Consider the following 57,671-nt stretch of genomic DNA (forward strand, 5'->3'; position numbering starts at 1 on the left):
TAGAATCACACAAACATCTCGAAACTGAGTCTTCAAGAATAGGGAGCGTTTGTGGAAGAAAAAGGAGCACTGATGTAGTGCTCCTTTCCGCGGTTATTTTCTTAAGGCTTGGAGAAAATCTTCTTTAAGGTCTTCGATATCTTCAAGTCCAATGGATACGCGGACGAGTCCATCTGTAATACCCAGTTCTGCTCGTCGCTCTTTAGGAATAGAAGCGTGAGTCATCATTGCAGGGACTGAAATCAGACTTTCTACAGCTCCAAGACTTTCTGCCAACGTGAAATATTTTACGTTCCGGAGAACCTGGTCCGCTTTCTCTCCACTGCCGACATCAAAGCTGATCATCCCCCCATTACCACGCGCTTGTTTTTGATGTATATCGCTTCCTTTATGCTGGTCGAGGCCGGGGTAATAAATATCTGTCACTTCCGTGAGATCTTGCAGAAACTCTACGAACTGACGAGTGTTCTCCTCTATTTCTTCCATGCGGATCCCAAGTGTTTTAATTCCTCTCATAAGGAGCCACGAATCCTGAGGTCCTAAAACTCCACCGGTAGAATTCAATACAAAGTGGACATCTTCCGCCAACTGCTCATTATTTACAACGACGAGACCAGCTACGACATCGCTATGTCCCCCTAAATATTTGGTGGCACTATGCAAGACGATATCCGCACCTAGTTCAATCGGATTCTGCCAATATGGCGTGCTAAAGGTATTATCAACGATAAACGTCAAGTCTTTTTCCTTAGCCAGATCAGACACTTTTTCTAAGTCTGTCACTTTAAGCAGCGGATTGGTTGGTGTTTCCACATAGATTGCTTTTGTACGATCGGTGATGGCTGATTTAATATTTTCCACGTCGCTGGTATCAATAAAGCTTGCTTCTAGTCCAAAACGGTTGATGATTTTAGATACAAGACGATACGTTCCACCATACACATCATCGGTGAAAATCACATGATCTCCATGATTGAAAGTCATGAGTACAGCTGTTATGGCGGCCATACCTGACCCAAAAGCGAAACCTTTGTGTCCGCCTTCTAAATCCTTAATTAGTTCTTCCAGTGCAAAACGCGTCGGATTTCCTGTTCGAGAGTATTCATACCCTCGGTGCTGACCGACCCCGTCTTGTTTGTAAGTACTTACCTGATAAATAGGGACGCTTACAGCTCCTGTCTTTTCATCCCCTGTGATCCCCCCGTGGATCAGCTGTGTTTTTTTCCTCATGTCCTCACTCCTCATATATACCTTGACTTAAATAACGTTCGCTGCTGTCTGGAAAAATGGTTACGATTCTTGCTCCCGGCTTCGCCTGTTCCGCTTCTCTCAAAGCAGCTTCAAAGGCTGACCCAGATGAACTTGCTACGAGCAAACCTTCATTTAAAGCAAGCTCCTTCACACGGCGGAAAGCCAACTCATCAGAAATGGTATGAACCGAATCAAAATAATCAGCGTCCATATAGAAAGGAAGAAACTCCATCCCTATGCCTTCTGTACGATGTGGTCCAGGTTCTCCTCCGTTTATAATAGAGCCTTCCGGTTCAACGATTACGGTTTTGACATTCTCCATTTGCTCTTTTAAATACCGGGAAGTCCCCATAAATGTCCCACCTGTACCAGCACCAGCGACGAAAATATCAAATTCCCCATCCATATCCTTATATATTTCCGGCCCGAGGGTTTCATAATAAGCTTCTGGATTCGCTTGATTATGAAACTGCTGAGGGCTGAAAGAATGAGGGATCTCTTTACACAGTTGTTCTGCCTTCTCTATGGCACCCTTCATTCCTTTTTCAGTAGGAGTATTTACGACTCTTGCCCCTAGTGCTCTCATCAGGGTCTGTTTTTCCTGACTGAATTTTTCCGGTGTAACAAAAATGACGGTGATTCTTCTTCCAATCGCAGCCAGCGCAAGGCCAATTCCTGTATTACCCGCCGTGGGTTCAATAATTGTCCCCCCAGGCTTTAATAATCCACGTTCTTCCGCATCCTCAATCAGTTTTAAACCCAGGCGGTCTTTGATACTACCGCCTGGGTTCATGAATTCAAGCTTGGCAAAAATTCTAGCTTGATTCGGGATTTCGGAATGAGTGAGTTCAATCATCGGTGTCTGACCAATTAGTGATTGTATATTCTTCACGTAACCCATCGCATTCTCAACTCCCGTTAGTTATTGAAAAACTTCCGTCCATTCTTCACGTTTTTCAAGTAATTCCTTCGCCAGTTTCTGTGCGCCTTCCAGGCTGTGACTTGCAGCAAATCCACACTGGACCTCGTTGCATGCAGGAACTTCGTCCGCTTCCAACACATCTTGAAGAGTCTTCTCGATGACATTCAGCACGTTATCATAGCTATCGTCATTAAGAATAGCAATATAAAAACCTGTCTGGCAGCCCATCGGCCCAATATCCACAATTCGGTCATGGTGATTCCGGCTGTTTTCTGCCATCAAATGCTCCAGGGAATGAAGGGCCGGCATATCCATATGTTCCTGGTTCGGCTGTTTGATACGAAGATCGTATTTATAAATTTTGTCTCCCTTTTCTCCTTCGGTCACTCCTACTAAACGTACGTAAGGGGCACTGACTTTCGTGTGGTCAAGGTTAAAGCTTTCAACGTTCATTTTTGGCATAAGTTCATTCTCCTTTTTTTGCCTGAATGAGCCAGGCGTATTTGTTTAGTTGTTCAAAAGTTACCTCAAATCCGTTGAGGACAAACATCTCTCTTAGTTCTTCTAGAAATGGGTAGTATTCTTCCTGCAAATCCTGTGCTAAATTTAAAAACCCTTGTTTTTCGGCAGCTTTGATTAGCTGTTGTTTATGTTCCTCGTCTTTAAAGATGGTATCTATAAAAACTACTTCCCCCTCATCTTCAAGACGATCTCGAAAGCTCTGGATAGCTTCAACTTTCTCACTAGTCGTCAAATGATGAAAAGCGAATGAACTGATAATGGACCGGATAGGCGTTAAGAGTTCCGGATACTCCAGAAAGTTTCCATCATAGATAGCAGCTTCCGGGCATTTGACTTTAGCGATTCTCCGCATTTCAGAAGATGGCTCAATCCCAAGTACGACCTTGTTTTGATCGATCACCTTCCTCGTCAAATTTGCTGTACCCACTCCGAATTCCATGACAGGGGATACGGAAAGCTCGGCTAAACGCTCCAACATTCCATCGTACCCTTCAAACACTTCACGATATTCCGGATCTTTACCAGCTACTGTATCGTCATATGAACTTGCCCATTGGTTGAACAGGTCGACGAATTCCATCCCCATAAATTTCATCTCTCCTCATTATTTATAATTCCAATGCGTTAACTCGGAATTATGTTTATAATGTATCATATTTCAAAACTACCCTCAATGTTATTCTTTTTTAAACAGTAATTTTTTTCTGATAAAAGACCAGCAAAAAACCAGAGTCTAGAAGCGACTCTGGTTTCGTTTATCTTCTTCGTTTTTTAGGGCGTGGCGCTTTTTCTTCCTCTTTATCTCTTTTTCCTGGAGAAAGATTCTCCATAGTCCTTCTTTCTAACTTTTGTTTGATGTGCTGTTCAATTTGTTTAAGCGCTGGCTTATCTTTAGGCGCGGCAAAAGTAATCGCCAATCCCTTGCCTCCAGCTCTCCCAGTCCTGCCGATCCGGTGGATATAACTTTCAGGATCCTGGGGAATGTCATAGTTGAAAACGTGAGTGATGCCCTCTACGTCGAGACCCCTGGCTGCTACGTCTGTAGCGACAAGGTATTGAATTTTAGCATCGCGGAATCGCTGCATCACTTTCTCCCTTTTGGCTTGAGAAAGATCTCCATGCAGCTCATCTGATTCATACCCTTTGGCAGTCAAAGCATCATTCAGCTTTTTCGCTCTGCGCTTAGTTCTACAGAAAATGACCGCAAGAAATGGTCTGTGTTCACTCATAATTTGGATAAGAGAATCTTGTTTCGCTCGATCGGTCGTTTCATATAACAGTTGCTTAATATTGGAGACCGTCACTTTTTCCTCTTTTACTTCAATCCGTTCTGGGTTATGTGTGATTTTCTTTGCTAATGAATGGACTTGTGATGTGATTGTCGCTGAAAATAACATCGTTTGCCTTTCTGACCCACACTGCCTAATAATATCCTGCACATCTGGGAGAAATCCTGCTTCCAGCATTTGATCGGCTTCATCGATGACCAACTGATGGATATGAGTCAGTTCTACAGTTTCCCGTCTTAAATGATCCAATAAACGACCTGGAGTTGCGATGACTACATGGGCTTTGCCATTCAATTTATTCGCTTGTTTTGCTACATCCTGACCACCATACACCGCCAGCACATGAGTTTCCTCATTTTTAAGCTTGTTCACTTCATGAGTAATCTGCAACGCAAGCTCTCTCGTAGGAGTGATGATGACTGCTTGAACAGCCTCAGAAGATGGATCAATTTTTTCTAAGATCGGCAATACGAAGGCGAAAGTTTTCCCCGTTCCTGTCTGAGCTTGAGCAATAATATCTTTTCCATCCATTAAAGGCGGAATCGCACGTTCCTGAACAGGAGTCGGCGAGGCAATCCCCTGCCGCTTCAGTTTTTCAGTTAACTCTTTCGATATTCCTAATTTTTCAAATGGTTTCATCTATTTTTCACTACTTTCAATAAAATTAAATCCGATATTTATTCCGCATAAGCTTGTGGAAGACTCGGTTTCGAGAATTCAGTTGAGCGGAGAGACTGTGCTTCCCCGCCACCCCTGAAGCTCTCCAAAGGCAACGAACCCCGGCAACATCTCGAAACTGAGTCCAAGAATCCTGCTAGTTCGTCGAATATGACCATTCCTTTATTGTACCTGAAAAAGGATCGTTATGTTAGGATTCGTGAAAATTGATCGAGAGATGTTTGTTCATCAATTCAGCCATTTTCCATATAGTTATAAAAAGGACTGTTAAAAAGGGGGGGCTCCTATGGACGTTAAAGTAAGAAGTGGCGACACCCTGTGGTACTACTCAAACCTTTTCAATGTACCGTTGGATTTAATCATAGATTCGAATCCACAAACGGGACCATCTTCGCTTCAGATTGGACAAACCATTCGCATCCCTGGTTATGAAACGAGCCAGTACCGGGTTCAAGCCGGCGATACCTTTTGGAAAATTGCCAGTGAGCGTCGAATCTCTTTGGACGCCATCGCATTGTTAAATCCTTCTGTCAATCCTAGAATGCTGCAAATCGGGGGGATTTTATCCCTACCCGTTCAAATATCCTATCGTGTCGTCGATGGAAACCGCCCTTATGACTTTAATGTATTAACTAATGATTTAAATGAACTTTACGAATTATACCCATTCATTAGGAGACAGACGATTGGAAATAGTGTGATGGGGAAAAATCTCGTAGAACTTCAAATCGGCCGTGGTCCGAAAGTAGTTCATTGGAATGGTTCATTCCATGCGAATGAATGGATTACCACTGCCGTCATCATGCAGTTTTTAAATGACTACTTGCTTGCTTTAACTAATAAAGAGACCATTCGAGGGTTAGAAATCGATCCTTTTTACGATGAAGTGACACTTTCCATTGTTCCTATGGTTGATCCTGATGGGGTTGATCTCGTTCTGAACGGACCACCCGATGGGGAATTTGGAGAGTTGGCATTAAGTATCAATGATGGGAATACTGATTTCTCTGGATGGAAAGCAAATATACGAGGAGTGGATTTAAATAATCAATATCCAGCTAAATGGGAAGTGGACGCTGCAAGGAAACCGACTTCCCCTGCACCAAGAGACTTCCCTGGTTACCAACCCTTAACGGAACCTGAGACGGTTGCAATGGCTGAGCTTGCGGGTGCACGTAACTTTGAAAAAATGTTGGCTTTCCACACACAAGGAGAAGTGATTTATTGGGGATACGAAGGACTTGAACCACCTCGTGCCCTGACGATTGTCAATGAGTTTGAAAGAGTAAGCGGGTACAAACCCATCCGTTATGTAGATAGCTTTTCAGGCTATAAGGATTGGTTTATTCAGGATTTTCGACAACCGGGATTCACTGTAGAATTAGGGATGGGGGTAAACCCTCTCCCCCTCGAACAGTTTGATGAAATCTACCAGGAAACGATAGGGATCTTTCTGGCAAGTTTATATATGTAGACGTACTCAGCGTTCAACGCTTGACCGCTTTGTCACTTTCTACTGCAAACCCCCTGCGTAATGTCTTCGCAGGGGGTAACTGTTTTTAAAAGTCTTTTTTGTCCATATGACCATTGTGCTCCTTGATGACCTCAACAGCTCGATCGTACTCTTCTTCTTTAATAGAAAAATGAAGCACGTGAGTTAAATGCTTTTTATCAGAAAGTGCACTATCCTTGTCATGTTTAGGTGAGACAACCTCTGTAAAGTTGAATGTTCCTCCCCCGGAATTCGTTGAGCCTGCGACAGGAACAATCGGAGTCATATCTGTATCCTCAGGGATTGCTTCTACTGTATCCTGATCGACCGATAAAGATTGTAACGATGATTTTGCACTTTCTGCATCATTTTCAGTTGAAAAATAAGCTTGAATGGTTTTTGCCATACGATCATCCCTTTCTATATACGGTGGTATGGTTATATTATCCTTCCCTTCTGCTTTTCAAACCTTTGGCTCCTCCTTGAGGCGGACATACAAAAAACACCTCTATTAAGAGAGGTGTTCTTTTGCGAGTTGAATTTGTTTTTGCACTTGATCGAACCCTGTTCCACCCTCACTGTTCCGTGCAGCTACGACTTGATTCGGGTTCAGTTTTTCAAAAATATCCGCTTCAAAGAGCGATGAAAAATCCTGGTATTCCTCCAGGGTTAAATCCAACAAGTATTTCTTTTGTTGAATTGAATACAAAACAATTTTCCCGATCACTTCATGCGCTTCTCTGAACGGCATTCCTTTGACGGCCAAATAATCAGCGATATCTGTGGCATTCGAATAATCTTCATTGACAGCATTCTTCATTTGATCCCCTTTGACCTGCATTGATGCAAGCATCGGGGCCAGCAGCGATAATGCTCCTTCAAGAGTTTCAACCGTATCAAACATCCCCTCTTTATCTTCCTGCATATCTTTGTTGTAAGCGAGAGGCAGTCCTTTAAGCAATGTAAGCAACCCCATCAAATGGCCATAGATCCTACCTGTTTTTCCACGGAGAAGTTCAGGTACATCAGGGTTTTTCTTCTGAGGCATGATGCTCGACCCCGTACAAAAGGCATCATCCAATTCAACAAACTGAAACTCCTGGCTCCCCCACAAAATCAGCTCTTCAGACAACCGTGAGATGTGTGTAATCATAATAGAAGAAACAGATAAAAACTCAAGAATAAAATCACGGTCACTGACGGCATCCAATGAATTCGGATAAGGCTGATCGAACCCTAAAGCATCCGATGTCATTTGTCTATCAATTGGATAAGGTGTGCCTGCAAGAGCCGCAGCTCCAAGCGGAGACCAGTTGACCCGCTTCAAACTATCCTGCAAACGCTCCTTATCTCTTTCAAACATCCAAAAATAAGCCATTAAATGGTGACCAAACGAGACGGGCTGAGCACGCTGCAGGTGGGTGTACCCTGGTAGAATCGTCTCTACATGATTTTCCGCCTGTTCCACCAGAGAAGATTGAACGGCTTCTACAAGCTCCATCAATCCTTTTGTTTTTTCACGTAAATAAAGGTGCATATCTGTGGCCACTTGATCATTCCGACTTCTGCCGGTATGCAACTTTCCACCAACAGGTCCAATCTCATCAATGAGCAATTTTTCTATATTCATATGAATATCTTCATGCTCAACAGAAAAGATGACGTCCCCATTCTTCACTTTCTCTTGAATCGTAAGTAGCCCTTCCTTGATTTGCATCACTTCGTTCATTTGAATAATGTCGCAGGCACCAAGCATTTCCACATGAGCCATACTACCCTCGATATCCTGAAGCGCAAGTTTTTGATCAAAGTTGATGGAAGAGGTGTACTCTTCCACCAACTTATTTGTAGGCTTTGTAAACCGACCGCCCCACAATTTAGTCATGCTGGCTCACCACCGCTTGATCCAGTAACTTCTCTCCTTTATGAACGTCCGCATGGACTTTCGTCGGCAATCCCCACAACTTAATGAACCCGACAGCGGCATTGTGATCAAACGCATCTTCTTTTGAATAGGTGGATAGCTCTTCATTATACAGACTTACCGGTGATTTCTTTCCAATCACGGTATGGTGGCCCTTGAACAACTTCACTTTTACCGTACCGGTGACGACCTGCTGCGTAGAGTCAATGAATGCAGATAGAGCCGGTTGTAGTGGTGAATACCATAAACCATCGTATATGATTTTGGAAAGCTGCTGATCAACACTGGCTTTATATTGGGAAACTTCTCTTGTTTGTGTCAAAAATTCCAGCTCTTTATGAGCATTGATTAAAATCATTGCTGCAGGGTTTTCATAAACTTCTCTTGATTTAATTCCTACAAGACGATTTTCTGTATGATCAATTCTGCCAACCCCATGCTTGCCACCAAGTTCGTTCAAGTACTCAATTAAAGGCACAAGATCCATTTTTTCACCGTTTAATGAGACAGGCTTTCCTTCAATGAAATCAATCTCAATGGTCTCCGGCTGATCAGGAGTCTTTTCAATCGGATTAGTCCAGGCATACGCTGCTTCAGGAGCTTCCTTCCAAGGATCCTCAAGAACTCCAGCCTCACAAGCACGACCCCAGATGTTTGCATCAATAGAGAATGGATTTTCAAGATTGACAGGAACCGGTATCCCTTTTTCTTCTGCGTAAATGATTTGTTCATCACGTGTCATTCCCCATTCACGAACAGGGGCGATAACTTCAAGATCAGGATTCAACGCTTGGATAGAAACTTCAAAACGGACCTGATCGTTCCCCTTTCCTGTACAACCATGAGCTACAGCAACCGCTCCTTCCTGCTCTGCCACTTCAACCAGCAGTTTAGAGATGAGCGGACGAGATAGAGCAGAAGATAATGGATATTTCCCTTCATACAGCGCATTCGCTTTTAGAGCCGGCATCAAGTATTCCTCAGCCAATATCTCTTTGGCATCTACCATAATTGCTTTGATCGCTCCTACATCCAAAGCCTTTTTACGAATCGTTTCCAAGTCTTTCCCTTCACCAACATCCAACCCTAAAGCAATGACATCATACCCATACTTTTCTTGGATCCACTTAACAGAAATCGATGTGTCCAATCCACCGGAATAAGCTAATACTACTTTTGGTTTTGTCATATAAATAACCTCCTCAATTATTGTCCATAAAAAAATCCGTCTCCTACCTGGGGTAAGAGACGGATTTTGAATCATCCGCGGTGCCACTCTCATTGTCTGTATATCAGACCAACTCGAAGCTGATAACGGGGGCTCCCGGTTCTGGCTACTCTTTTCACCGAACATCTCAGAAGTGCGTTTCCGTATCAATCCGTCACCAGGCTTCCACCGCCCCCGGCTCGCTGTCGATCAGATTCATACGTACTTTCTTCGTCCATGAATGTATTTTTATAACTAATTGTTTATAATTATACAAAATCATATGCAGAAGTCAACACATAAAATACATTCAAATAAAAAGTTTTTCAGATTCCCATTTTCATAACCCCTTCATCCACAAACGCTCCCTATTCTTGAAGACTCAGTTTCGAGATGTTTGTGCAGTGGTTGGGGCTACGGGGGATGACTCGCTTTCCGCGGGAGCGCGGTGAGCCTCCTCGGACTGCGTCCTGTGGGGTCTCACCAAGCACTTTTTTCCCGCAGGAGTCTCGCCATCCCCCTCCTCCCCTTTGCTATATCAGTGTCTCGAAACCATTTCCCGATCAGCTATTCAGTGTGATGGGAGTATGAGGATAATACTCTCAACCCAAGGTGTTTACACTCTGAAAGCTTGATACAGAGCGTTTTATGCCTACAGCAATCTTGATAGCGGAGACCTTGCTTGGTATTGGTGTTCGGTATCTCCTACATCGTATGGGGTGGTTGGGAAGCTGCAAGACTCCCGTGGGAGAAGGAGTTAGGTGAGATCCCGCAGGACGCAGTCCGAGGAAGCTCGCCACTCCCCAACAGGAAAGTGTTCAAATGCGGAATCGCCCTGATAGACACGACTGGCATAAGCAGCCCAGCAATGGAATCTGCCCTTTCATTTCATTGCTGGGCTGCTTATGACGCGAGTGTCTGGGCGATGGAGCTAGACGAGTAGCTTCCCAGCCACCCCTGAGCTCAATCCTGGCAACGAACCCCGGAAAACATCTCGAAACTGAGTCTTCCACAATCCTGCCATATTGTTTAATAAAGCTGATGCACGTAAATTGAATAGGCCAGGGTTTCCAGGGGCATATTCTCGTGTTAAGATGAGTAGGGTAAATTAAATAAAGTCTGCTTCAGGGCAGGAGAGGTTCTAGCGACACCCTCTATAAAAAACTAAGGATGGAACTGTACCTTGCCTTAGGTGCGGTTTTTTTAATGGTTTTGGGTGTGTAGAATTCTCTTTTTCGATGATGAAAGGAGAATTTTTTTATGGAAAAAAATAATAAAGCGGTGGTTGTATTCAGCGGTGGACAGGATAGTACGACTTGCTTGTTCTGGGCATTGAAGAAATTCGAATCCGTGGAAGTCGTTACGTTCGATTACAATCAACGTCATAAAGAAGAGATTGAAGTGGCGAAAGAAATTGCTTCTGATCAGCAGGTGCGTCACCATATCCTTGATATGTCTTTGCTTAACCAACTCGCTCCTAATGCGTTAACCAGGGATGATATTGAAGTGAGAGATGGCGAAGATGGGGAACTTCCTTCTACCTTTGTTCCGGGTAGGAATCTATTATTCTTGTCTTTTGCTACCATTCTTGCGCGTCAAATCGGAGCGAAACATATTGTTACAGGTGTCTGTGAGACTGACTTCAGTGGTTATCCAGACTGTCGTGATGTTTTTGTTAAATCCTTGAATGTAACACTGAATTTGTCAATGGATGATGAATTCGTCATTCACACTCCTCTCATGTGGCTCGACAAAGCGGAAACATGGGAAATGGCTGACGATTTGGGTGCTTTCGAGTACGTCCATGAGAAAACGTTGACTTGTTACAATGGTATTCGCGGTGATGGATGCGGCGAATGCCCGGCTTGTGAACTTCGAAGAAACGGCCTCCATACTTATGTTGCAAAAAAAGAGGTGGCTGAATAATGTACGGATTTACTATTGTAGAAAACTTGCAGAAAATAGATCAAGACATTAAACGTCACGAGTTAAAGTACCATCAAAAACGTGTACTCGTCAGTAAAGAATTCACCTTTGATGCTGCTCACCACTTGCACTGTTATGAAGGGAAGTGTAAAAACCTTCATGGGCATACGTATAAAGTGATTTTTGGTGTCAGCGGCTTAGTCGATGATATTGGGCTTGTCATTGATTTCGGTGATATCAAGAAAATCTGGAAGGAGCAGATCGAGGTCCACCTCGATCACAGGTATTTGAACGATACACTGCCAAACATGAATACGACAGCCGAAAATATGGTCGTTTGGATTTATGAGAAAATGGAAGACGCTTTGAAAGACGATCCGAATCAGTGTCGTGTTGAGTTTGTAAAACTTTATGAAACACCGACGAGTTTCGCGGAAGCAAGACGGGAGTGGATGAGAGATGAATAAATTCCCGGTTCTCGAAATTTTTGGTCCTACCATCCAAGGTGAAGGAATGGTGGTGGGTAGAAAAACGATGTTTGTGCGTACGGCAGGGTGTGATTACAGTTGTGCGTGGTGCGATTCTGCCTTTACATGGGACGGAAGCGCCAAGCATGACATCGAACGGTTAACTTCAGAAGAAATTGTGACTCGACTGATCGAAACGGGTGGAGATCAGTTCGATCATGTTACGATATCCGGTGGTAACCCTGCCCTTTTAAAAAATCTCCATGAGCTTATCGTTCCTCTCCATGAAAGAGGAATCGAGGTAGCTCTTGAAACACAGGGCAGCCGTTGGCAGGAATGGTTCCCTCAAATTGATGACCTGACCATTTCTCCTAAACCACCCAGCTCTAAAATGAAGACGAATTGGAACGTTCTGGATGATATCTTGTATCGTTTGGAAACCGCCGGACGCCTTCAGAACACGAGTTTAAAAGTGGTGATTTTTAATAAAGATGACTTGACCTATGCCGAAGAAGTCCATGAAAGATATCCTAATGTCCCCTTCTTTTTACAAGTCGGAAATGATGATCTGGAAGAAAACGAAGCAGGAACATTAGCCAGTCACCTCCTTGACCAATATGAATGGCTCATCGACCAGGTTGTCGCCTCATCCAAGCTGAATAAAGTACGCGTTCTCCCTCAAGTACATGCTCTTGTCTGGGGGAATAAACGAGGAGTTTAAAAGAAAAAGCCTGACAACATTTCCTATGTTGTCAGGCTTTTTTCATCCTCGTTTCTTGCTGTCATAATGCCCTTTCACCACTACGGCAGCATGTACCGCTCCTGGGACATAAAAAATCAAAGTTAAGATTAAATTCAATAGCGCCTTTAACGGTTTCCCTGTAAACAAGACAGCTAATGGTGGTAAGAATATGACTAATATATATAACATGATTGAATCACCCTTTCTCCTGCTTCCTTTCAGTTTTCCCTTTTACGAGGTTTTGAACACTCCCGGATTGTCTTCTTCTTTGATTCCATATTGTGATTTCCAGTGCCGCTATACAAACGAGCAGCCATGCAAGACCGAATAGCATGCCTCCAAAGACATCTGTGAAAAAGTGTACGCCGAGATAAATCCGAGAGAGACCGACAAGTGCAATTAATATCCCCAGCGCTACATTTATGGTCCATTTCACCTGTTTCTTCAATGGACTGATTACAATTAAGTAAATGAGAAACCCGTAAAAAACTACAGAACCAGTTGTATGTCCACTCGGAAAGCTGAAACCAGTTCCATCATACTCCGCCAACACTTCTGGACGTTGGCGCTCAAAAGTTACTTTCAGCAATTTAGTCAATGCACTAATGCCGAGCATTACGATGGCAAAATAAACACCTACCCAACGGCTGAAGGGAGAAAAGAACAGAAGAAAGATGAGCAGTGCTACAGATGCTATGGTTATAAATAAAACAGACCCCATTTCCGTGATCCATCCCCAAAACGCATCCATCCACGGAGTAGTGATGGACCTCACTACGTCTGTAGCTGCTTGATCTACAATGAATTTCTCCTGTTCAAGAACTTCTGCCGCAAGTTCAGTGAAAAAATAAACGGCTCCGCCTACCAGGGCGAAGCCCGTCAAAATAATGATAATAGAGGCTTTCGAAAGGTCTGAAAGCTTCGTTCCTGAAAACAACATCACGATTCCTCCTGACTGACATGAACTCTTAATTCCACCTTTCCCCTAATCCCTAGGGGTTAACCTCGAATTACAAGCCTCGATACTCTTTAATATGAAGGATATTGTTTGAATAACAGAGCTCTCTCCCTCTGTTCTTATGATTAACTGCCGCCAATTTCACAACCCTAACAAATGTTACACAAAAAAAGAAACTCAAGGACTATTCCTAGCCTCCGAGTTTCTTTTTATTTATGCTGTTTTTTCTTTGTTCATTAACGCTTTTCGCTTTTTCCGTTCATCGATCTTGGTCAGAATGGAAACCACCAGGGCCACGACGAATAAACCAGAGAAGAAAATGAGGCTGTTTTCATAGCTTCCAGTCGTATCTTTCATCCAAGCTGCAAAGATGGGCCCGGCAAGTCCGGCGGCCGCCCATGCTGTCAAAATATAACCATGAATGGCGCCAAGTTCTTTTGTTCCAAACAAGTCCCCGATGAACGCGGGAATGGTAGCAAATCCGCCTCCATAACAAGTATAAATAATAGAAAATGCAATGACAAAAATCCACGTGGCGGTTGTCCAAGGCAGAACAAGGAATAAACCGATCTGCAGAACAAAGAAGGTGATATACGTATTTGCACGACCTATATAATCGGAAGCACTTGCCCAACCGATTCTTCCAAGCCCATTAAAAATGCCCATTACACCAACGAGAGTGGCTGCTGTGGCTGTCGTTACCCCGACGCTTTCCTCCAACAATGGTTTAGCGGCAGAAATAACAGCAATTCCACACGTGACATTAATGAACAACATCGTCCAAAGGTAATAAAAACGCTTTGTCTTCAATGCTTCTTTTGCACGCAAGTTTGCCAAATCTTGATTTTTCGTATCCGTTTCCTTGTCTGGATCATATCCCTCTGGTGTCCAACCTTCAGGAGGGCGGGACATGTAAAGGGAAGAACCAATCATAACGACAAAATAACTGATTCCTAGAATATAAAAGGTGGCTGCGATTCCAACTGAATTAATAAGAAAGTCCATCAACGGGCTGGCAATAGCTGCTGCAAAACCAAAACCCATAATCGCCATCCCCGTTGCAAGACCTCTACGGTCAGGGAACCATTTTACTAATGTAGAAACCGGTGCGATATAACCAACACCTAAACCTATACCGCCAAGAACCCCGTAAAATATGTACAGCATCCATAATGAACCTGCGTTAACGGCGATTCCTGACCCAGCCACACCAATCCCGAAAAAGATAGCAGCTGTAATCCCGGCGACCCTCGGTCCATATTTTTCAACGAACCATCCTAAAAAGGCTGCAGATAATCCTAAGAATAAAATGGCAATACTAAAAGTCAATTGTACTTGACTTGCTGACCAGCCAAATTCTTCGCTCAATGGACCTGTAAAGTTACTCCAGGCATAAACAGATCCGATAGAAATATGAATCCCCACCGCTCCTAAGGCGATCAACCATCTGTTTTTCACTTTTCTTTCTGACATTTTTTCACCTCTTTTTCATTAATTACCTGTCTTTTTCCTATAATCTCAATTCCTAAACAATTTTCCATTTATTATGACACATTCTGACTACCCTGGAATATTTCCTGGACAATAAAAGACACCTCCTACCCTGGAAGTGTCCATATCTTATGATTTTTCTATTCTTTAGACCAGCCCTTGAGGTAAGGCGGTGCTTTTCTTAATACCTCACCCTATTAAATCCACCGTTGTTTCTTACGATAGGATTTTACGTCTCTGTAATTTTTACGTCCTTCTTCATTTATTCCTAAATAGTGTTCCTTGACTTCCTGGTTCGAAAGCAACTCTGATACAGGAGCTTCCAAAACAGAGCGTCCGTCCTCAATGATATATCCATAATCCGCGATGGAGAGCGCTACATTGGCATTTTGCTCAACGACAAGAATGGACATCCCTTCCTCTTCATTGATCTGTTTAATGTTTTGAAAGATTTCTTGGACGAGAAGCGGTGCAATTCCAAGGGATGGCTCGTCCAACAACAATAACTTTGGTTTCGCCATAATTCCTCTGCCGATAGCGAGCATTTGTTGTTCGCCTCCTGAAAGCAACCCAGCATGACGGGAACGTAACGTTTTTAACTTTGGAAAATAATGATAGACACGTTCCATGTCTTTCTTTAGATTCTTTCGATCTTTCCTCGTGTGAGCGCCTGCTGTTAAGTTTTCTTCGACTGTGAGGTGTGTGAAAACTCTCCGTCCCTCCATACTTTGGAAGATGCCTTTTTGAACAATTTTATCAGGACTCATTGAAGTGATGTCTTGCTCTTGATAAGTAATTTTCCCTTTCGTCACTTGACCGTTATCTCCCCCAAGCAAGCCCGAGATTGCTTTCAGTGTCGTAGATTTTCCTGCCCCATTACTTCCTAACAGAGCAACAATGTCTCCATCTGGAACCTCGATCGACATCCCTTTTAAGACTAGAATCATCTTCGAATACACGACTTCGATATTATCAACTCTCAGCATGCTGAATCACCTTCCTTTTGAAAAAGGGGCCTCTTTACGAGACCCCACACTCATTTAATCTTCATAACTGAAATAATCCGTGGTGACCTCAAATTTCCCATCCTTAACCTCTGCTAGACGAACTTGATTCGTTCCCGCATGGTTGTCTTCTGAAAAAGTGACAGGAGCGGCCAGACCACCGAGATCCATGTCCTTAATTTGTTCGAGCCCTTTCCGGATTCCTTCTCCATTCAACTCTTCGGCATTCCCTATACCCTCAGCCATAATTTTAGCGGTTACCCAACCTTGAACGAATTTTTGACTGACATCTTCCAGACTTTCCCCTTTGGAATCCAAGTACTCTTCCATTTCAGACAGCCCTTCCAAGTCTTCATATGGAAAAGCGTGGGTAACAACGCCTAACATTCCTTCTGCCGCGTCCCCAGCAATTTCTACCACTCCTTCACCCGTCGCCCAGTTCAGTCCGATAAATTGGGTATCAATGCCAAGCGTCTGAGCTTCACGTAAAATTGTGGCTGTCGCTCCCCACGTTTGTTGAATGATGGCATAGTCCGGAGCAGCTTCCTGCATATTTAGCATTTGGGATTGTGCTTCTGTCGCCGTTACAGGAATGACCTGTTCATCCACTACTTCGACACCAACTTCAGCCGCGTAGGCTTTAATATCTTCGACTGGAGAACGTCCGAACGCTGTATCGTTATATAGAAGTGCGAGTGTCGGATTGCCTCCTTCGTGATTCTCCTTGATCCATTTCACAACAGCTCGTCCCTGGTCAGAGTATGTAGCTGCTGTTAAAAAGTTGTATGGACTTTCCTCTAAATCTTTAAGGTTTTCTGAGTAGGAAGCAGAGAAATAAGGAAGTTGATCGTTGGCTACCTGCTGCCGGAGTGCTTCTGTATCCGCTGTGCCCCATCCAAGGATAGCCGATACTTTGTCTTTATCACGTAACTCTTGATACAATCGCTGACCTTTTGCCATATCGTAGGCGTAATCGTCACCAATCAGTTCAACTTGAACACCATCAATTCCACCCTGACTATTCAAGTATTCATAGTAAGCTTTTTCACCCTCAGAATATGGTGTCCCCACATCCCCCGTTCCACCTGTAATATCAAAAAGCGCTCCAATCTTTACCGTTTTACCATCAGAAGCTTCTGCATCTCCCCCAGCTGCTTCATCTCCATTACAAGCAGCCATCATCCCCACCAACAGCATGAATCCCAACCAAAGCATCAACGATTTTGCGTACGTTTTGATCAAATCCTCGACTCCCTTTCTATGTTTTATAGTTAGAGCAAAGAGTATAAAGCCCTTCCCTCCACTTACTAATAAGAAAATGGCCAAACTTTGAAATAATTTTTGATATTACTCCAAATATGCGCAAGTCCACCTGGTTCAAAGATGAGAAACAGGATGATCACTGCACCAAAGGCAAGTTCCTGGAAGGCTGCTAACGTGTTTTGCATATCCGGCATATAGACAGCAATATAATCCATGACAAAACCGAGTCCCACCGGCAAAAGCGTAATAAATATGGCTCCAAGAATGGACCCAAGAATACTCCCGAGACCCCCGACTAAAATCATGGCCAAGTATTGGATCGATACCGTTATGCTGTATAGTTCCGGACTTACAATCATCGTATAATGAGCAAGCAACGCACCCGCAATCCCGACAAAAAAGGAGCTGATTGCGAAGGAAAGCACCTTGTATGTGAATAAGTTGATGCCCATAATTTCTGCTGCTACGTCACGATCACGAACAGCTAAAAAGGCTCTCCCAGTACGACTGCGGAATAAATTCAAAGTATAAACGATCGTAAAAAGCAGAATGATGAGACACAAATAGTAGTAGCTGCTTGCAGACATAAAAGAAAACGTTCCGATAGATGGACGTTGAAGGACCATTCCAGAAGTTCCACCTGTCAATCCGGTCCAACGGCTAATGATAAATAAAATGATGAACTGTGCTGCTAATGTGGCAATGGCGAGATAAAGCCCTTTCAATCGTAAAGACGGAATCCCGAACAGTGCGCCGACAGAAGCTGTGATGAGGCCTGCCACAGGCAATGCCACCCAAAAACTTAATCCTAACGTACTTGTTAATATGGCAGATGTATATCCACCTACACCTAAGAAGGCACCTACGCCGATTGATATTTGGCCCGTGAATCCTGTCAAAATGTTCAGTCCAATAGCACCTATGGAGGCTATTGCACATAAAGTCGCTAAACCGATGACATAATTATCGGCGAGCAAAGGAAACAGGAAGGCTAGAATAGCCAGACCGAGGACCCTGATTTTCACCCGTTTGACTGAAAAAATAGCCATATCCTTTTCGTACTTGGTTTTGTAATTTCCACATTCCATAACAAATGGATTTTTCACATCCTCACACCCTTTCCATTCCACCTTTTCCAAAGAGGCCATAAGGCTTGATCATTAGTATTAAAATGACGACAATGAAGGGGAACACTTCTTTCAATCCCCCTCCAACAAGAGGATCAATATATCCACCTGCCATACTCTGCAATATCCCAATAATAAATCCACCAACAATGGCTCCAGGGATACTATCGAGTCCTCCGAGGATAACGACGGGTAAAACCGTAAGACCAATTACACTCATCGTCGCGTTCACGCCGTTAATGTTTCCAAGCAATACCCCACCAACAGCAGCGACGATACAAGCAATCGCCCACGTGATGGCGAATACCCGTTTTACATTAATCCCCATACTGGCTGCTGCTTGAAGGTCATCGGCAACCGCACGCATCGCCACCCCCATTTTTGAGAATTTAAAGAAAAAGGTAAAAGCAAGAAGCAGAGCCATAACAATAATGAATGACCATAAATAAACAGGTGTAATAAGAACTTCACCAAAAGTCACCGGAGTGTTCGGAAAGAGGTTTGGATACATGCGCGTCTGGTGTCCCCATACCATATGGACCAAACCTGCAAGCAAGTTACCAAGACCGATCGTTGCCATAATGACTGAAATGGTCGGCGCATTCAGTAACGGTCTTAGTACGACTCTCTCAACTAATAATCCAAGTACACCACACACGCCCAGGGTAACCGCCAGGGCCACTAGGAAAGGCAGTTTCAAGGCAGTGACAAGTGTTAAACAAATATAGGACCCGATAAGTACGAATTCTCCATTTGCCAGATTCAGAGCATCGCTAGCTTTATAGATTAGGACGAACCCTAATGCTACGAGCGCATAAATACTCCCTACTACTACTCCACTGACCAGCATTTGCATAAAGAAAGTCAACTCAAGCCACCCCCTGTGATCGATCTAATAAGATGATGGGTACGATTTCCCCTTCATATGTTTCTTCTGAATTCAGGTTTGAAAGGGTATCAAACTGTCCGGCGTCGTTGTATAACGCAGCCAAATATCGCTTGTAATTCTTTTCCACAGTTCTTCTTACCGTCTTCTGCGTGGACGTCATCTCACCATCACTCAACCGTAACTCTTCGGGTAGGATGACGAAACGCTTGATGCGGCTTTCCTCAGGTAAAGATTGCATCATTTTAAGGACTTGATCCTTGATAAGTTCAATGACCTCCGGATGCATCGTCAAATCCCGGTAACTCGTATAAGAGATTTGATTCTTTTCTGCCCAACGTCCCACGCTGGCTCGATGAATGGTGAGCATAGCCGTCAAATAGGCCCGACCTTCCCCGAAGACTACAGCTTCTTGTAAGTAGTGACTCTTACGAAGCTCGGTTTCAATTTCACTGGACGATTGCCCATCTGTCGACTCCAAAGGCAATCGCTCCTCCATTCTCCCTCGGATTTCCATTTCTCCTGAATCGAGGATTCGGCCATAATCTCCAGTAGAAAGTTCCGTTACATGATTCCCCCCTAAATAACCAGCAAAAACTTGAAGGCCTTCACATTGAACTTCTCCTCTGGATGCCAGGTTCATAGATAAACCAGGTAGAGGTTTCCCAGCACCTGCTGCCGTCCATTCGCGGTCCCTCTGAATAGAAGCATAGCCAGTGGTTTCAACCATTCCATAAGTTTGTTTCACATTGACACCTAACCCTTGGAAAAACTCAAAAGCGTCCCTATTCAACCTCCCGCCCGTCACGTAAGCCCTTCTTACTCGCGAAAGTCCTAAATGATCACGGATAGCACTGTACATGAAAAAGTCATCAAGCGAGTATTTGAGTTTTGATAAAAAAGAGACCGAACGGTTGCTCAATTTTGCTCGTGCGTTTTTTTCTATACCAGATTCGGTAAGTTCAAACATTTTCTTCTTCAATTTTGTGGAATCATTCATTCGAATTTGGAAGCGGGTCAACATGTTCTCAAATGTTCGTGGAGGTGCTTGGATCAGGTGTGGTCCGATTTCTCTTAAATCGTTTAAAGTGGTGGAAGGTTCTTCGGGAAAGTTGATTGTCATTCCTCTCGTCAAGGAGAGTCCGACTGCCATCACTTGTTCACAAATCCAGGCAAGAGACAAGAAGGATAAATAGTCATCATCAGCTTTTACAGGGTCTACTTCATGAATAGATAAAGCCGTTTGGATCAGGTTGGAATGCGTGAAGGTCGCCGCTCTAGGATGCCGTGTCACTCCAGAAGTGAACGTAATGAAAGCAATATCCAGAGGTTTTACTTTTTGTATTTGATGCTCAAAAAATGACGGATCTTCACTGGCGCGTGTGCTGCCAACGGATTGCAAGCTCTTTAAATCCATTAGCTTATCATGAGAATAGGAACGGAGACCTTTTTCATTCCAGAAAAGGATCGCCTCAATGGCAGGAAACGAATGGATAATTTCAAGAAGCTTGTCCACCTGTTCCTGGTCCTCCACCACTAAAATTCTCGGGTCACATTCTCTTAGGTAATGGGCCATTGCGTCCGGGGGAGCATCCTGATAAATACCCACCGGTACAGCCCCGATCGACTGAGCCGCAAGTTCCGTGACAATCCAGTGCGGTCGGTTGTCCCCGATGATTCCAATACGCTCTCCTGCTTGGATTGAAAACTCTTCTTGGAAACCAAGGGCCAATGATTCTACTTCTCTATAATAGTCCCGCCAGGTCCATTCTTTCCAAATGCCTAAATTCTTCTGACGTAAGGCCACTTTCCTCCCTTCCTTTTCTGCTTTTTCTAACAAAAGCTGAGGCAACGTTCGATGCGTCATCCCACAATCCCCTCCTTATGTGGTTACTTCTTGTTCACCCAAATAAGCCTTGATGACTTCCGGGTTCTTCTGTATTTCTTCCGGAGTACCAAAACCAATCCGTCTACCAAAATCCAGGACAGCAATTTTGTCAGAGAGATCCATAATGACCCCCATATCGTGTTCAATGAGGAACACCGTGATCCCATTCAACTCATGCATATCCAAAATAAACCGCGCCATGTCCTCTTTTTCAGCACTATTCATCCCGGCCATCGGTTCATCCAGCAAAATCACTTCAGGTTCAAGGGCAAGCGCTCGTCCTACCTCCACTCTTTTTTTCAATCCATATGGAAGTGTACCGACTGGCGTATGACGAATCTCCTGCATCTCTAGAAATTCAATGACTTGCTCCACCGACTGACGATGAACGACCTCTTCCTTTTCCGCACCACCCCAGTAAAGACCACCCGTGAAAATCCCCGCCTTCATTTTGACATGCCGACCCAGCTTCAGGTTATCCAGCACAGACATGTGTTCAAACAAAGCAATATTTTGAAACGCACGGGCAATGCCAAGCGAAGTCCTTTTATACGGTTTCATTCCAAGAATTTCTCTTCCGTTGAAACGGATCGACCCTGAGGTAGGTTTGTACAGCCCGCTTATGCAGTTCAGCATACTCGTCTTCCCTGCTCCATTCGGACCGATCAACGAAAAGATTTCACCCTTTTCAAGGTGATAGGACACATCGTCCAAAGCTTTCACACCACCGAATTTCAATGATATATTTTCGACTTCTAAGATAGGCAAATGTGAAGACCTCCTCTTTTATGTAAGCGTTACCACAGCTATAAAAGTATTATATAACCTAAAAGAGAGAAGTCAATATAGTTTTTGTAATTTTATGAATATTATGTATATTTTAAGATGATATAAACCCTATCCACTTTTGATTTACAAGGGCTGGAATCGGTTCCTAATTCAACCCTCACTCACTTAAATTTTTTTAAATGATTATTTAAACTTTCTTCCTTAAAAAGTTTACCCTCCCACCAATATCAATTGTTGGAAGATGAATTCAAAAAACTCTTGATTTTTCCTGACTCTCTATATACAATAATAATTGTCGAAAAACATACGGGGCATTAGCTCAGCTGGGAGAGCGCTTCGCTGGCAGCGAAGAGGTCAGCGGTTCGAGCCCGCTATGCTCCACTACCAAAAGCCACCATTTCCAGTACTGGAAATGGTGGCTTTATTTACCCTATCAGTCTTATGTAACACCCCTATAAGAGACATTACAAAAGAAAAAAGCCTCCCTATTTTGGGAGGCTTTTTTGTATTATGAAGCTTTTACAGCCTTTTCAGCTTGAGAGCCAGATGTTGTCATTAACGTTGCTACAATCAATACAATAACCGCAACAGGTACAGCAACAACTACACTGTTCACTTCAAATGGCTGGCCTAGAATAATTTCCCATGTTAATGTAGCCAGCACACCAGCGATCATAGAAGATACACCGCCTATCGCATTGACGCGCTTCCAGAAGAATACGGCAAGGACCGCAGGAGTTAAACCTGCACCATAAACGGTATAAGCATACATTTGCACACTTAATACTGTTGGGAAATAACTGATGATTACGAAGGCGAATACACCCAGCGCAACAATGAATATTCTTGTCATAGCAAGAAGCTTTTTGTCAGACGCATCCTTATTCACATAATTACCATAAAGGTCATAAGTCAAGTTCGTTGCTGCAGACAGTAAGTAAGAGTTCCCTGTAGTAATGATGAAGGAAGCTGCTGCTGCCAGCAAAATACCACCGATAGCGATTGGCATAGCTACTGTAGTAGCCATCAATGCCATTCCTGGATCAATATCCGGGAATATGGAACGGGATGCAAAAGCAATCAATGAAATGGATGGTGAAATGACGATCATCGCAATCAGCCACCCCATTTGTGCACGCTTCGCGGATTTATCTCCTTTGGAAGATGCGAGACGCTGATACATGTTTTGGTCACCCAGTAATAAGAACAAAGAAGGCAGCAAATAACCGATCATTTGAATCGTCGTCAAACCACCCGTAGCACTCATGTGAGACTCAGGTACATTAGCGACGATTTCACTCCATCCACCTGCAACCATAATGATTGTAGGAACAGTAATGATCAAACCTCCGACCATCAAAAATCCACTGATGGCGTCCGTTTGAGATACTGAACGAAGTCCCCCGATCATTGCTAGGAAGATAATCATGGCAGCACCAATCATCGTACCTGTCTGCACAGTCATCCCTGTTGTTAAGTTAAGAATGAACCCGAAACCTTTCATCTGATAAGAAACGATACCGACATAAGCAAGGATGATAATAACACTCGCAATGTTACGGGATGTACGCCCATATTTCGACTCTAAAATACCGGCAACGGTGAATTTTCCGTGTTCGCGGATTTTAGGTGCGACGACATAAAGAATGATAATACCGATTAACGTTGGGAGCATCATCATCAAAGAAGGAAGAATACCATAAGAGAAAGCCATCGACGTTTCTCCGCCGGAAATACTTCCGCTTCCTGTCCACGTGGCCAGAAGCGTTCCCATCAATACAAAAGGGCCTAAGCTTTTACCGGCTAAAACGAAATCTTCACTGCCGGCTACTTTTTTCGACATGAATACACCAATGCCGACCATTAATATTCCATAGATTGCTATAAACCATAACAAAGTTGGATCTTGTTGCAGTTCCATAACTACTAAATCATCTCCTGATGTTTTTTGTTGGCTGGTTCTTGTTGAGCTGTTCTATTAAAAACATCGGCCGATGTGAAATCGCTCTTTGAACACAACGATAATAAAACTAACATAGATTTTAATTTTGTGAAAATGGCAAGTAGACAGCTGAAAAGGGGCTATTCTCCGCGTTTTTAAAGGATTCCATTTTTTCACATACCCTTATGAAAGCGATAACCACACCCTTTCAAAAAATTGCTTTATTCTTAAGAAATTTCTGTTAAATAAGCATTTCCTCGACAGAATTTTGTATTAAAATTAGTTCTAATTACCCACTTAAATGATGAGTTACAGAGTGTAAGAAAAGGTGAATGCCTTCCCATCCCCTTCTATTTCCTATATAGGCTAAGCTGTTTAAATCAGGAAGTTTGGTTATACCTCCATTGGGTTTAGAGTTTTTGTCAGCCACTTAAAGGATTTTATGGGTTCCCTGAGCTCTTAAAGAAATAAATGACTTTCACACCTTCAAATAGGCTTAGAGAAAGAAACTTATTATGACTTATGTAAAAAAGGCTGGCACCCTGCGCAGGTACCAGCCTTGTATGCTGTTATATAAACATCACATTAAGGGATAAAAGCTTTCACACGATTTTGAATCACATTTTTCAGTAATTGTTTTCCATCACCTGTTCCAATAGACTCTGGGTGGAATTGTACCCCTTCAATAGGAAATTCAAGGTGACGTATGCCCATCAGTTCCCCTTCAACTGTTGAAGCGGTCACTTCAAAACACTCCGGTAAATCGGAAAGCTCTACAATCAACGAATGATAGCGCATCGCCTCCATTGGATTACTTAACCCTTCGTATATTCCTTTTCCATCATGGAAAATGCGTGACGTTTTTCCGTGCATCAGCTTCTCTGAGCGTACGACATTTCCACCGAACACTTGAGCTATGGCTTGATGACCAAGACAAACACCGAAGATGGGAATGTCTCCTTTGAATCGATTAATAACTTCCAGGGTTATCGGTGTTTCATCCGGGGAACACGGTCCTGGTGAAAGAAAGATTAAATCAGGGCTCAGCTCTATAATCTCACCTATATCTACTTCATCATTTCTCTTCACTATGATCTCTTCTCCAAGCTCTCCAAGATACTGGACGAGATTGTAGGTGAAAGAGTCATAGTGGTCAATCATATAGATCACTCTGCTCCACTCCTCTCAGCTCTATAAAAACTTACTGAACAAGTGCTCTAATTTCATGGGTGAAATGTTTAAGAGCTTCGTCCATCTTACCTTTTTCAATATTTTCAAGCTCCGTTTCGATCAATCGAATGATTTTACTTCCAATGATGACGCCGTCTGCATGTTCTCTCACAAGGCGAACGTGATCATTCGTTGATATGCCGAACCCAACAGCAACTGGCACTTGGCTGTGCTGTCTCACTTTTTCAATGAATGCCAGAGCTGCAGCAGACATTTCTTTTCTCTCTCCAGTTACTCCCAGAGAAGAAACACAATATAGAAAACCTTTCGCATGTTCCGCAATCTGCTTGATCCTTTGATCAGAGTTAGGGGCAACAAGGGAGATAAATTCGATGCCTTTTTCTTCTGAATGGTTACGAATCTCCTCACTTTCTTCAAATGGAAGATCGGGGATAAGAAGCCCTTCTACCCCATTTCGTTCTAAGAGTTCAAAGAATTCCTCATGTCCGATTTGAAGGACAGGGTTGTAATAAGTGAATATCACGACTGGAATTTCGAGTCCATGCTCTCTTAACTTCGGCACAAGCTCGATTGCTTTACGTAAGGACATCCCTGCCTTTAATGCACGCTGCGCCGCTCGTTGGATCGTAGGACCGTCCGCAAGTGGATCCGAATAAGGAACGCCCAGTTCTAAAACGTCCGCACCTTCTTCCTGGAGACGCAAAGCAAATTGAATCGTCCATTCAGGACCAGGGTCCCCTGCTACAATGAACGGGATGAACAAATTTTCCGTTTTCGTTAGTTTCCCTTGAAATGATGTCTTAGTCAGCATGTCAGACCTCCTCCTGGAAATGTTCCATTAATGTTGCCATATCTTTATCCCCACGGCCGGAAAGGTTAATCAAAATCGTTTCATTCTTACTCATTTGAGGGGCTTCTTTAAATGCCTGAGCAAGGGCATGGGCGCTCTCAATCGCAGGTATAATCCCCTCTGTTTGTGTTAGAAGCTTCAATGCATCCAGCGCTTCTTCATCTGTGATGGCTTCATAGCGGACTTGTTTCGTCTGGAATAAATGAGCATGTTCTGGGCCGATCCCAGGATAGTCCAGCCCTGCCGAAATAGAATAAGGCTCGGTAATTTGTCCATTCTCATCCTGCATAAGGTAGGTCATCGATCCGTGAATGACACCAGGAGTTCCTTTTGAAAGCGTCGCTGCATGTTCAGGTGTGTCTATCCCTTTCCCGGCAGCTTCTACTCCGACCAATTCACTCTTGTCTTCAAGGAATGGGTAAAACATCCCCATAGCATTGCTTCCACCACCTACACAGGCAAAAATACGATCCGGAAGCTCTTTCTCAACCTCTAAGAACTGGCGTTTAGATTCATCACCTATGATTCTCTGAAAATCCCTAACCATGCGCGGGTATGGATGGGGGCCAACCACAGAACCAATTAAATAGAAGTGGTCTTCACAGTTGGCGACCCAATAGCGGATCGCTTCATTGGTCGCATCCTTCAGGGTTCCATTTCCACTCGAAACTGAAACGACTTCCGCTCCAAGAAGCTTCATTCGGAAAACGTTCAGCTCCTGTCTGCGGATATCCTCTTCTCCCATAAACACGATACACTCAAGTCCGAATTTAGCAGCAACCGTTGCGGAGGCAACGCCATGTTGTCCTGCCCCTGTTTCAGCAATGATCTTCTCTTTTCCCATTCTTTTTGCCAGCAAAGCCTGACCAATGGCATTATTAAGCTTGTGGGCACCTGTATGGTTCAAATCCTCACGTTTCAAATAGATTTTTGCTCCTCCAAGCTGTCCTGTCAATTTGTCTGCATAAGACAAAGAAGTAGGGCGTCCTGCGTACTCTTTTAACACATGATGGTACTCTTTCAAAAAGTCCGGATCCGCCATCGCTTGGTCAAGCGATTCTTCCAGCTCCTGCAATGGACCCATTAATGTTTCCGGTACATATTTCCCACCAAAATCACCATAACGTCCTTTTAAATCAGGAAATACTTGCAACATTTTGCTCCACCTCTTTCATGATCGTTTGAATTTTGCCAATGTCCTTTCCGTCTCCAATTTCAATGCCACTGGAAAGGTCGATTCCGTCCGGGTGGTAGTGCAACAAATCTGTGACGTTCTCTGGTTTAATCCCCCCTGCAATCAAGCACGGGACACCCTGGTCAGACGCTTCTTTCTGATAGGTCGGGACAGACCCCCAGTCGAAGCGGACCCCGGTTCCACCTGAAACACCGTCCACTTTGCTGTCTACAATGTATCCATCAGCAACACCACCGAACACTTCCATTTGTTTAATTCCATCCGATTGATGGTGAACAACTTTCCAAACCGGAAGACCAAACGCTTCTTTAATTCTCAACAACTGAGATACCGTCTCATTTCCATGCAGTTGAATAACATCTAATGGAACAAAGTGAAGAATCTCTTCAATTTCCTCAATCGTGGGCTCGATGAAAACCCCGACGATTTTTTGTCTAGGTCGGATTTTTTTCACCCAGCGTCCGACACATTCCGGTCGGACATATCGTTTTGTTCTCCTGACAAATATGAAGCCAAGATGGGAGGCTTGGGAAGAAGATGTTTTGGCTACATCTGACAAAGATCTATTTCCACATAATTTGACGATCGGTTCTTTCATCGAACATTCACTCCTTCCAACAACTGACGGACCGCTTCTTTGATATCCTTCTGGCGCATGAGAGATTCTCCCACCAGTACACCCTCAGCTCCATAACCAGCTACAGTCTGCAAATCATCATGGGAAGATATCCCACTTTCTGAAACCAACAAACACTCCTCCGGTGCAAGTTTCGCCATACGTTCGGTTTGAGAGAGTTTCGTTTCAAACGTATGAAGGTTTCGATTGTTAATACCTAGAATTTTTGGTGTAAACTCATTCAGCACTTTAGTTAATGTTTCTTCACTGTGTACTTCGACAAGGACTTCTAATCCAAGCTCGTAGGCTTGAAGGTAAAGGTCATGCAGCTTCTCCGCTTCCAACGCTTCCCCGATGAGCAGAATAGCGTCAGCACCGATATAGGCACTCTCCGCTACTTGCAAGGAGTCAATAATAAAGTCTTTCCGTAATACAGGTACATTCACTACTTTCTTGATATTCGTCAAGTAGTCACGGTGCCCTTGGAAAAAATGTTGATCTGTAAGAACCGAAATGGCTTGCACCCCTGCTTCAGCATAGTCATGAGCGATTCGGACAGGGTTGAAGTCCTCACGTATGATGCCTTTGGATGGAGAAGCTTTTTTCACCTCTGCGATCAGGCCTGCTGCAAATGGTGTGGTTTTCAAAGATTTATAGAGAGAATGATGAGCAAATGACTGCTCCTCTGGCAAATACAATTTCTCAATTTCTTGTTGTTTTACAGCTAAGATGGTTTCAAGCATATTGACGATTCTCCTTTTCATTAACAATCGATTCATAGTACTTGCTTGTGAGGCCTTCCCTGATTGCCTTTTGGACTTGCAGCACACCATCTTGAAGGTCTTCTGCATTTCCTGAGACGTAGAGTCCAGCCGCTGCATTTAAAGTGACAATGGCAGACGCACTTTCATTTGAACGCCCATACAGGACATCCTTAATCATTTGGGCACTTTCTTCTGTTTTAGAAATACGAATATCTGTGAGATTTCCTAAAGGAAGACCGAAATCCTCAGGTGAAACCGTAAAACGAGTGATCTCACCATTCTTCAATTCAACGAGATCACTTTTTCCTGTGATTGTGATTTCATCCAGACCATCTCTTCCAGTTGCTAAGAGTACATGTGTGGAGCCCAGATTCTTAAGAGTCTCCGCCATTTTTTCTGCATAATTGGTATCATAAATGCCGATCAGCTGTCTTTTAGCATTTGCAGGGTTGGACATAGGCCCAAGTAAGTTAAAAATGGTACGAAAACCAAGCTCTTTCCGTGCTGGTCCTGCGTGTTTCATTGCTTTATGGTAAAGGGGTGCGTACATGAACGTCATCCCTTTCTGAGAAAGCGCCTGTACTCCTTGTTCTGGAGTGGTGTCAATAGGAATGCCCAGTTTTTCCAGGACATCAGCACTACCACTTTTTGAAGAAACTTTCCGATTTCCATGCTTAGCGACCTTCACTCCCATGCTCGCAAGAACAATGGAAACAGCTGTGGAAATATTAAATGTAGATGCGCCATCGCCGCCAGTACCGCATGTATCTACAATTGACTCATCATTTGTATCCATCCTGGTCATATTTTCACGCATCGCCCGAACGAAACCGGTCATTTCTTCAACTGTTTCTCCGCGGTAACGCATGACGCTGAGCATGCTCATCAGTTGGCCGGTGGTCGCTTCTCCGTTCATAATCCGATCCATCGTTTCAAAGGCTTCCTGTTCGGTCATTTCCTCTCCTGCGACAACTTTACTTAATGTATCTTTCATCTCGTCTCCACTCCTTCTCCGCTCTTCTCAAATATCTTCTCTGCTAATTGAATCGTCTTCTTCAATGCACTCGCTTTGCTCAATGTTTCCTGATACTCTGCTTCAGGGTCCGAGTCAGCAACAATGCCAGCCCCTGCCTGAATATATAAATCTTTTCCTGTTCTAGTCATCGTTCGGATGGTAATGCAGGAGTCGATGTTTCCATCAAAACCTAAATATAAAATGCCCCCACCGTAGAGGTTCCTCGGAGTAGGCTCAAGCTCTCGTAAAATCTGCATAGCCCGGACTTTTGGTGCACCTGATAATGTTCCAGCCGGGAATGAGGAAATCAAGGCGTCAATGGGAGAAACGCTCTCCTTCAATCGACCGGTTACTTTACTGATGATGTGCATCACTTTTGAGAAGCGGCCAATCGTCATATATTCACTAACCTGTACCGTTCCATATTCAGCGACGCGGCCGATGTCATTACGTGCTAAATCCACTAGCATGCGATGTTCCGCTAACTCTTTCTCATCTTGCAAAAGCTCTTCAGCCAGCGCGTCATCCTCTTCTTCGGTTCTGCCTCTTTTCCTTGTTCCAGCTATGGGATGGATTTCAAGGTTACGATCACGGACTTCAAGGAGTCGTTCAGGTGAACTTCCGATCACTTCCACTTCATCCATTTTTAAGTAAAACATGTATGGAGAAGGGTTCACCCTCCGCAACACTCGGTAAAGTTCAAATCCGCTTCGATTCGTTACTGTATGAAAACGTTGAGATAAAACAGCCTGAAAAATATCTCCGGCACGGATATACTCTTTGATTTTCCCCACATCAGATTTGAACTTTTCCGGTTTATAATTGCTTTCTAACGTAAAGGATTCATCATCCGTTTCATTTTCACTCAGCATTAGATCAGGAAGTGTGCCGACCTTCTGCAGCTGGCTTATAATGGATGTGATTCGCTTTTTCGTTTCAGAATAAATATCTTCTAATGGGCGTCCTGGTTCTTTTCTAGCGAAGGATAGAATCGTCGTTTCTTTTGTTTTATGATGATAAGCAATTAAAGTCTTACAGAAAAGCAGCTGATAATTAGCAAGATTCAAGTCATCCGTCTCGGCCCTTTCTACAGGCTCATAATCTGAGATGGCATCATAGCTGATATATCCGACCCCTCCTCCTTTAAAAGGAAGGTCAATGGGAGGCTGCTTCACGTCAAGCTTTGCCAATACTTTCTCATAAGCCGACTTGAAACCTTCAGAATACGTGACATCGTCTTGGTCAAAGTCTTTGATTTGAAACCGCTGCTTCTCCTCTTTGATTTGAACCATCGGGTCAAGACCTAGAAAAGAATAATTCGACCATGGGGATTCAGGATCCTGGCTCTCCAGCATGTACACGGCTTCGTGATTCAATGCATGAAACATATGAATCGGTGTTAACGTATCCGTATAAAACGATTGTGTTATTGGGATGGTCTGATGCTCTTCGGCATCGCTTTGAAATGTATTAAAAGTGGTCATAAAGGCTCACCTCTCCATTAGAATCATGGAGAATGAGACGTTGAGGGATGAAAACGAGTAGATAGAAAGGGGGTGAAAATCGGCCAGGCAATCCATCGGCTCCTTACGTCCGAAGATCCCTCGCTCACTCAGCTCAGCTCATCCTATACCTCAACTCAACTCATTCTCTGCTCAACTTGCTTATTTCGACTTTGTAATAAAGCCACTTTTTAAAAATATCTTTCCAATAGTCTATAAAATTCAGATAATAAAGTCAACCAGTCTGTCCCAAAATTTTCTTAGACCTTCACCTCCCTCTTCCATATAAGCTCCCTTTAGTTGAAGACTCAGTTTCGAGACTTCTGTTGGGTGGATGGGGACTGCGGGTAATAGCTCGCTTTCCGCGGGAGCGCGGTGAGCCTCCTCGGACTGCGTCCTGTGGGGTCTCACCATGCACTTTTTTCCCGCAGGAGTCTCGCCATTCCCCTCCGCCCCTTTATCATAAAAGGTTCTCGAAACCACTACTATAAGGACAGCTCGTATGATTATTAGAAATGGATGAAAGAACACCTCTCCGAACACAGAAAAGCCTAACCCAAAGCGCTTCCCCCCCTAACAGCTGGATAGTAGAAGACCATCAAACTTGGTAAAGGGGTTCGTTACACTCATACATCGAATGGGGTGGTTGGGAAGCTGCGAGACTCCCGCGGGAATGGATTGGCTGGCAAGACCCCACAGTGCGTAGCACGAGGAGGCTTGCCGTCATCCCCGCAGGAAAGCGAGTTGCTTCCCAGCCACCCCTGACGCTCAACCCGGGCAACGAACTCTGGAAAGTCTCGAAACTGAGTCTTCCACAATCCTGCCATATTGTTTAATAAATTTGTTCAGGTGATTTTCAGAGACCTTTATAAACAATTATGATGAGAAATAAGAATGTAGAAATTTTTTTACATACATTTGAACGAATGGAAGAAAGTTTACGTCTTATAGTCAGGGAACGAAATGAGGGATGTTTATGGATTCGGATCTCATCAGAAGAGCACAAGGTGGAGAAGAACAGGCACTTGCTGAACTGCTGAAAAAACACTATAGCTTCATCGTTAAATACGTATGGCAAATGAGCGGTGATGAACAGTTGGCTTATGATGTGACACAAGACACACTAATCAAGACCATCCAGAAAATCAATCAGTATAACCATCGATCAAAGTTTTCTACCTGGCTGATCCAAATTGCTACACACACATACTTGGACTACAAACGAAAGCAAAAAAGAAAATATGAACTGGATGAGAAACTGCGGAAGGAATTTCCCCGCTCCTCCGTTTCTTCTGCCAGTGATTGGCATGAGGTCCAGGAGGCTTTATGGAAGCTTGAAGAAGAACATCGGATCCCTCTCGTCTTGAAGCATTATTACGGGTATGAATATACAGATATTGCAAAAATGACCAAGGTGAAAGTAGGAACAGTGAAATCAAGGGTCCATTATGGACTGGAGAATTTACGAAAGGAGCTGAGAACAGATGACAAATGAAAAGAAGCCGCAAAACCTGGAAGAAAAGCTTCAGGAAGCAGCCCGTCACACAGATGAACAGATGGAACTCACAGAACCCTCCCTCTCTTACTTCGAGAATCTAATCGAAGAACAGTCCGCCCTTTGGTACCGGCAACTATGGTTTGAATTGACTTGTTTGTGGGGGATCGCTTTCATTTTTATTTCTTTCCTTATTTTCAGCTTATTCTATGTTCCTTTTTTATTTGTTTTCGCACAAATCACTTCCATTATCATCTTGATCCGCTACTTTTATAAAGAGCGCTATGAAATGGTGGAGATGCAGCAATGAAGCATTATGGACCTGAAGAAATGCCTTTATGGGGATGGCTTCTCGTCGTTCTCCTTCTAGTCACACAAAGTTCCATACTATTTTTAAAAGCAAGAAAAATTGGAAAAGCTCCCTGGTTGTGGGGAGTCGTAGGACTGATTCAATTCCCTGTGCCAAGCATCATCTTTTTCATCTTATGGAAAACAGTCTGGCAGAGGAAAGAAACGGTAACAAAATCATAAATTTTCTAGAAGTAAGAAAAACAATCGATAAGGAGGTGCTGCTATGTTACTCACACAGAACGTCATTGAATTTATGAACGAAAATTTAGCAATCATCGCTCCCCTGATCATCATCCAGCTAGTTTTAATGATTACGGCTCTTGTAAGCTTAATCCGTGCAGAAACTACAAAAGGACCGAAATGGATATGGGCGCTCATTATCATATTTTTTAACACGATCGGTCCCATCGTTTATTTTATTTTTGGAAGGAGTCATGAGTCGTGATTCACCTGAAAAATCTAACGAAAACATTCGGTAAAGAAGATGCGGTGAAAAATATCACATTCGATTTATCACAAGGAAAATGTGTCGCTTTGCTTGGACCTAATGGCGCAGGGAAAACGACAACTTTAAAAATGATTGCAGGACTTATGCACCCTTCCTCAGGCCAAGTGGAGCTTTCAAGCGGTGGGAGAGATGATATACGCAAATATATCGGCTACCTCCCCCAACATCCACAGTTTCACAATTGGATGACTGGCAAAGAGTTTCTTCACTACGTCGCCCGTCTTTCCCGAATCTCTACGCTGGAATCTAAAAAACTAGCGGAAGAATTGGTCGAGCGTGTCGGGATTGCGGATGCGAAAAACCGAAAAATATCCAGTTACTCAGGTGGAATGAAACAAAGACTGGGAATTGCCCAGGCGATGATCCACAAGCCGAGCGTTCTTTTGCTTGATGAACCGGTGTCCGCATTAGACCCCATCGGCCGTCGTGATGTATTAAATTTGATGGAAGAATTAAAGCAGGAAGCGACCCTCCTTTACTCCACACATATCCTGAGTGATGCAGAGGAAGCAAGTGACGAAATTCTTCTTATGCATAAAGGAGAGATCGTAGAATCAGGCTCTCTTCAAGACGTCAAGGAACGACACCAGGTAGATAAGGTTACTCTTCGTTTGGAAGGAAACGTAAAGCCATTCAAAGAGAAACTGGAGACGCTCCCTTTTGTTACGCATACAGATGTCCAAAAACAAAAGATCCATGTGTATGTACAAAATGTGACAGAGGCTCGTGATGCTCTCTTAGAGCTTGTAACCAAGGAACAATGGCCGCTTCTTTTCTTTGAAGTAGGACAGACGACGCTTGAGGATCTATTCATGAAGGTGGTGAATGAACATGCAATGGCTGACCATTTATAAAAAGGAATGCCTGGAATCCGCGAGAAATTACAAATGGATATGGGTTCCTCTTGTCTTCATTCTATTTTGCATTATGGATCCTTTGACAACCTATTATCTTCCTCAAATACTCGAATCCACAGGGGGGCTTCCAGAAGGAGCGGTCTTTGATATTCCAACACCACCGGCAGCGAACGTATTTATGATGAGTATCTCCCAAATAAATACACTCGGAGTGCTCGTCATTACTTTAATTACAATGGGAACGATTGCTGGAGAACGAAAATCAGGAGTGGCTGAGCTGATTCTTGTAAAGCCGGTCTCCTATACTGCCTATGTGACGGCCAAATGGGCAGCCCATGTCACGCTCGTCCTTCTTTCTACTTTTGTCGGCTTAATAGCAAGCTGGTATTATGTTCAACTTCTTTTTGGTGACGTATCCTTCATGTATGCATTGAGTACAGCTGCTTTTTATAGTTTGTATATCATTCTCGTCATCAGTATTAGTCTCTTCATGAACACATGGACGAAAATTCCCGGCGTTGTTTTATTCTTAACGATCAGCATCATCCTTGTATTAAATTTAATAACAAGTATTTTTTCCCACCTATTGGAATGGAGCCCAACAACTATCACTTCCCACCTCCCTGCCTTACTAAGAAGCGGAGAAGTCGGTCAAGACCTTTGGATGGCAGCCCTGATCACCATACTGTTGATCATTTCCCTGCTTTTCGGAGCCATCCAGACACTGAAGCGAAGAGAGATTGTATAGCCAAAACCCACCTAAAACCTACCAGACCAGGTCATCCAAATGATGGATGACCTGGTCTGGTTATGTATGGGAAAAGGGTGTGTGATTTGTTCTTCTCGGTAATAGGGTATAGACTATTAGCATCTATTGCATAAGAAGTTGTTAAAGGAGAGATTTTCATGAAGCCAACTGCATTGATCACAGGAGCCTCGGGTGGTATTGGATACGAATTCGCCCGTCTGTTTGCTAAATCAGGGTATAACTTGATTGTCGTCGCACGATCTGAAGACAAACTTCAACAGTTAAAAGAAGAACTGGATGGTCATCCAATCACCATCATTCCTCAGGATCTATCAGAACCAGGAGCAGCTGAAGTTGTGTATAGTAAAGTGAAAGAGCTCGGTCTCAACGTCACCGTCCTTATCAATAACGCTGGTTTTGGTTTGAATGGACTATTTGAAGACCTCCCATTATTAGACCAACAAAAAATGTTGCAGGTCAATATTAATGCCCTAACTGAACTGACCCACTTGTTTTTACCTGAGATCAAAGCCGCCCGCTTCCGCTCCATTCCTAAAGGAGTCTTGAACGTAGCGAGCACGGCAGCGTTCCAGCCTGGTCCTAAAATGGCCGTGTACTATGCTTCCAAAGCTTACGTCCTTTCCCTCTCAGAAGCTCTTGTAGAGGAGTTGAAAGATACAAGTGTAACGGTTACCACCTTGTGTCCGGGTGCAACAGATACCAACTTCTTCAAAGCAGCTAAAGCGGAGCATACGAAACTTGTAAACAGTACCATGTCCCCGGAATCAGTAGCCAAGTCCGGATTTCTTGGTTTTGTTAAAGGAAAACGTGTGGTTATCCCCGGCATGATGAACCAGGGATTGGCCTATGCCTCCAAGCTCATCCCACGCTCATTCGCAGCTAAATTAGCTCATTATGTCGATAGCTAAGGAGAGGTCATACAAGTTTATTTGCGCCGATTCTCTTTTTCTACTCTTCCCCTTCCTATATAATAGAAATTACTGGTAAACATTTTTAAGGGGGCTGTACATGAAGAGATTAATTGTATGGTTTTCATTCTGCCTATGTATTGGTGCCGTGACAGGAGCCTATTTGTACGTACAAACTCAGGGGGCATCCACAGCGCAGGGTGTAACCGGAACAGTGAATGCAGAAGAACTGAGAGCCTATGAGAGAGATGGAAAAAATCCTTTTGGAGGAGAGATTTCCGGACCGGAGTTAACAGACAAAGAATATCAGGAATACATTCATGCCATGTCACATCAAAAAGTGAAAGCAGATGAAAAGTGGACCTTTTTTGAAATTCACCCCCTTCGCATATCCTGGCTGCTCGAACATTTAGAAACGAATGACTTAACTAATAAGCATGTTTATAAACAAATTTTAATGAAATGGGCGGATGGAGATTATTCAAATGCTGTAGCTGACCATAACACCATTTGGGAGATGCAGCGTGGTACAATCGGAAAAGCCAGACGTCTCCTCAGTCCTGAGGAAGAAGCCGAGTATATAAAAGAAAACAACTGACCCGATCACATCGGGTCAGTTGTTTTTTACATTTCTTCAGCAGATTTTCTGAATCCATAAAAGGATCGGTACCCTTGATTCACATAGTATCCCTCCGACTTTGTTGAAGCCAGCATTTCCACACGTGTACTTGGATAGCACTCGTGAGCGGTTTGAATCAATTTCTCCGCAATTCCCTGATTTCTAAAACTTTCCTTCACCAGTAGGTCGCACACATACAACGTAATGGACCCATCTGTCAGTCCTCGGAGAAAACCGACAACTTCATGATTTACAACCGCCACCAAAGCGGGTTCTGAATTCAGCCAGGAGCATAGGGTTTCCTCCCCACGTTCCACAAGGCCGCTCCATCCTTCTTTTTCATTTAGTTGCTGGAGAGCGTCAAAATCTTTCTCAAGAAACGTACGAATTTGAATAGATTCCATGTCATCCTACCTTTCACTGTGATTAAGATTTTCCCCTTTGAGCCGTCACCCAGTCTTATTGATTCTATTTATCTACTCTTTATTACGTTTAATTCCCTTAAACGTTTCAATTTATATGAGAAAATTCGACTATTTTTTAAATACTTCTAAATATTCATGCAAAAATTCCGTACACCTCTAACAAAATTCTGCGATAGGATGGGATACAAATCAGAATTCTCAATCATCAGATGGAGGAAAGTATGGTAAAATGTGAACGGAAGTTTTTCTTTTATTGTTCAAGGAGTGGAAAACATGTGGAAAAGAATACTACTGTTCACGACATTGATTTTTCTCGCCGCTTGTTCTTCTCAAAATTTATCGCTTGAGGATTTAAAAACAGCTTATCCTCAGACGTTCGCTCAGCCGGTGGAGGACTTATCGGATGAGAAAAAGGAGAAGCTTGGTCTTCCTGAAGATGTGCCTTTCGAAGTCACCCAGGTGGAGTCAAAGGTGGAAGACAAAAGAGTCGAGGTCCTCTATCTATCAGATGGTTCAGATAAAGCCATGGTGAGCACCTTGTTTGATCCTGAAAATATTCTTCAAGAATCCGAAATGCAGGTCCCTCTAAATTCAGGAGCTGTAGCTGGTGTCCAGGAAAAGAAAGACCACATTTTCGTAGAATGGTATGATGGAGATCTGGACGTCATCTATCAGCTTAAATACTATGGTCCTAAAGAGGAACGGGCAGAAAATGCAATGAATATTGCAAACGCTATATAAAACTTTATATCCCTATATCATGGGATTCCTAAAGAAGACCCGTCACGTATAAACGTGACGGGTCTTCTGATTTCCTTATAGTTTTTCTAGTTTTTTAAAGTTTCGACTGATCGGTCTCGGAGCTTTTAGTCGATCAAAAAATACCATGTAATTATTCTTCTTCTCATCGATTTCTTTGATAGAACCTTCACCAAAAACCGGATGCTTGACTCTGGTGCCTTTTTCGAGATAGTCACCAGCAGGCTCTCTCTCCAGACGATGAGAAGCACGAATATATTCTTTCGCTTCTTCAATGAGAGATGCATCCAATTCTCCGATACGGTCATAGAAGTGATCTTCGACTTCGAATATAAAACGGGAAGGGTATTTTTTTTGCCCTCCATTTTGAAAACCCTCAGATTCAGTTAAATAGAGTTCCTGTTCCGCTCTCGTCACGGCTACATAGGCAAGCCGGCGTTCCTCTTCCAGACCTCTCTCTTTCCGCTGCCTGATTGCACGAACATTGGGGAGAACACTTTCTGACATACCAATAACGAATACATAAGGATACTCCAACCCTTTGGCTGTATGAATGGTCATGAGTTTAACGGAATCCACCTGATCTGCCCGGTCATTATCTGAGTAGAGGGCAACCATTTGTAAATATTCGTCCAAATCAATCTCTTCTCCGAGCGTCTGCTCATACTGGACGATGGAATGAAGGAGTTCAGTCATATTATCCAACCTCTCCTGGTCTCCATCCTCCCGCCGATAAGCTTCGTATCCTGTCACCTGCATGGCTTCCTGCAGCAGTTCTGATACTTTTCTTTTGCTTCGAATTCCCTTCAAATACTCAATGGCTTCGATGAAAGTGCGTGCGCCTGTGCGCCTCAATCGATCATGATCCGCATATTTTTTCAGTGTTTCATAGAGGGATTCCCCCTCCTCTTCCGCCTTTTCCCTAAGAAAACCCATCCGCTTCTTTCCAATTTGACGCTTGGGTACATTGATAATACGACTGAAAGACAAATCATCCTGAAAAGCGATCATCTTCAAGTGAGCGAGGGCATCCTTAATTTCCAGACGATCAAAAAACTTAAATCCTCCGAAAATCTTATATTCAATATTTTCAGCTATGAGTTCCTGTTCTACGAAACGGGATAAGTAATTCGCTCGATACAAAATGGCGATCTCACTCAAATTCGCTTTCTTATTTTCCACGAGCTGTTTAATACGATTCACGATCCATTTTGCTTCTTTTATCTCATCCTTGCCATGATAATGCACCACTTTCACACCATGAGGATTAACAGGAAGCATATCCTTATCCACTCTAAAGTAATTGTTACGGATTAAGGCGTTTCCTAAAGAAAGAATCTCCGGTGTGGAACGATAGTTTTCCTTCAAAAAGATGGTCTGAGCATCAGGAAAGTAAGTTTCAAAGTCCACCATATACTTAGGGTCTGCGCCACGCCATTCATAAATCGTTTGATCGGGATCACCAACGACGAAGAGATTCCCCTGTTTTTCTGAAAGCATCTTCACAAGTTCAAATTGCTTTAAGCTGCTATCTTGAAATTCATCGACCTGTATGTAAAAAAGTCGATCCTGCCACTTTTCAAGCACTTCCTTATTCTGCTCGAAAAGAGTAAAAACAAAATTTAGTAAATCATCAAAATCCAGCCCGTACACCCGCTTCTGCTTCTTGAGGTACTGTTGAATAATCTGACTGTCGAGGTCTCCTGAATCTTCTACAGAAGGCATGGCTCCACGTAGAATCATTTGTTGGACATAATGTGTGTTTCCTTTAAGAATACCAATCTTATCAAGAATTCTTTTGAACGTTTTGTCATTGAGCTTTAATCCCATATCTTCAAAGATCTCTCTCAATAGAATCTTCTGATCCTCCACGTCCAAAATGACAAAATTCTTCGGATAAAAGAGACGGTGGATGTCTTCACGCAGGACACGTACACAAAACCCATGGTACGTAGTTATAAACCCTGTGTCCTGCTCTCCACCAATCAATTTTTTTACCCGCCGTCTCATTTCATGGGCTGCTTTGTTTGTAAAAGTCACAGACAGCATATTAGCAGGATCGATCCCGAGTTCATTCACGATGAAAGCATACCGATGAGTTAAGGCTCGTGTCTTGCCGGAACCTGCCCCGGCGATGACACGAACATAACCTTCTGTAGATACGACCGCTTCTTGTTGGGATGGATTGAGTCCGTCCAATAGTTCTTCCATATCGATCACCTTTCAAGAACATTTGTTTGTATTATAGCACACTAGAAAGCAGAGAGTGTGTATGGTTCTTTATAGATGAAAGAAAGGCGATAAAAAGCACGCGAGAAAAAATCTCACTTAAAGATTTCAAAGTCGAAAAAGCCCTGACTAGTCCTTAAATTAATGAAGGAGGAAGAGGACACGGCGTTCTTACAATCAAGTTTTCATAAGGAAAGCAATACTTGGGTATCGTTGGTGATTTTATATGGGGTTTTAAACATATGGTCGGCGGGAAATGAACCTGTTTTTTTAAACTTTTTTGAATCGAGGTGGATATAGAAGCCAAGCAACAAACATGCATGTAACTCTGTATTTATTTGAAGTTCGGCTTCAACCCTGTTTCCAAAAAATACTTCGTTGCTTGCTGCACGTTCATAAATGTACGGACACCATCAAGTTGGATATGATTTTGCGCAAATTCCATCACTACCTGTGGACGCATGCCAGCAAGAACAACTTCTATGCCCAACAACTTAAGGCTCATCATCAGGTTTTTCAAAAGGACCGCCCATTCTTCATCAATCGAAGTAATGCCCGAAAACTGGATCGCCAGTCGACTCACATTCTGTTCCTGACATAAAACAGGTACTCTCTCTAATAAGATATGACGCTGTTCCTCTCTTAAAATAGGCTGTAATGGTAAAAGGGCATAACCTTTAGCAATGGTCACGATATTTGCTGTCATTTCTTCAATCATATGGATTAACTCCTTCTCTCTTCTCGACTGCTCCGTCATATTAAATATACGGATGAGAATAAAGCTTTCCCCTTCATGAATGAAACGTTTTGTAGAAATGTGCAGCACCATGTCCATCCCCTGCCACTGAAACTCCATTCCTTCAAAGTCTATATCTTTTTTTTCTTTAATAGACTTAGATAGGATTCTTTTCTCTGGTGCCAACTCCGGATACAGATGATTGAGTTTCTCTCCAACAATGCGTTCTTCCTGTAATTGGAACATCCTAACATAGGCAGGGTTGACATAGGTGATCGTGTATTCTTCATCACTGATCACCACCCCCTCATCCAAAAGGTCCATCGCATTCCTTAATAGCATGAGTATCCCCCCAGTACAAATCTCTTACTTTTATTATGAGGATATAGAAGAGAAATGCAAGGTAATTCGACACTATTATCTAAATATTATGAATAAATATCAATAGACTTCCATATCTTCAACATAATGGCAGGATAGGGGTCAAAAAAAGAAGTGCGGCAACGGTTCAAGAGCTGAGCCGCTGACGCACTTCTTCTTAAGCTTTTTCCATTTTGTCACACTTAGACAAGATGGCTACATGTTTTAGATTACCTATGGAATCGAATTCTATTTCAACATAATCACCTGGTTTTACAAAGCTTAGCCTCTCTCTGAGTACAGAAAGTTCATTCTTAAATTCGGATTCTTCGACCAAAATCGCATAAGCCCCTTCGTATCGATCCAGTTTATATTGGTTCACCGATTCAATCCCCTTCTGTTTTAGTGTCAGGCACCTGGAAGCACCAATATGCGCCTTTGTTCTAACCATTTCCTATTATGGTATAAGACCTCTTATAATAAAGCATTCCCTTCATTATTCATGACTAAACATGTCGAATTTAGAGTTCTGGACAACGATCACGTGCCGTGATAAAATAAAACTAACAAACGTTAGTTAGTGAAAGGAGAGAGCTGAGTGACAAAAGAAACGATTATTGATGAGAGTCTAAAGCTCTTTGCCAATTATGGGTACGAAAACACGACCCTTGCCAATATTGCGGAAGCAGTTGGAATAAAGAAACCTTCTCTTTATAACCATTTTGATAATAAAGAAGATATCTTTCTTCATGTTCTATATGACGTGGGAGAGAGAGAAAAGAGTCATTTGATGAATCAAGCAGAAGCTATACAGCAGGACTCAGTGGCTGATCATCTTCACGAGATCTATCGTGTTTACCTGGAACATATGGCTCATTCAACAGAAGGCATGTTCTTCAAGCGTGTCACCTTTTTTCCTCCCGAAGAATTCGCAGATGAAATTAAGAAGGTCTTCTTAATGGTGGAAGACTGCATGACTGAGATCATCCGACCGGTATTTGAACGTGGAAAAGAGATGGAAATTATCCGCCCTCTTTCTACAGATACGCTAACATCTGCTTTTTATACGTTGGTTGACGGTTTGTTTTTGGAAGAAAATTTTTATGACCGGGATGTTTTTGAAGAGAGACAAGAAGCAAGCTGGCAGATTTTCTGGCTTGGCATTAAAAACCCAGAGCACTAGGGAGGTATGAAACGATGGCATGGATTTATTTATTCTTCGGTGCTTTTTTTGAAATCGGATGGGCTGTTGGTTTGAAATTGTCAAAGGGATTCACAGACCCTCTCATTTCAACCATTACCGTCATTTGTATCGTGATCAGCTTCACGTTTTTTACGAAAGCATTAAAAGTCATTGATATCGGGACAGGTTATGCGATATTTACAGGGATTGGCGCAGCAGGTACAGCTTTAATCGGGATGATCTTTCTTGGCGACGGAGGCGGAGCTGGGAAAGTCTTTTTTATTATGCTTTTAATTACTGGGATTATTGGTTTGAAAATGTCTGAGACAAATAATACAGAACAGATACAAGAGGAGGGATAAGTATGGCATGGGTATTCTTAATGATGGCTGGAGTAGGAGAAATGACGGCGATGTTCTTCTTAAAGCTGTCCGATGGCTTTCAAAAACGTAAACCGGCGTTCATGGCCATCCTTGCAGGTGCGGCAAGCTTCTATTTCCTTTCTTTATCTTTAAAAGATCTTCCAATAGGAACAGCTTATGGAATATGGACAGGAATCGGGTCAGCGGGTACCGTGCTGCTGGGCATATTTTTCTTTAAAGAAACAGCGAACCGGAAACGTCTGTTGTTCATTACTTGTATCGTTGCCGGAGTCATCGGCTTAAAAATGGTTTCATAGACTTATGATAGGCTTGTAATCTTATTTTCGAGCGATTACAATAGAGTAAGCAGCAATCTACAATATTCGACAAAACACTCGTTTTTCTGTCGTTTTGTAGTGATGGAGGAAATGTAATGAGAAGAATTTTATTAGCCATTCTTATGATGATTGTCATCGGTTTTAGTTATGTGGGCTATACAAATATGGATACGGATGCGAATCCTTCCATTCCTAAAGAAACAGAGAGTTATTGAATATCAATAATTTAACCCCCTTCGCGGTAGCGAAGGGGGTTTGTTTTGGTATAAGAGACAGAGGTGAAGTGAAAAAGATTATTTCTTAGGAAGGTTCACTTCTAAGTCCTCTCCCCATTTTTCTTCTAAATACTGATCACGGCCGGAGTTTCCACGATAAAAATCGTAGCGCAGTTTATTTTTTCTATAATAATCCTGGTGATATTCCTCCGCTTTATAAAACTCTTCCACTTCCCTTATCGGAGTGACTAATTCCTTCTGAAAGCGACCTGAATGTTGGAGGTCTTGTTTAGATTGCTCAGCAATTTCCTCCTGTTCAGGGGTGTGATAAAAAATAGCGGTCGTATATTGGTATCCTCGATCCACAAACTGACCATCGTCATCGGTCGGATTGATTTGCCTCCAGAAAACATCGAGAATCTGTTCATAGGAGATGACGTCTGGATCATAGTAGACTTGCACAGACTCAATATGGCCCGTACCTCCAGACGATACTTCATCATAAGAAGGATTTTCCGTTTCCCCTCCCGTATAACCGGATATGACACTATGGACACCTTTCAATTTTTCAAATGGAGGCTCCATACACCAAAAGCACCCTCCAGCCAGAGTCGCCACCTCGTATCCGTCAGGTATTTCCTTTGCTGTCACAGCTTCACTATCATAATTTCTTTTTGTTAAATAGGCATAAGCTTCCGGGATAGCAAGAACAGCAACGATGGAAAGTACAGCTATAATGATGACCCATTTTGTCCGCTTCTTCACAGTCTCCCCCCCTCTTTTGGGTGTTTATTTCAGAATAACACGTAAATCTGTGGCAATTGAAATGCTGACTCTTTCGCGATGTGTAATTTTATTCTTCATCTTCCAAAGTTAAGCCATCTACATGTTTCCGATCCATTACTTTTTTAATTTTCCTGTATTCCTTAGATTTAAAAATAATATCAAAATCATAATCCTCTGGATAAAGTTCATCGGCTGAAATATGGAGTTTCAAGCGTTTATGATTGTACTCTTTCTTTTCTCCTTTCACTTGGACGATATAATTCCCGAGGGCATCCGGGCCTTTATAAACAATACCCATTTCCTCTTCTGCAGGAATCCATACATTGTCCCCCATTTGAAATTCCGCTTTCTCTTTCTTCTGAGCTTTGCGTTTTTGTCTATACCTATTGATCGCTACCTGCTTAGCATAGGACGGATTTTTTAAAAGCTTATCCTCTTGCGTAAAGTTCCCTTCTTGCTTATATGTGATGCCATAAGCATGATTGAGGATTTCCGGATGAAGCCCTAATTTATAAGCGATATCAAACGCCTGACTTTTCCCAGCTGTCCCTACTTGCAGCTGGTAGGTAGGCTTGAGGGTTTCCAAGTCAAATTCCATCGCTCCATTCATGAAGCCCTCTTTCTCCATGGCATACGTTTTCATTTCACTATAGTGAGTGGTCGCCAAAATGGTGGAGCCTTTATTGGCGAGTTGATCCAGAATAGCTGTGGCTAAGCCCATCCCCTCACCAGGATCTGTTCCAGAACCGATTTCATCCAGTAGTAACAATGAATGATCATTCGCTTGTTGCAGGATGTGAATTAAATTCGTGAGCCTTGAACTGAAGGTGCTCAAATTCTCTTCAATACTCTGCCCATCACCAATATCAACAAACACATGTTGGAAAAGAGGCAACCTGGTACCGGGTTGTGCAGAAATCGGAAGTCCACATTGCGCCATCAAACAAAACAAGCCCACCGTTTTTAACGTTACCGTCTTCCCTCCTGTATTCGGCCCAGTGATAAGCAGAGCTTGATCATCCACACCCATATGGAGATTCAACGGGACGGCTTTTTCCCCTAGTAGAGGATGACGCCCCTCTCTAATCTCAATCTCTCCTTGTGAAAAGGACGGTGAATGTCCATCAATCAATTTACTGTATTTCGCTTTTGCAAAAAGAACATCGTACTGGTGCATCGTTTCCATAGCAATATTCAACTCATATTCCTTTTCCAGTACAGAGTCGGTCAAGGCATAAAGAATCCTTTCCACCTCCTGCTCTTCCTGCATTTTCAAAAGTACGACTTGCTCTTGAAGAGACGTCACTTCTTTCGGTTCTATGAATAATGTGGCGCCAGAAGAAGATTGATCGAGGATGACCCCCTTCACTTTTGAACGGTTCTCTCTTTTTACAGGAAGGGTTAACCGACCTCCTTTATCCACCGGTCTCGTCTCTTGAAGAAAAGAGCTGTACTTTTTCGCTGAACTTTCCATCCTCGTTTTCATATCACTGAGAGTCTTGTCTATTTTTCTCCTCAGTTTTCCTAACTCTTTCGATGCAGACTCATCGACCTGCCCATGACGTATCTTCCCATAAATCTCCTCTTCCAATTGGGATAAATCTGAGATGGAATCGACATATAGTGAGATGGTCGGAGCCAGAATCTGCTTATCTTTCATAAACCTCTTCAACTTTGTACAATGCTCAAGAAAAGAAACGAGGGAACCAAATTGCTGCGGACGGATAAAAATTCCTTTGTTCCCTTGATCAATCATGATTTGAATATCACCCAGGGTATGAATGGGTACATGACTGTGATGATCGATAATCGCTCTCGCCTCTTTGACTTCCGCTTGCATTCTTTCCAACCTTTTCTGGTCATTCATTGGCTTCAGGCTCAGGATCGTTTCTTTTCCTTGGTCGGTATGAGCGAAATCACTAACTCTTGTTAAAATATTGTTTAATCCTAAACTTTCAAATGTTTGCTGATTCAATGTTTTTTCCTCCTCAATTTGACAGGTGATCATAAAAAAAGTCCGCACCAAGCTAAAGATAGCTCGCTGCGGACTCCGTAGGGACTCATAAAGAATACAGTTCCACGAATGTACGAAAAAAAAGCTATGACTGAATAAGCCAGTCATAGCTTTTAGGATCGTTTTATCCGGCTATGCTTATGCTTGTTCTTAACTGTTCCTGAAAAAGGGTATAGCAAACCAAGCATGCTTTCGCACACTTTTTTCAGGACGTATCCAGTTCATGGATTAGTTAAGAACAACCACACTCATAAATCATTTCTCCTTCACGGGTTTAAAGTTACATTCGTGAAACCATCACCTGTGTTCCCTTATAATATATGACAGGGACTCCATACTGTCAACTGTTGAAAATATCATTTATTAGGGAGAGATCTAAGGAATCTGTTCTAGCACCTAAAGATCGCTTCACGATTCTTAAAGCATTTTTATTATCACCCTTATACTCAGACGCTGTCCCGTCTTCCGGCACCCAAATATTATATTCCCTCATATAAGCATCATTCGCCGTAAAAATGACACAGATATCACCAGCTACTCCAGTCAAAATAAGGTTCTTCACCTCTAGATGGTCTAAGAGAATACTTAACTGTGTTCCAAAAAAGCCCGAATGCTTCGGCTTAATAATAAAGTAATCATCTTCATCAGGCTCCATTTGTTCAACCACTGGTTTTCCTATCCCCTTTTTACATTCTTCCAACAATTCAGTTGCATTGTCCTGCCAAAGCCCAAAGTTATCATTCACATAAATCACTGGCATGCCCTGCTGTTTGACCTCTTTTTTGAATTCACTCAAACGCTTTGCGACAGGAAGACTGTTTTCTAGTAGGTTTTCTCCACCATCAAAATCCATTTTATTAATCATATCAATGATGATGAGTGCTGTATCCTGGCTCATAATTCTATAATCACTCTCCTTAGAAGCGTTCGGGGCCTGCAGGAATCTGCCGTTTATGTTCGGTCTTCTTGTGAAGTTCTTTTAAATTCTTTTCATCTTCGGGATCGATCTTTTCCCCTCTCAAATAAGCATCGATCGTATCATAGGACATCCCCAGTTCTTCTTCATCTGTCTGCCCTTCCCAAAGTTCTGCACTCGGTTTTTTATGAACAATCGAGTCCGGGACATTCAGTGCCATTGCCATTTCCTTCACTTCTTCTTTCCTTAGATTGATCAAAGGAACTAGGTCGACTCCGCCATCTCCGTATTTCGTAAAGTAGCCGGTATAATCTTCTGCGGCATTATCCGTACCTACGACAAGGTAGTTATAGTTGTTTCCAACAGCATAAAGCGTACTCATACGAAGCCTCGCTTGAAGGTTCGCACTACCAAGCTGTGACTTATCATCGTTCCAATCGCCTTTTTCATCCAACTGTTTTTTAACAGTATCGTAAGTCGTTTGATACGCATAGGTTAACTCAATTCCTACATAATCAAGGTCTGCCCCTTCCACAACAGCCAGAGCATCGGTCTGGTCTTCAACGCCTTGTTTTATCGGCAGAATGACTCCTAGAGAATTTTCAGGAAACGCACGTTTGATTAAAAAGGAGACGACTGCAGAATCAATCCCCCCGCTGATTCCCACTAAAAGTCCATCTGCACCTGCTTCTTCTGTCTTCGTCCGCAACCAATTAGTCAAATGCTCGATTCTCTCTTCCATCTTCAATAACTCCCTTCATTTTACAATCTAAGGATTGCTTTCCTTTAAAAGGGAAAACATAAACCCAAAGCTTGATTATAGGAAAATAGCTATACTAGAGAGTTATTAAAATAAGTGGCAGGATTGTGGAAGACTCAGTATCGAGATATTTTCGGGGTTCGTTATGCTATTGGGCGTCAGGGGTGGCTGGGAAGCTACTCGTCTAGCTCCATCGCCCAGACACTCGCGTCATAAGCAGCACAGCGAAGGAATGAAAGGGCACATTCCTTCGCTGTGCTGCTTATGACAGTCGTGTCTACCAGGGCAATTCCGCATTTGAACACTTTCCTGTGGGGGAGTGGCGAGCTTCCTCGGGCTACCGCCCTGCGGGATCTCGCCGATCTCCTTTCTCCCACGGGAGTCTCGCAGCTTCCCAACCACCCCTTTCGATGTAAGGGAAAAATTAACCCCTGTACAAAGTCGGAGGGTCTTCCACCGTCCAACTGTTAGAGGTATAAAGCGCTCTGGATCAAGCTTTTCAGTGCTGGGGGAGATGTTCTATCATCCATTTCTCATAATCAAACGAACTCACCTTATAGTAATGGTTTCGAGAATCTTCCACATAGCAAAGGGGCGGAGGGGAATGGCGAGACTCCTAACTTAAGTGTGCAGGCGCCTTGATCAGCGGCGTATGGACTGGAATGAGCTGGCGGAGATAAAGGAAACACGGAGAACGGAGTGATTCGATGTTGACTTATCGTACAGAAGCGAGGGAAGTCTCACTAGCCGCTAGGCGCTGAAACCGGATATCTACGAGGAAAAAGTGCTTGGTGAGACCCCACAGGACGCAGTCCGAGGAGGCTCCCCGCGCTCCCGCGGAAAGCGAGCTATTCCCCGCAGCCCCCAGCCACCCAACAAAAGTCTCGAAACTGAGTCTTCCACAAACGGGAGCGTTAGTTAAATAATAAGTGATGGAATGAGAAAAGCTTATAAACAAATGACTTTTCATTTTTTCTGATTTAAGCAATAATGTAGGTTAGTGATCCTCTTGAAGGAGTGAAAGAATATGATCGAACAAGAAAAACATGTACTCGTTATTTTCCCGCATCCCGATGACGAAGCGTTCGGAGTTTCCGGGACAATTTCCTCTTATATAAAACAAGGAACACCCCTTACCTATGCGTGTCTCACGCTTGGAGAGATGGGGCGCAATCTCGGAAAACCTACGTTTGCAACGAGAGAGTCCCTTCCTGAAATCAGAAAGAGAGAATTAGTTAAAGCTGCCGAAGCGATGGGCATTGAAGACCTTCGAATGATGGGGTTGAGAGATAAGACGCTTGAATTTGAAGACGATCGTGAAATGAAAGACATGGTCCGCCATTTGGTGGATGAACTGCAACCCTCTTTGGTCATCAGTTTCTATCCTGGATTCGCTGTCCATCCTGACCATGAAGCGACGGCACGCGCAGTCGTACGCGCATTGAGGGAAATGGATGAAAAAGATCGACCTAAGTTTCACGCCGTAGCTTTTGCCAATGATACAGAAGAGAAATTGGGACAGCCGGATGTCATCAATGACATCCGCTCCGTGCAGAATGAAAAATTGGCAGCGATGCGCGCTCACATTTCTCAAACAGCAAGAATGCTTGAGATGCTTGAGGAAGGCATCAAAGTAAATGACCCTGAAGCATTAAAATGGGTGACAGACGAACGTTTTTATACGTATGATTGGAATAACGACAACGTCAAGTAGAGGGAAGCTTCCAACAGCTCCCTCTCTTTTTTTTCCTCATGTATTGTCACAAGATAGTCTAAAATTAAGCAGGAATGTCAAAGCTTTAAATGATATCCTAATTGTAGGCTTGGACAACTAAAGACTCCAATACACAGATAAAGGAGATGCCATATGAAAAAAGTATTATTATCCATTATTTTATTACTAGTAATCAGTGCTTGTTCTTCAAACAATAACGAACAGGATTCCACTGCCGCTGAGGAAAATAACAAGGTGGCTGAAATTCCTGAAGTACAAGTGAATTTCGAGCATGAGCCACTCCCTGCAAACGACGATACCACTATTCAAGCAATTGTCACTCAGGGTGGAGAGCCTGTCCCGGATGCAGAGTATGTGGAATTTGAGATTTGGCACAGTGAAGAGGGGCAGGATTCATCAGACACGATTAAAGCAAAGCATACAGAAGATGGAGTTTATACCATCGACTACAGCTTTGAGAAAGAAGGCACATACCAGGTCATCGCCCATACTCAAGTTGGAGACCTTCACACGATGCCGCAAAACGAAGTGGCAGTCGGACAACAGGCAGAAGCCAGTGGGCACGACCATGGAGATAGCAGTGGAAAGTTCATGGTCCACTTGATGTCAGAGCAGATTTTTAAAGCTGGAGAAACATCGACGTTGACAGCACATATCAACCATATGGAAGAGCCTTTTTCAGAAGCACTTGTACGCTACGAAATTAGTTCTGATTTAATGGAAAAACATACCTACATCGATGCCGTAGAAGAGGAACCTGGAGAGTACACAGCGAATTATACATTCCCTGAAACTGGTTCATACACCATCAACATTCACTATGAGAAACCTGCAGAAGAGATCCACGGACATCAAAAAGAGACGCTCGAAGTAGTCGAGTAAAAACATAGAAAGCCCGGGGCCTATTGGTTAGGTCCCGGGCTTTTCTTTAAGTGATTATACTTCTGTATTTTGAAGCTTTTTCTTCTTCGCCATTTTTTCACGTTCGTTCTTATTCAAGTATTTTTTACGAAGACGAACATTTTCAGGCGTTACTTCGCAATATTCATCATCATCAAGATACTCAATGGCTTCTTCAAGCGTCATTTGGCGAGTTTTCTTAATTGTATTCGTCGTATCTTTGTTCGCTGAACGGATGTTGGTCAAATGTTTCTCTTTTGTGATGTTAACGGTAAGATCGTTTTCACGGTTGTGTTCACCAACGATCATTCCTTCATACACTTCTGTACCAGGTTCAACGAAAATGGTTCCACGATCTTCAAGGTTCATGATTCCATAAGTGGAGGCTTTCCCTTTATCAAGAGAAACCAGAACACCTTCACGACGTCCACCGACTTGACCCTTTACAAGTGGGGCATAGCCATCAAAGGTATGGTTCAAGATTCCGTAGCCGCGTGTCTGCGTCATGAACTCTGTGGAATAACCAATCAGACCACGAGATGGTACTAAGAACTCAAGACGGACTTGACCATTCCCATCATTGACCATATCCTGCATTTCACCTTTACGGTAACCAATAGATTCCATAACCGCACCTTGGTATTCGGCAGGAGTATCGATTTGAACACGTTCTACCGGTTCACACGTTTGACCGTCGATCTCTTTCAGGATAACTTTCGGCTTGGAAAGTTGAAGTTCATAACCTTCACGACGCATGTTTTCCACTAGGATGGAAAGGTGAAGTTCACCACGTCCTGAAACCGTAAAGGCATCCGGCGAATCTGTTGGATCGACACGTAGGCTGACATCCGTCTCAAGTTGTGTCATCAAACGCTCTTCGATTTGACGGGACGTTACATATTTACCTTCACGCCCGGCAAACGGACTGTTGTTAACAAGGAATGTCATTTGTAGTGTCGGTTCGTCAATACGAGGGATTTCCATCGCATTCTGGTGTTCAGGTAGACACACAGTTTCTCCGACGTTGATATCTTCCAAGCCAGCAAGGGCGATAATATCTCCCGCTTTGGCTTCTTCGATTTCAACACGTTTCAAACCGATGAAACCGAACAACTTGGAAACACGGAAATTCTTCACCGATCCATCCTTCTTCATCAAGGATACTTGCTGGCCTACTTTGATTGAGCCATTAAAGACACGCCCAACTCCGATACGGCCAAGATAATCATTATAATCAAGCAGCGTCACCTGGAATTGTAAGGGATCTTCTTTTGTATCAACGGGAGCAGGGATGTTGTTCATGATCAATTTGAAAATCGGATCCATTGTTTCCTGCTGATCCTCTGGTTCATCTCCTGAGGTTCCGTTTAATGCAGAAGCATAAACGACAGGGAATTCCAGCTGCTCATCATCAGCGCCAAGCTCGATGAACAGATCAAGAACTTCATCGACAACCTCATCCGGGCGAGCATTCGGGCGGTCGATTTTATTCAAAACGACAACCGGTGTCAATTTTTGTTCCAATGCTTTTTTCAACACAAAACGTGTTTGAGGCATACAGCCTTCATAAGCATCAACTACAAGAAGTACACCGTCAACCATCTTGAGAATACGTTCCACTTCTCCACCAAAGTCAGCGTGACCCGGTGTATCTAGAATATTTATACGCGCATCATTATAATTGATGGCGGTATTTTTGGCTAAAATCGTGATGCCGCGTTCTTTTTCCAAATCATTAGAGTCCATAGCGCGCTCATCGACATGCTCGTTATCACGGAAAGTTCCGGAATAGTGAAGCATTTGGTCGACCAATGTTGTTTTTCCGTGGTCAACGTGTGCGATGATCGCTATATTACGAATATCGTCTCTGTGTTGCATGAAGCACACACCTCTTTCGTATCACAAATTATTCAACCCTTCTATTATAACATAGTTCTATTACCATAGATACCGGCTTTACATATCGTTAACATCAGGAATCTAAGTACATCCTCTTAACTAGCTAGCAGCTCCACTGTTATAGTCTTACCTTTTAAGCCTGACCCCCCATTTATTCCCAGGTGTACAAGGTACAACATAGAGATTATTGCGTAAACGGTGCAGGAAAGAGTACAATATAGGGCAGTTCGTACCTGGTACCAATATGTACGATTAACGCCCCAGGTATTCAGTATTTTAGGAAATTAGGTGTAGAAATGAAGACGAAACGTATGGGGGATTGGCTTGAAGTCATCATCCCTGAACATTGGGACGGGTTTACGGTCGAAAAAATCCTGAAGAAGGAATGGAATGTACCAAGAAAGTTGATGCATAGTTTCCGTTCCAACAAAGAAGTGACTTTAAACAATGAAAGCCCTCATTGGAAAACAGCTAAAGTAAAGAGTGGTGACATTCTTCGGGTCCGGCTTTTTCGCCCGCAAACACTGGAAGTTACCCCGACATATATGGATATTGACGTCATCTACGAAGATGACCATATGCTGGTGGTCAATAAACCTGCAGGTGTGTTCACACATCCGAATACACCCCATGACCATGATACTCTTGTTAATGGAGTAGCTTTTTATTTTCAAATGAATGGCATTGAGGCAACGCCGAAATATGTCCATCGTCTGGACCGGGATACCTCGGGAGCCATCCTTTTTGCTAAGCATGATCTTGCTATTGCCATGCTCGGAAAAGAGTTACAGGAGCGTAAAATTAAAAGAACGTATTTAGCATGGGCACACGGGAAGCTGAAACCACGTCGCGGCAAGATCGAGCAACCGATCGGTAAAGACCGCCACCATCCTGTAAGAAGAAGAGTCTCGCAAGGAGGCCAGCATGCGGAAACGCATTACGAAGTTCTCTCATACGAAGGCTCTCATGATGCTTCTTTAGTGAAATTACAGTTACAAACCGGCAGGACCCATCAAATCCGAGTCCACCTGAGTCATATCGGACACCCGCTCCTAGGTGATGAAATGTACGGAGGAGAAGGAAGCATCGATTACAAACAAGCTCTTCATGCTGCGAGGCTTACGTTGATTCACCCGTTCACAGAAAAGGAAATCCAGTGTCTTGCCATGCCAGCAATAGATTCCCCATTATTTACAGATGAACAAGTGAAGTCGCTAGACCAATCCTCTTCATAAAAGAAGCCGCTCCCGAAAGGAGCGGCTTCTTTTCATTTGATTGAATCATAGAGTTCGTCATATTTCACAGCACAGGAGAGGTCAAGTTCTGTAAGACCCTTTGCATTCCAGGAAGTAAGCTTCAAGGTCACCATTTTATAGTCAATGCTGATGAATGGATGGTGTTGAATGTCCTCAGAATATTCGGCGATATGATTAACGAACTGGACGCCCGTCAGGAAATCACCAAACCGGTACCGCTTGACAATGAATTTTTCATCCGTAAGCTTCCAACCGTCTAACTGTGAAACCCGTCGTTCCTTTTCTTCTTGCGGGATCAATTTTTCTTCCATCATTCTCACCTCCTCTTAAACTAAATCCATGAATGACTCAAGGTCAGAAAGGCACAATTCCAATGCATGCACCCAAAAATCTTTCTCTTCTAAATCTACATCCAGATGTTTCTTCGCAAGGTCCTCCACATTCATCCTTCCTGTATCCTGCAGCAAAGCGATATAGCGATCTTCAAACGCAGGACCAACTTCGAGTGCCTTCGCGTAGATTCCCATGCTGAAAAGATACCCAAAGGTGTATGGGAAGTTATAGAAAGGGACATCTGTGATGTGGAAATGCAACTTGGAAGCCCAGAAGGTCGGATCGTATTCGTCTAACGTGTGTACGTAAGCTTCTTGCTGGGCCTCTGTCATTAACTCGTTCAGTCGCTCTGTTGAAACGACCCCCTGCTTGCGCTCTTCATAAAAACGCGTTTCAAATAAGAACCGTGCATGGATGTTCATGAAGAAAGCGACACTTCGCTGGACTTTATCTTCCAGTAAAACCATTTTTTCAGCTTCCGTAGACGCCTCTTTAACGGCCGCATCTGCTACAATCATTTCTGCGAACGTCGAAGCTGTTTCCGCAACGTTCATCGCATACCCTTGATTCAGCTCGGGTAATTCATTCATGACATGCTGATGATAGGCATGACCAAGTTCATGCGCTAGTGTAGCTACACTGGACGGACTGCCTGAATACGTCATGAAAATTCTTGTTTCCCCACTGTCCGGGAAGCTTGTACAAAAACCACCCGGTTGTTTTCCAGAGCGGTCCTCTGCTTCAATCCACCTTTTTTCAAAAGCCATTTCTGCAAAATCCGCCATTTTGGGACTGAACTTCCTGAACTGTTGGATAATGAACTCTGCTCCTTCTTGGAAGCTCATTTTCTGATCGGCCTCTCCGAAGGGGGCTTCTACGTCATAAAAGCTCAAACGTTCAAGCCCTAACTTTTCTGCTTTCTTTTTCATATAGGGAACGTAATGCTTTTTATATTCCGTAATCGTCTCCCACATGGCATTCAGTGTTTTTTCGCTCATTCGATTGTAGTCGAGAGGCTCTTTTAAAACATTCTCCCATTTGCGGTGTTTGTAAGTCTGGAGTCTGAAACCGGACAAATGATTTAAGGTCTCCGTGAACAAGTCCGAAGCCTCTCCCCAAGTTTCCTGCAGTTTATCAAACGCTTCTTTCCTCACCGAACGGTCCGGGTTGTCCAGGCGATTCGATGCTTGTCCCACAGATAACTTTTCCCCGTTCATCTCAATGGATAACTTCGCGACAAGGGCATCGTACATTTGTCCCCACGCATGATAACCATCCACACCCAAGTCATTGATGAGAGATTCTTTTCCTACTTCTAATTTGTCCTTAGCAAGAGAACGCCTCTCATTCAAGACAAAGGAAATTGCTTTAAAAGGGGCCTGATTCAATAAGGATTTCCATACATCATCATCTACCTGAACAAACACCTGGTCCATTTCAGTCAGACCGTTACCTAAACGTGCACCCAACTCACTTCTTTTCGATTGCCACATATTCGCTTTTTTATCCTGAACATTTTGTGCACTTAAACAGCTCACAAAGGCCCCGAATTCACTTAATTTCTTAGATACTACCTGCAAAATCTCTACAATTTTGTTGAGTTCTTCTGTTTGGTCCGTATTTTTTGGAGGTGTAAACGTACGAATGGCTGCCTCCAAATCATCCATATATCGTTCGGTTTTCCTTACATAATCTTTCAACTCTTCCGAATCACTTCCTCCTCGGAAAATGGAGTCTAAATCCCAAGTCAATGCATAAGTTCCCATCATGACTTCCCCTTTCTTCTATGTAGATTCTTCCATTAAAAAGTCCTCTTCCATTATATCAGAATTTTCTAACCTTCTCTTATATCGCTCTGTTTCCCATATCCCTCATATTTTGTCACATTTGGTTGAAATGTTTTTGATATGTTATTGTAATACAAATGAAACTTTTCTGAGTATTCAATCGTATTACTAAGTAGAATGTATTTATTAGTCCGCTCTGTTCTTAATACCAGTCATTCGAAAGGGGATAATTATTATGAAAAAAAGAATTGAATACGATGCCACGGAGATTGCAAGTGTTGCAGGAGGATCGACGATTCTAACCGTCCTTCTCTATTTAACCATTTATATATTATAATTAAGCTACAAGCTCCCTTCCTACGGGAGCTTTTTTTATTAACCCTTCCTTTATATAAGCTCCCGTTTGTGGAAGACTCAGTTTCGAGATTTTTGTTGGGTGTATGGGGGCTGCGGGGAATGACTCGCTTTCCGCGGGAGCGCGGTGAGCCTCCTCGGACTGCGTCCTGTGGGGTCTCACCAAGCACTTTTTTCCCGCAGGAGTCTCGCCATTCCCCTCCGCCCCCTTGCCAAGGAAGATTCTCGAAACCACTACCAAAAGGTCAGCTCATATAATTATGGGAAGTGGGTTATAGAACACCTCCATAACACTTAAAAGCTTAATCCACAGCGGTTTATACCTCTAACAGTTGGATAGTGAAAGACCCTCCAACTTGGTACATGGGTTCATTTCTCCCTTACACTGAAAGGGGTGGTTGGGAAGCTGCGAGACTCCCGCGGGAATGGATTGGCTGGCGAGACCCCGCAGTGCGTAGCACGAGGAGGCTTGCCGTCATCCCCGCTGGAAAGCGAGTAACTTCCCAGCCACCCCTGACGCCCAATAGCGTAACGAACCCCGAAAATACCTCGAAACTGAGTCTTCAATTACCCTGCCAATTAGTTGAGTAACTCTGCTTCATGTGTAACCTTTTTGGTTAGTTTTCCAGGGAATTTCTCATTATAATAGGAAATAGTCGATTAAAGTGAAGGAGGATTCCGTTTGTTTCAAGACCATCACGGGTATCAGCGCATGCTGCAACCAGACAAAATCACATTTGGCTTGACCATTCCCATAGAAAATTATCACCAGTCCCCTCCAGAGATGAATAATCAAATACAAATGGCGCAACTCGCTGAAGATCTAAACTTTCATTCTCTTTGGTTCCAGGACGTTCTATTGGAAGATCCTACGTTTGAAGACCCCGCGACAGGGCAGATTTTCGATAGTTTGATCTACTTAACATATCTTGCTGCCCACACGAAAAAAATTAACTTAGGGACAGCGGCCTTGGTCATGCCACTCCGCCATCCTTTAAGAACAGCAAAAGAAGTAGCGAGTATTGAAAAACTATTCCCTGAGCGACTGATGTTCGGAATTTCTTCAGGAGATCGAAGGAAAGACTTTGAAGGGCTGGATATCCCAATTATGGAACGGAGTGAATGGTTCAGAGAAGCATTCCATGTTTTCAATGAGGCCATATACAATGAATTTCCGGAAATTCACTCTTCTTTCGGTAAGATGAATCGTTCAAACATTGTACCAAAGCCCAAAAAGCGCATCCCCACTTTTATGACAGGCTATTGCCAACAGACACTGGACTGGGTTGCTGAACATGGAGATGGATGGATGTTTTATCCCCAACGGCCAGCCCAGCAAAAAGAAACGATCTCTCAGTACAGAGAAAAAGTGAAGCATTACCACGGCGAATCAGCCTTCCGTCCGTTCTTTATGCCACTTCCTTTGCAGCTCGAAGAAAATCCAGATGCTCCTATTGAAAAAATACCTGCCGGATATAAAGTAGGGAGAAACGGATTGATGGATTTGATTGAGCAATATCGTTCCATCGGTGTTAACCATTTAATGTTCGGTTTATCCCAAAATAAAAGACCTGTAAAGGAAGTGGTGCAGGAGCTGGGAGAAGAGGTTCTCCCCGTATTTAAAATCAGATAATCACAGAATGAAAGGGAGATTGATTTGACCAAACCGGAAATATTACTCGTTGGAACTTTTCATATGTCCATGAATCCTGAAATGGTCAATGAACAACAGGAGGAAATTCACGAAATTGTTCGTTCACTGAAAGAATTCAAGCCGACGAAAATCACCGTCGAAAAACCTTTCTTAGTAGAAGAAGAGCTGGATCGTAAATATAAAGCTTTTAGAAATAACACCCTCACGCCCACCTACGACGAAGTCGAACAATTTGCTTTTCGCCTTGCCGATGACTTAGATC

Annotated in this window: 57 protein-coding genes, 1 tRNA gene, 1 riboswitch and 1 other annotated feature (1 of these 60 running past the window's edge); of the genes, 22 read left to right on the forward strand and 36 right to left on the reverse strand. The window is 43.2% G+C overall.

The window, feature by feature from the left end; all coding sequences use genetic code 11:
• Positions 1 to 93: 93 nt before the first annotated feature.
• The 5 genes from J0K78_RS15385 to J0K78_RS15405 all read right to left on the reverse strand — a co-directional run bounded on the left by J0K78_RS15385 (position 94) and on the right by J0K78_RS15405 (position 4,623).
• The gene (locus J0K78_RS15385) at positions 94 to 1,230 is read right to left on the reverse strand and encodes a bifunctional cystathionine gamma-lyase/homocysteine desulfhydrase (RefSeq protein WP_160916440.1); all 1,137 of its coding nucleotides are present in this window, start codon (positions 1,228 to 1,230) and stop codon (positions 94 to 96) included.
• Positions 1,231 to 1,234: 4 nt separating this feature from the next.
• Positions 1,235 to 2,152 carry a PLP-dependent cysteine synthase family protein gene (locus tag J0K78_RS15390; RefSeq protein ID WP_206947835.1) on the reverse strand — a complete coding sequence of 306 codons (918 nt, stop codon included), beginning with the start codon at positions 2,150 to 2,152 and terminating at the stop codon, positions 1,235 to 1,237.
• 21 nt (positions 2,153 to 2,173) lie between these two features.
• On the reverse strand, positions 2,174 to 2,635 hold the full coding sequence (locus tag J0K78_RS15395; RefSeq protein WP_206947836.1) for an S-ribosylhomocysteine lyase: 462 nt from the start codon (positions 2,633 to 2,635) through the stop codon (positions 2,174 to 2,176).
• 4 nt (positions 2,636 to 2,639) lie between these two features.
• Positions 2,640 to 3,281, reverse strand: a complete 642-nt coding sequence (locus J0K78_RS15400) for a methyltransferase domain-containing protein (RefSeq protein WP_206947837.1) — start codon at positions 3,279 to 3,281, stop codon at positions 2,640 to 2,642.
• Between the two features lie 169 nt (positions 3,282 to 3,450).
• Positions 3,451 to 4,623, reverse strand: coding sequence for a DEAD/DEAH box helicase (locus J0K78_RS15405; protein ID WP_206947838.1), 1,173 nt, complete (start codon positions 4,621 to 4,623; stop codon positions 3,451 to 3,453).
• A 325-nt stretch (positions 4,624 to 4,948) separates the two neighbouring features.
• Here J0K78_RS15405 and J0K78_RS15410 point away from each other — a divergent pair, with 325 nt between their 5' ends.
• Positions 4,949 to 6,136 (forward strand): M14 family metallopeptidase, encoded by a 1,188-nt coding sequence (locus J0K78_RS15410; protein WP_206947839.1) that lies wholly within the window; start codon positions 4,949 to 4,951, stop codon positions 6,134 to 6,136.
• Positions 6,137 to 6,221: 85 nt separating this feature from the next.
• Here J0K78_RS15410 and J0K78_RS15415 read toward each other — a convergent pair whose 3' ends face one another.
• From J0K78_RS15415 to J0K78_RS15425, 3 genes are all read right to left on the reverse strand, one after another.
• Positions 6,222 to 6,560, reverse strand: a complete 339-nt coding sequence (locus tag J0K78_RS15415; protein ID WP_206947840.1) for a hypothetical protein — start codon at positions 6,558 to 6,560, stop codon at positions 6,222 to 6,224.
• Positions 6,561 to 6,665: 105 nt separating this feature from the next.
• Positions 6,666 to 8,039, reverse strand: a complete 1,374-nt coding sequence (gene argH, locus J0K78_RS15420) for an argininosuccinate lyase (RefSeq protein ID WP_206947841.1) — start codon at positions 8,037 to 8,039, stop codon at positions 6,666 to 6,668.
• Complete coding sequence (locus J0K78_RS15425; RefSeq protein WP_206947842.1) at positions 8,032 to 9,267, reverse strand: argininosuccinate synthase; 1,236 nt, start codon at positions 9,265 to 9,267, stop codon at positions 8,032 to 8,034. The genes argH and J0K78_RS15425 overlap by 8 nt, the downstream gene beginning before the upstream one ends.
• A 52-nt stretch (positions 9,268 to 9,319) precedes the next feature.
• Positions 9,320 to 9,532 (reverse strand) — a binding site (T-box leader).
• An 882-nt stretch (positions 9,533 to 10,414) separates the two neighbouring features.
• A riboswitch (PreQ1 riboswitch) is annotated at positions 10,415 to 10,459 on the forward strand.
• A gap of 86 nt (positions 10,460 to 10,545) precedes the next feature.
• Here J0K78_RS15425 and queC point away from each other — a divergent pair.
• From queC to queE, 3 genes are read left to right on the forward strand one after another with little or no spacing between them, the layout of a single operon-like run.
• Entirely contained in the window at positions 10,546 to 11,211 is a 666-nt protein-coding gene (queC, locus tag J0K78_RS15430) for a 7-cyano-7-deazaguanine synthase QueC (protein WP_206947843.1), read from the forward strand.
• The gene (gene queD, locus J0K78_RS15435) at positions 11,211 to 11,678 is read left to right on the forward strand and encodes a 6-carboxytetrahydropterin synthase QueD (protein ID WP_160916423.1); all 468 of its coding nucleotides are present in this window, start codon (positions 11,211 to 11,213) and stop codon (positions 11,676 to 11,678) included. Before queC ends, queD begins: the two co-directional genes overlap by 1 nt.
• Entirely contained in the window at positions 11,671 to 12,399 is a 729-nt protein-coding gene (gene queE, locus J0K78_RS15440; RefSeq protein ID WP_206947844.1) for a 7-carboxy-7-deazaguanine synthase QueE, read from the forward strand. The genes queD and queE overlap by 8 nt, the downstream gene beginning before the upstream one ends.
• Positions 12,400 to 12,441: 42 nt before the next feature.
• On the opposite strand, the gene J0K78_RS15445 is transcribed toward queE, so the two are convergent.
• The 9 genes from J0K78_RS15445 to J0K78_RS15485 all read right to left on the reverse strand — a co-directional run bounded on the left by J0K78_RS15445 (position 12,442) and on the right by J0K78_RS15485 (position 21,805).
• Complete coding sequence (locus J0K78_RS15445; RefSeq protein WP_146818851.1) at positions 12,442 to 12,609, reverse strand: YqaE/Pmp3 family membrane protein; 168 nt, start codon at positions 12,607 to 12,609, stop codon at positions 12,442 to 12,444.
• Between the two features lie 7 nt (positions 12,610 to 12,616).
• Positions 12,617 to 13,360 carry a phosphatase PAP2 family protein gene (locus tag J0K78_RS15450; RefSeq protein WP_206947845.1) on the reverse strand — a complete coding sequence of 248 codons (744 nt, stop codon included), beginning with the start codon at positions 13,358 to 13,360 and terminating at the stop codon, positions 12,617 to 12,619.
• A 231-nt stretch (positions 13,361 to 13,591) separates the two neighbouring features.
• Positions 13,592 to 14,836: an L-lactate MFS transporter gene (locus J0K78_RS15455; protein ID WP_206947920.1), complete on the reverse strand. Its 1,245-nt coding sequence runs from the start codon at positions 14,834 to 14,836 to the stop codon at positions 13,592 to 13,594.
• A gap of 230 nt (positions 14,837 to 15,066) precedes the next feature.
• Positions 15,067 to 15,855 carry an ABC transporter ATP-binding protein gene (locus tag J0K78_RS15460; protein WP_206947846.1) on the reverse strand — a complete coding sequence of 263 codons (789 nt, stop codon included), beginning with the start codon at positions 15,853 to 15,855 and terminating at the stop codon, positions 15,067 to 15,069.
• Positions 15,856 to 15,909: 54 nt separating this feature from the next.
• Positions 15,910 to 17,088, reverse strand: a complete 1,179-nt coding sequence (locus tag J0K78_RS15465; RefSeq protein ID WP_206947921.1) for an ABC transporter substrate-binding protein — start codon at positions 17,086 to 17,088, stop codon at positions 15,910 to 15,912.
• Between the two features lie 92 nt (positions 17,089 to 17,180).
• Positions 17,181 to 18,242 carry a branched-chain amino acid ABC transporter permease gene (locus J0K78_RS15470; RefSeq protein WP_370551150.1) on the reverse strand — a complete coding sequence of 354 codons (1,062 nt, stop codon included), beginning with the start codon at positions 18,240 to 18,242 and terminating at the stop codon, positions 17,181 to 17,183.
• 4 nt (positions 18,243 to 18,246) lie between these two features.
• Positions 18,247 to 19,131: a branched-chain amino acid ABC transporter permease gene (locus tag J0K78_RS15475; RefSeq protein ID WP_206947847.1), complete on the reverse strand. Its 885-nt coding sequence runs from the start codon at positions 19,129 to 19,131 to the stop codon at positions 18,247 to 18,249.
• Position 19,132: 1 nt separating this feature from the next.
• Positions 19,133 to 21,016, reverse strand: coding sequence for an AMP-binding protein (locus tag J0K78_RS15480; protein WP_206947848.1), 1,884 nt, complete (start codon positions 21,014 to 21,016; stop codon positions 19,133 to 19,135).
• A 15-nt stretch (positions 21,017 to 21,031) separates the two neighbouring features.
• Positions 21,032 to 21,805, reverse strand: a complete 774-nt coding sequence (locus J0K78_RS15485; RefSeq protein WP_206947849.1) for an ABC transporter ATP-binding protein — start codon at positions 21,803 to 21,805, stop codon at positions 21,032 to 21,034.
• 329 nt (positions 21,806 to 22,134) lie between these two features.
• On the opposite strand from J0K78_RS15485, the gene J0K78_RS15490 reads away from it, so the two are divergent.
• Positions 22,135 to 22,207: transfer RNA gene (locus J0K78_RS15490), tRNA-Ala, on the forward strand.
• A gap of 127 nt (positions 22,208 to 22,334) precedes the next feature.
• On the opposite strand, the gene J0K78_RS15495 is transcribed toward J0K78_RS15490, so the two are convergent.
• The 8 genes from J0K78_RS15495 to trpE all read right to left on the reverse strand — a co-directional run bounded on the left by J0K78_RS15495 (position 22,335) and on the right by trpE (position 30,883).
• Positions 22,335 to 23,747, reverse strand: a complete 1,413-nt coding sequence (locus tag J0K78_RS15495) for a sodium:solute symporter family protein (protein ID WP_206947850.1) — start codon at positions 23,745 to 23,747, stop codon at positions 22,335 to 22,337.
• Positions 23,748 to 24,353: 606 nt separating this feature from the next.
• Positions 24,354 to 24,938 (reverse strand): anthranilate synthase component II, encoded by a 585-nt coding sequence (locus J0K78_RS15500; protein ID WP_206947851.1) that lies wholly within the window; start codon positions 24,936 to 24,938, stop codon positions 24,354 to 24,356.
• 31 nt (positions 24,939 to 24,969) lie between these two features.
• The gene (trpA, locus tag J0K78_RS15505; RefSeq protein ID WP_206947852.1) at positions 24,970 to 25,770 is read right to left on the reverse strand and encodes a tryptophan synthase subunit alpha; all 801 of its coding nucleotides are present in this window, start codon (positions 25,768 to 25,770) and stop codon (positions 24,970 to 24,972) included.
• 1 nt (position 25,771) lies between these two features.
• Positions 25,772 to 26,965 (reverse strand): tryptophan synthase subunit beta, encoded by a 1,194-nt coding sequence (gene trpB, locus J0K78_RS15510; RefSeq protein ID WP_370551151.1) that lies wholly within the window; start codon positions 26,963 to 26,965, stop codon positions 25,772 to 25,774.
• Entirely contained in the window at positions 26,946 to 27,602 is a 657-nt protein-coding gene (locus J0K78_RS15515; protein WP_206947853.1) for a phosphoribosylanthranilate isomerase, read from the reverse strand. Before J0K78_RS15515 ends, trpB begins: the two co-directional genes overlap by 20 nt.
• The gene (gene trpC / locus J0K78_RS15520; protein WP_206947854.1) at positions 27,599 to 28,363 is read right to left on the reverse strand and encodes an indole-3-glycerol phosphate synthase TrpC; all 765 of its coding nucleotides are present in this window, start codon (positions 28,361 to 28,363) and stop codon (positions 27,599 to 27,601) included. The genes J0K78_RS15515 and trpC overlap by 4 nt, the downstream gene beginning before the upstream one ends.
• The gene (trpD, locus tag J0K78_RS15525; RefSeq protein WP_206947855.1) at positions 28,356 to 29,378 is read right to left on the reverse strand and encodes an anthranilate phosphoribosyltransferase; all 1,023 of its coding nucleotides are present in this window, start codon (positions 29,376 to 29,378) and stop codon (positions 28,356 to 28,358) included. The genes trpC and trpD overlap by 8 nt, the downstream gene beginning before the upstream one ends.
• Positions 29,375 to 30,883 carry an anthranilate synthase component I gene (trpE, locus tag J0K78_RS15530; RefSeq protein WP_206947856.1) on the reverse strand — a complete coding sequence of 503 codons (1,509 nt, stop codon included), beginning with the start codon at positions 30,881 to 30,883 and terminating at the stop codon, positions 29,375 to 29,377. Before trpE ends, trpD begins: the two co-directional genes overlap by 4 nt.
• Before the next feature lie 994 nt (positions 30,884 to 31,877).
• Here trpE and sigY point away from each other — a divergent pair.
• From sigY to J0K78_RS15570, 8 genes are all read left to right on the forward strand, one after another.
• The gene (sigY, locus tag J0K78_RS15535; RefSeq protein WP_206947857.1) at positions 31,878 to 32,396 is read left to right on the forward strand and encodes an RNA polymerase sigma factor SigY; all 519 of its coding nucleotides are present in this window, start codon (positions 31,878 to 31,880) and stop codon (positions 32,394 to 32,396) included.
• Positions 32,386 to 32,706 carry a YxlC family protein gene (locus J0K78_RS15540; RefSeq protein WP_206947858.1) on the forward strand — a complete coding sequence of 107 codons (321 nt, stop codon included), beginning with the start codon at positions 32,386 to 32,388 and terminating at the stop codon, positions 32,704 to 32,706. Before sigY ends, J0K78_RS15540 begins: the two co-directional genes overlap by 11 nt.
• Positions 32,703 to 32,927: a sigma-Y antisigma factor component gene (locus J0K78_RS15545; RefSeq protein WP_206947859.1), complete on the forward strand. Its 225-nt coding sequence runs from the start codon at positions 32,703 to 32,705 to the stop codon at positions 32,925 to 32,927. Before J0K78_RS15540 ends, J0K78_RS15545 begins: the two co-directional genes overlap by 4 nt.
• Before the next feature lie 43 nt (positions 32,928 to 32,970).
• Entirely contained in the window at positions 32,971 to 33,192 is a 222-nt protein-coding gene (locus J0K78_RS15550) for a PLD nuclease N-terminal domain-containing protein (protein WP_242517914.1), read from the forward strand.
• Positions 33,189 to 34,109 carry an ABC transporter ATP-binding protein gene (locus J0K78_RS15555; protein WP_206947860.1) on the forward strand — a complete coding sequence of 307 codons (921 nt, stop codon included), beginning with the start codon at positions 33,189 to 33,191 and terminating at the stop codon, positions 34,107 to 34,109. The genes J0K78_RS15550 and J0K78_RS15555 overlap by 4 nt, the downstream gene beginning before the upstream one ends.
• Positions 34,087 to 34,860 (forward strand): ABC transporter permease, encoded by a 774-nt coding sequence (locus J0K78_RS15560; protein ID WP_206947861.1) that lies wholly within the window; start codon positions 34,087 to 34,089, stop codon positions 34,858 to 34,860. Before J0K78_RS15555 ends, J0K78_RS15560 begins: the two co-directional genes overlap by 23 nt.
• A gap of 158 nt (positions 34,861 to 35,018) precedes the next feature.
• On the forward strand, positions 35,019 to 35,789 hold the full coding sequence (locus J0K78_RS15565; RefSeq protein WP_206947862.1) for an SDR family NAD(P)-dependent oxidoreductase: 771 nt from the start codon (positions 35,019 to 35,021) through the stop codon (positions 35,787 to 35,789).
• 100 nt (positions 35,790 to 35,889) lie between these two features.
• On the forward strand, positions 35,890 to 36,387 hold the full coding sequence (locus J0K78_RS15570) for a DUF6241 domain-containing protein (protein ID WP_206947863.1): 498 nt from the start codon (positions 35,890 to 35,892) through the stop codon (positions 36,385 to 36,387).
• Positions 36,388 to 36,413: 26 nt separating this feature from the next.
• Here J0K78_RS15570 and J0K78_RS15575 read toward each other — a convergent pair whose 3' ends face one another.
• On the reverse strand, positions 36,414 to 36,812 hold the full coding sequence (locus J0K78_RS15575) for a GNAT family N-acetyltransferase (protein ID WP_206947864.1): 399 nt from the start codon (positions 36,810 to 36,812) through the stop codon (positions 36,414 to 36,416).
• Positions 36,813 to 37,106: 294 nt separating this feature from the next.
• Here J0K78_RS15575 and J0K78_RS15580 point away from each other — a divergent pair, with 294 nt between their 5' ends.
• Positions 37,107 to 37,574 carry a hypothetical protein gene (locus J0K78_RS15580; RefSeq protein WP_206947865.1) on the forward strand — a complete coding sequence of 156 codons (468 nt, stop codon included), beginning with the start codon at positions 37,107 to 37,109 and terminating at the stop codon, positions 37,572 to 37,574.
• Positions 37,575 to 37,649: 75 nt separating this feature from the next.
• Here J0K78_RS15580 and J0K78_RS15585 read toward each other — a convergent pair whose 3' ends face one another.
• The 3 genes from J0K78_RS15585 to J0K78_RS15595 form a co-directional block, all read right to left on the reverse strand.
• Positions 37,650 to 39,803: an ATP-dependent helicase gene (locus tag J0K78_RS15585; RefSeq protein ID WP_206947866.1), complete on the reverse strand. Its 2,154-nt coding sequence runs from the start codon at positions 39,801 to 39,803 to the stop codon at positions 37,650 to 37,652.
• A gap of 352 nt (positions 39,804 to 40,155) precedes the next feature.
• Complete coding sequence (locus tag J0K78_RS15590; protein WP_206947867.1) at positions 40,156 to 40,899, reverse strand: PAS domain-containing protein; 744 nt, start codon at positions 40,897 to 40,899, stop codon at positions 40,156 to 40,158.
• Between the two features lie 196 nt (positions 40,900 to 41,095).
• Complete coding sequence (locus J0K78_RS15595) at positions 41,096 to 41,299, reverse strand: hypothetical protein (protein WP_089653914.1); 204 nt, start codon at positions 41,297 to 41,299, stop codon at positions 41,096 to 41,098.
• Positions 41,300 to 41,515: 216 nt separating this feature from the next.
• Between J0K78_RS15595 and J0K78_RS15600 the strand changes: the two genes are divergently transcribed.
• From J0K78_RS15600 to J0K78_RS15610, 3 genes are read left to right on the forward strand one after another with little or no spacing between them, the layout of a single operon-like run.
• Positions 41,516 to 42,100, forward strand: coding sequence for a TetR/AcrR family transcriptional regulator (locus J0K78_RS15600; RefSeq protein ID WP_206947868.1), 585 nt, complete (start codon positions 41,516 to 41,518; stop codon positions 42,098 to 42,100).
• A gap of 14 nt (positions 42,101 to 42,114) precedes the next feature.
• Entirely contained in the window at positions 42,115 to 42,462 is a 348-nt protein-coding gene (locus J0K78_RS15605) for a DMT family transporter (protein ID WP_206947869.1), read from the forward strand.
• Between the two features lie 2 nt (positions 42,463 to 42,464).
• Entirely contained in the window at positions 42,465 to 42,779 is a 315-nt protein-coding gene (locus tag J0K78_RS15610) for a DMT family transporter (protein ID WP_206947870.1), read from the forward strand.
• Positions 42,780 to 43,093: 314 nt separating this feature from the next.
• On the opposite strand, the gene msrA is transcribed toward J0K78_RS15610, so the two are convergent.
• The 4 genes from msrA to nadE all read right to left on the reverse strand — a co-directional run bounded on the left by msrA (position 43,094) and on the right by nadE (position 47,473).
• On the reverse strand, positions 43,094 to 43,780 hold the full coding sequence (gene msrA, locus J0K78_RS15615) for a peptide-methionine (S)-S-oxide reductase MsrA (RefSeq protein WP_206947871.1): 687 nt from the start codon (positions 43,778 to 43,780) through the stop codon (positions 43,094 to 43,096).
• An 88-nt stretch (positions 43,781 to 43,868) separates the two neighbouring features.
• Positions 43,869 to 45,776: an endonuclease MutS2 gene (locus J0K78_RS15620; protein WP_206947872.1), complete on the reverse strand. Its 1,908-nt coding sequence runs from the start codon at positions 45,774 to 45,776 to the stop codon at positions 43,869 to 43,871.
• A gap of 379 nt (positions 45,777 to 46,155) precedes the next feature.
• On the reverse strand, positions 46,156 to 46,713 hold the full coding sequence (locus tag J0K78_RS15625) for a cysteine hydrolase family protein (RefSeq protein WP_206947873.1): 558 nt from the start codon (positions 46,711 to 46,713) through the stop codon (positions 46,156 to 46,158).
• Between the two features lie 19 nt (positions 46,714 to 46,732).
• Complete coding sequence (gene nadE / locus J0K78_RS15630; RefSeq protein WP_206947874.1) at positions 46,733 to 47,473, reverse strand: NAD(+) synthase; 741 nt, start codon at positions 47,471 to 47,473, stop codon at positions 46,733 to 46,735.
• Between the two features lie 1,045 nt (positions 47,474 to 48,518).
• On the opposite strand from nadE, the gene bshB2 reads away from it, so the two are divergent.
• Together bshB2 and J0K78_RS15640 are read left to right on the forward strand one after the other, a co-directional pair.
• On the forward strand, positions 48,519 to 49,205 hold the full coding sequence (gene bshB2, locus J0K78_RS15635; RefSeq protein ID WP_160916382.1) for a bacillithiol biosynthesis deacetylase BshB2: 687 nt from the start codon (positions 48,519 to 48,521) through the stop codon (positions 49,203 to 49,205).
• Positions 49,206 to 49,358: 153 nt separating this feature from the next.
• Positions 49,359 to 50,108 (forward strand): FixH family protein, encoded by a 750-nt coding sequence (locus tag J0K78_RS15640; RefSeq protein WP_206947875.1) that lies wholly within the window; start codon positions 49,359 to 49,361, stop codon positions 50,106 to 50,108.
• 54 nt (positions 50,109 to 50,162) lie between these two features.
• Here J0K78_RS15640 and typA read toward each other — a convergent pair whose 3' ends face one another.
• Entirely contained in the window at positions 50,163 to 52,004 is a 1,842-nt protein-coding gene (gene typA, locus J0K78_RS15645) for a translational GTPase TypA (protein ID WP_160916378.1), read from the reverse strand.
• Between the two features lie 317 nt (positions 52,005 to 52,321).
• Here typA and J0K78_RS15650 point away from each other — a divergent pair, with 317 nt between their 5' ends.
• Positions 52,322 to 53,260, forward strand: coding sequence for an RluA family pseudouridine synthase (locus tag J0K78_RS15650; RefSeq protein ID WP_206947876.1), 939 nt, complete (start codon positions 52,322 to 52,324; stop codon positions 53,258 to 53,260).
• 32 nt (positions 53,261 to 53,292) lie between these two features.
• Here J0K78_RS15650 and J0K78_RS15655 read toward each other — a convergent pair whose 3' ends face one another.
• Positions 53,293 to 53,592, reverse strand: a complete 300-nt coding sequence (locus J0K78_RS15655) for a 4a-hydroxytetrahydrobiopterin dehydratase (protein WP_206947877.1) — start codon at positions 53,590 to 53,592, stop codon at positions 53,293 to 53,295.
• A gap of 15 nt (positions 53,593 to 53,607) precedes the next feature.
• A complete protein-coding gene (locus J0K78_RS15660) occupies positions 53,608 to 55,383 on the reverse strand; it encodes a M3 family oligoendopeptidase (protein WP_370551153.1) in 1,776 nt (591 codons plus the stop codon).
• Between the two features lie 1,084 nt (positions 55,384 to 56,467).
• Here J0K78_RS15660 and J0K78_RS15665 point away from each other — a divergent pair.
• Together J0K78_RS15665 and J0K78_RS15670 are read left to right on the forward strand one after the other, a co-directional pair.
• On the forward strand, positions 56,468 to 57,388 hold the full coding sequence (locus tag J0K78_RS15665) for a TIGR03571 family LLM class oxidoreductase (RefSeq protein ID WP_206947925.1): 921 nt from the start codon (positions 56,468 to 56,470) through the stop codon (positions 57,386 to 57,388).
• Between the two features lie 24 nt (positions 57,389 to 57,412).
• Positions 57,413 to 57,671, forward strand: the 5' portion of a protein-coding gene (locus J0K78_RS15670; RefSeq protein ID WP_206947879.1) for a DUF5694 domain-containing protein. The gene runs 443 nt beyond the window's last position; only the first 259 of its 702 coding nucleotides appear in the window; it begins with the start codon at positions 57,413 to 57,415; its stop codon lies beyond the right edge, outside the window.

This window comes from Halobacillus sp. GSS1 (assembly GCF_017307035.1).
GTDB lineage: Bacteria > Bacillota > Bacilli > Bacillales > Halobacillaceae > Halobacillus > Halobacillus litoralis.

What these genes read in the sequence shown, in the direction of transcription:
- J0K78_RS15385 (WP_160916440.1), bottom strand. Translation starts at nt 1,230, where the DNA reads ATGAGGAAAAAAACACAGCTGATCCACGGGGGGATCACAGGGGATGAA.
- J0K78_RS15390 (WP_206947835.1), bottom strand. Translation starts at nt 2,152, where the DNA reads ATGGGTTACGTGAAGAATATACAATCACTAATTGGTCAGACACCGATG.
- J0K78_RS15395 (WP_206947836.1), bottom strand. Translation starts at nt 2,635, where the DNA reads ATGCCAAAAATGAACGTTGAAAGCTTTAACCTTGACCACACGAAAGTC.
- J0K78_RS15400 (WP_206947837.1), bottom strand. Translation starts at nt 3,281, where the DNA reads ATGGGGATGGAATTCGTCGACCTGTTCAACCAATGGGCAAGTTCATAT.
- J0K78_RS15405 (WP_206947838.1), bottom strand. Translation starts at nt 4,623, where the DNA reads ATGAAACCATTTGAAAAATTAGGAATATCGAAAGAGTTAACTGAAAAA.
- J0K78_RS15410 (WP_206947839.1), top strand. Translation starts at nt 4,949, where the DNA reads ATGGACGTTAAAGTAAGAAGTGGCGACACCCTGTGGTACTACTCAAAC.
- J0K78_RS15415 (WP_206947840.1), bottom strand. Translation starts at nt 6,560, where the DNA reads ATGGCAAAAACCATTCAAGCTTATTTTTCAACTGAAAATGATGCAGAA.
- argH (WP_206947841.1), bottom strand. Translation starts at nt 8,039, where the DNA reads ATGACTAAATTGTGGGGCGGTCGGTTTACAAAGCCTACAAATAAGTTG.
- J0K78_RS15425 (WP_206947842.1), bottom strand. Translation starts at nt 9,267, where the DNA reads ATGACAAAACCAAAAGTAGTATTAGCTTATTCCGGTGGATTGGACACA.
- queC (WP_206947843.1), top strand. Translation starts at nt 10,546, where the DNA reads ATGGAAAAAAATAATAAAGCGGTGGTTGTATTCAGCGGTGGACAGGAT.
- queD (WP_160916423.1), top strand. Translation starts at nt 11,211, where the DNA reads ATGTACGGATTTACTATTGTAGAAAACTTGCAGAAAATAGATCAAGAC.
- queE (WP_206947844.1), top strand. Translation starts at nt 11,671, where the DNA reads ATGAATAAATTCCCGGTTCTCGAAATTTTTGGTCCTACCATCCAAGGT.
- J0K78_RS15445 (WP_146818851.1), bottom strand. Translation starts at nt 12,609, where the DNA reads ATGTTATATATATTAGTCATATTCTTACCACCATTAGCTGTCTTGTTT.
- J0K78_RS15450 (WP_206947845.1), bottom strand. Translation starts at nt 13,360, where the DNA reads ATGTTGTTTTCAGGAACGAAGCTTTCAGACCTTTCGAAAGCCTCTATT.
- J0K78_RS15460 (WP_206947846.1), bottom strand. Translation starts at nt 15,855, where the DNA reads ATGCTGAGAGTTGATAATATCGAAGTCGTGTATTCGAAGATGATTCTA.
- J0K78_RS15465 (WP_206947921.1), bottom strand. Translation starts at nt 17,088, where the DNA reads ATGCTTTGGTTGGGATTCATGCTGTTGGTGGGGATGATGGCTGCTTGT.
- J0K78_RS15480 (WP_206947848.1), bottom strand. Translation starts at nt 21,016, where the DNA reads ATGACGCATCGAACGTTGCCTCAGCTTTTGTTAGAAAAAGCAGAAAAG.
- J0K78_RS15495 (WP_206947850.1), bottom strand. Translation starts at nt 23,747, where the DNA reads ATGGAACTGCAACAAGATCCAACTTTGTTATGGTTTATAGCAATCTAT.
- trpA (WP_206947852.1), bottom strand. Translation starts at nt 25,770, where the DNA reads ATGCTGACTAAGACATCATTTCAAGGGAAACTAACGAAAACGGAAAAT.
- trpB (WP_370551151.1), bottom strand. Translation starts at nt 26,965, where the DNA reads ATGTTGCAAGTATTTCCTGATTTAAAAGGACGTTATGGTGATTTTGGT.
- J0K78_RS15515 (WP_206947853.1), bottom strand. Translation starts at nt 27,602, where the DNA reads ATGAAAGAACCGATCGTCAAATTATGTGGAAATAGATCTTTGTCAGAT.
- trpC (WP_206947854.1), bottom strand. Translation starts at nt 28,363, where the DNA reads ATGCTTGAAACCATCTTAGCTGTAAAACAACAAGAAATTGAGAAATTG.
- trpD (WP_206947855.1), bottom strand. Translation starts at nt 29,378, where the DNA reads ATGAAAGATACATTAAGTAAAGTTGTCGCAGGAGAGGAAATGACCGAA.
- trpE (WP_206947856.1), bottom strand. Translation starts at nt 30,883, where the DNA reads ATGACCACTTTTAATACATTTCAAAGCGATGCCGAAGAGCATCAGACC.
- sigY (WP_206947857.1), top strand. Translation starts at nt 31,878, where the DNA reads ATGGATTCGGATCTCATCAGAAGAGCACAAGGTGGAGAAGAACAGGCA.
- J0K78_RS15540 (WP_206947858.1), top strand. Translation starts at nt 32,386, where the DNA reads ATGACAAATGAAAAGAAGCCGCAAAACCTGGAAGAAAAGCTTCAGGAA.
- J0K78_RS15545 (WP_206947859.1), top strand. Translation starts at nt 32,703, where the DNA reads ATGAAGCATTATGGACCTGAAGAAATGCCTTTATGGGGATGGCTTCTC.
- J0K78_RS15550 (WP_242517914.1), top strand. Translation starts at nt 32,971, where the DNA reads ATGTTACTCACACAGAACGTCATTGAATTTATGAACGAAAATTTAGCA.
- J0K78_RS15560 (WP_206947861.1), top strand. Translation starts at nt 34,087, where the DNA reads ATGCAATGGCTGACCATTTATAAAAAGGAATGCCTGGAATCCGCGAGA.
- J0K78_RS15565 (WP_206947862.1), top strand. Translation starts at nt 35,019, where the DNA reads ATGAAGCCAACTGCATTGATCACAGGAGCCTCGGGTGGTATTGGATAC.
- J0K78_RS15570 (WP_206947863.1), top strand. Translation starts at nt 35,890, where the DNA reads ATGAAGAGATTAATTGTATGGTTTTCATTCTGCCTATGTATTGGTGCC.
- J0K78_RS15575 (WP_206947864.1), bottom strand. Translation starts at nt 36,812, where the DNA reads ATGGAATCTATTCAAATTCGTACGTTTCTTGAGAAAGATTTTGACGCT.
- J0K78_RS15580 (WP_206947865.1), top strand. Translation starts at nt 37,107, where the DNA reads ATGTGGAAAAGAATACTACTGTTCACGACATTGATTTTTCTCGCCGCT.
- J0K78_RS15585 (WP_206947866.1), bottom strand. Translation starts at nt 39,803, where the DNA reads ATGGAAGAACTATTGGACGGACTCAATCCATCCCAACAAGAAGCGGTC.
- J0K78_RS15590 (WP_206947867.1), bottom strand. Translation starts at nt 40,899, where the DNA reads ATGCTATTAAGGAATGCGATGGACCTTTTGGATGAGGGGGTGGTGATC.
- J0K78_RS15605 (WP_206947869.1), top strand. Translation starts at nt 42,115, where the DNA reads ATGGCATGGATTTATTTATTCTTCGGTGCTTTTTTTGAAATCGGATGG.
- J0K78_RS15610 (WP_206947870.1), top strand. Translation starts at nt 42,465, where the DNA reads ATGGCATGGGTATTCTTAATGATGGCTGGAGTAGGAGAAATGACGGCG.
- J0K78_RS15625 (WP_206947873.1), bottom strand. Translation starts at nt 46,713, where the DNA reads ATGAGCCAGGATACAGCACTCATCATCATTGATATGATTAATAAAATG.
- nadE (WP_206947874.1), bottom strand. Translation starts at nt 47,473, where the DNA reads ATGGAAGAGAGAATCGAGCATTTGACTAATTGGTTGCGGACGAAGACA.
- bshB2 (WP_160916382.1), top strand. Translation starts at nt 48,519, where the DNA reads ATGATCGAACAAGAAAAACATGTACTCGTTATTTTCCCGCATCCCGAT.
- J0K78_RS15640 (WP_206947875.1), top strand. Translation starts at nt 49,359, where the DNA reads ATGAAAAAAGTATTATTATCCATTATTTTATTACTAGTAATCAGTGCT.
- typA (WP_160916378.1), bottom strand. Translation starts at nt 52,004, where the DNA reads ATGCAACACAGAGACGATATTCGTAATATAGCGATCATCGCACACGTT.
- J0K78_RS15650 (WP_206947876.1), top strand. Translation starts at nt 52,322, where the DNA reads ATGAAGACGAAACGTATGGGGGATTGGCTTGAAGTCATCATCCCTGAA.
- J0K78_RS15655 (WP_206947877.1), bottom strand. Translation starts at nt 53,592, where the DNA reads ATGGAAGAAAAATTGATCCCGCAAGAAGAAAAGGAACGACGGGTTTCA.
- J0K78_RS15660 (WP_370551153.1), bottom strand. Translation starts at nt 55,383, where the DNA reads ATGATGGGAACTTATGCATTGACTTGGGATTTAGACTCCATTTTCCGA.
- J0K78_RS15665 (WP_206947925.1), top strand. Translation starts at nt 56,468, where the DNA reads ATGCTGCAACCAGACAAAATCACATTTGGCTTGACCATTCCCATAGAA.